Raw genomic sequence first — 57,671 nt, 5'->3', positions numbered from 1 at the left:
TCCGTTTTTGACAACAACGAGAAGGTCAACATCGTGCGTCGCGTCCTGCTGGGGCTGGATGCCGTGGGCGTGGAACAGGTCTGGATCATGCCAGACGCCTACCATATCGGCCACAAGGCGCTGGACAACTTACGCCTGGGACTGGACGTGCGCTTTGTGGAGATGCAGCCCCGTTTCGAGGAGATCGACTCCACCGAGGCCGCCGCACGCATGGTCGAGATCGGCGTCCGCACCCTGGTCACCCTGGGCGGCGATGGAACCAATCGGGCCGTGGCCAAGGCCAGTGGCCGGGTCCCCCTCATGCCCATTTCCACCGGCACCAACAACGCTTTCCCCATCATGGTAGAGGGGACCCTCGCCGGCCTGGCGGCCGGTCTGACGGCCCTGGGCCTGGTGCCCCTGGACGTGGCGACCGAACCCACCAAGCGGATTGAGCTGTGGCGTGGGCCGGACCTGGCTGAAATCGCCCTGGTGGACGCGGTGGTCTACCGCTCCCGCTTTATCGCTTCCCGCGCCGTCTGGAACATGGATGATGTGAAAGCAGCCGTCTTTGCCCGGGCCGAGCCTACCAGTATTGGGCTCTCGGCCATCGGCGGCTTTCTGGAGCAGACACCCTTGGGCCCCCACGAAGGTCTGTACATCGAACTGGGGGCTGGAGGCGTGGAGGTCTTGGCGCCGGTGGCTCCGGGCATCATCCAGCCCGTGCCGGTGAAGAGCCATCGTCGGCTCCAGTTGGGAGAGCGGATCCCCGTCGATGGCGGCCCTGCCGTAATTGCCCTGGACGGGGAACGGAAGTACAGCCTGCTGCCTGGGCAGGAAGTGACCCTGTCTATCAGCGCAGAGGGCCCTGTGGTGGTCCATTTGGCGCGTACCCTGCGCCACGCGGCCCGGCAGGGCCTCTTTGTGGGCACGCCTGTTCACGCATCCTGATCCTCTTGCCGTCGCTCCCTCCCTTCATCTCGAGGGCTGATTTCATCTGAACCTTTCTTCCGTAGCGTTACCTGTTTTCGGCCAACTGTTTTCACCATGGGGAGAGACATTATGAATCTGTCCAAAGATCAACTGCTCGCCATGTATCGCCAGATGTGGACCATTCGCCACTTCGAGGATGAAATGGCCGCGGCCTACATGGAGGGGAAGACCCCCGCATTCGACATCGGCTCTGGGCCGGTGCCGGGTGAGATGCACCTGGCCGCCGGGCAGGAGCCGGTGGCCGTGGGCACATGCATGCACCTGCGCAAAGAGGACACGGTGGTCGGCACCCACCGCCCCCACCACTTTGCCATTGCCAAGGGGATCGAGCTGAACAAGCTGGCCGCCGAAATTTTCGGCAAAGTGACCGGCCTGGGCAAGGGCAAAGGGGGGCACATGCACCTCTTCGATGTGGAGCACAAGTTCAGCTGCAGCGGCATTGTGGGGGCCAGCTTCCCCCCGGCCTGTGGCGCAGCCCTGGCCGCCAAAAAGATGGGCAAGGATTGGGTGGCTGTGGCCTTCGCCGGTGAAGGCGCGGCCAACCAGGGCGCCTTCCACGAGGCGCTGAACCTGGCTGCCCTCTGGAAGCTGCCCGTCCTCTTCATCATCGAGGACAACTCCTGGGCGATCTCGGTGGCCAAGCATCAATCCACCGCCATCCCGGACAACAGCCAGCGCGCAGCCGGCTACGGCATCCCCGGCGTTCGGGTGGATGAAAATGACGTCCTGGCCGTCTACGAGGTCGTAGGGGAAGCGGTGCAGCGTGCCCGCCGGGGCGAGGGGCCCAGCCTCATCGAGGTGAAGACCGACCGCCTCTACGGCCACTTCCAGGGCGATCCCGAGGTCTACCGGCCCAAGGATGAAGTGGCCAAGCTCAAGGCCAACGATCCCATCCTGCGTTTTGGCAACCAGCTGCTGGAACAGGGCATGGCCACCCAGCAAGAGCTGGATGCTGCCCGGGATGCTGCCAAGGCGGACGTGGATGCCGCCTTTGCCTATGCCCGCCAGAGCCCCTACCCTGCGCCCGAAAGCGCGCTGGAGGATGTATTCGTGTAACGGCTTCCGGCGGGCGTCCCGAGCCCAGAGGACCTGCAGCGGATCTGGAAACGCTGTGAACGTGGTGGCCTTGCATCCAAATAGCTCATTCCACGGGAGAGACACCTATGGCAACCGAACGAGAACTCACCATGGCCAAGGCCATTGCCGAAGCCATCGATCAAGAAATGGAGCGCGATGAGCGTGTCTTCGTCATGGGCGAAGATGTGGGCATCTACGGCGGCATCTTCGGCGCCACCCAGGGGCTATATGAAAAATATGGCGGCGAACGGGTCATGGACACCCCCATCTCGGAGACCGCCTTCATCGGCGCGGCCACGGGCGCGGCCGCCGAGGGGATGCGGCCCATTGTGGAGCTGATGTTCGTGGACTTCTTCGGCGTCTGCATGGACCAGATCTACAATCACCTGGCCAAGAACACCTACATGTCCGGCGGACATGCCCATTACCCGGTGGTGTTGACCACGGCCATCGGCGGCGGCTACAACGACGCCGCCCAGCACTCCCAGTGCCTCTACAGCATCTTCGCCCACGTGCCCGGCCTCAAGGTGGTGGTTCCCTCCACTGCCTACGACGCCAAGGGGCTCATGATTTCGGCCATCCGGGACGACAACCCGGTGATGTATTTCTTCCACAAGGGGCTGATGGGCCTGGGCTGGATGAAGTATCACCCCCGCTCGGTGACGCCCGTGCCCGAAGAGCCCTACACCATCCCCTTCGGCCAGGCCGACATCAAGCGTCCCGGCAACGATGTGACCATCGTCAGCCTGGCCATGATGGTCCACCGGGCCCTGGACGCCGCCGACGAGCTGGCCAAGGAGGGCATCGAGGCCGAGGTCATCGACCTGCGGACCCTGGTGCCCCTGGACAAGGAAACGGTGGTCAATTCGGTTAAGAAGACCCATCGCCTCCTGGTGGTGGATGAGGACTACCACAGCTTTGGCATGACCGGGGAGATCGCCGCCATCGTGGCCGAGGAGGCGCTGGACTACCTGGACGCGCCCATCCGTCGCCTGGCCGTGCCCGACGTGCCCATCCCCTATAGCCGGCCGCTGGAACAGTTCGTGCTGCCCAGCGCAGAGCGGATCGCGGCCACCGTCCGGTCGATGATGGAGTGAATGGCATGCCCTACGAACTCACGCTACCGCCCATGGGCAGCAGCGCCGAAGAAGGGATCGTGGTGGCCTGGTTCAAGCGGGAAGGCGCAACCGTGCGCGCCGGCGAGCCCCTGTTGGAGGTTCAATTCGACAAGGTGAGCACAGAGGTGGAGGCGCCGGTGGATGGCCGCCTCCACCGCATCCTGGCCCCCCGGGATGCAGTGATCAAAGAGGGGCAGACCCTGGCCTTGCTCCTGCTGCCCGATGAAACGGAGGAGGCCGCCGAGCCCGCGACCCCCGCCGCCGAAGCCACCCCGGCCGGGGAGGCACCCCAGGCCGGGGCCACGTCCACCTACCCGGCTTCGCCGGCGGCCCGCCGCCTGGCCCGGGAGCTGGGTGTCAACCTGGCCCAGGTGACGCCGGCCAATGGACGGCGCATCACCGAGGAGGATGTGCGCCGGGCCGCACAACAGGCGCAGGCGCCCTCCCCCGCAGCCCCTGCCGTGGAAGTGCGTGCCACCCCCATCGCCAAGCGGATAGCCCGGGAGCATGGCATCGACCTGGCCACCATCCAGGGCACAGGCCCGGGCGGGCGCATTGTGGAGCAGGACGTGCGGGCCGTCCTCGAGCAGCGTGCCACGGCTCCATCTGAGGAAGGGACTGGGGAAGCCGTGGGGGTGGAGCGCCGGCCGCTGAGCCCCATGCGTCGGGCCATCGCTCGACGCATGATGGAGAGCCTCCACAACACGGCCCAGTTGACCATGACTGCCCAGGCCGACGTCACCGACCTGGTCCAGATGCGAGAGCAGTGGAAAGCCACGTCGGATGCCACCTACGGCGGCGTCACCTATACGGACCTGCTGGTCCGGGCGGTGGCCCTGGCCCTGGTTCAGCATCCCCACATCCGGGTGCGCTGGGCAGATGATGCCCTGGAGTATCTGCCGGGGATCCACGTGGGGGTGGCCGTGGCCCTGGAGGATGGTCTGGTGGTGCCGGTGGTGCGGGATGCCGATCGGCTTTCCCTGGCGGCGTTGAGCGCTGAGATCAAGCGCCTGACCGGGCTGGCCCGCAGCGGTCGGCTGTCGGAAGCCGAGATGGCAGGCGGTGTCCTCACCGTGACCAACCTGGGGATGTATGGCATCGATGCCTTTACGCCCATCCTCAACCCGCCTGAATCCGCCATCCTGGGCGTGGGCCGCATCTACGAACAGCTTGTGCGGGGGGAAACCGGCATCCTCTGGCGTCAGATGATGACCCTGAGCCTGACGGTGGACCATCGCCTGATCGACGGGGCACCCGCTGCCGCCTTTCTGCAGCGGGTCTGTCAGCTGTTGGGCGATCCGGATTCTCTGGTGGGCCCCTCCTGAGCCCGCCTGGGCAGCGGTCGTCAGGTCGTGTTGGCCTGGCGACCGCTGCACGTTTGACATTCACCGATGGCTCTGCTGCAAAAAGGTCAAATGAGGACGCTGACCCACGCCGATGAACGCTGATTCGGGCGATTCCCTCTTGCGTTTCTTTGCGCCTTTGCGCCTTTGCACCTTTGCGTTTAAAAATGCCCTTTTTGCAGGGGAGTCACAGATGACCCAGGTCCCACAGCGAGAGCCATGTCGGATCTGTGTCCATCTGTGGCAGGATCCACCTGGTTGGGTCACCACCTCACCAGTTCACCTCTGCCGTACGCACCGTGGCCACCCAGCGAACCTCATCGCCACTCCCGCCGGTGACCTGGATCGCCAGCGCGTCGTTGGTGTTGTCGGCGAGTACCGTCACGTCCCAACTGGCATCGTCTTCGCCCAGCACCGTGGTGGTGGGCGTGCCGATGAAGGCCGTGTTCCCGGACGAGTTCTCGATCAGCCCCACGATGCGATAGCCGGCCGACTCCCCGCTAGAGCTGCGCCCTACCACCAGTATGTCGAAGGCAACGGCCCGGTTGGAGGCAAGGGTGATGCGCTCTTTCAGCGAGTCGGCCGTTCCCTCGTAGCCGTTCAGGAAGAGTTCCTCAGGCGTGGTCCCGCTGGTCGTCTGGCGCAGGACGTAGACCGAGGTCTGGGCGTCGCCGTTGGCCGCAAAGCGGCCGCTGGCGTAGGCCATCTCGCCGTAGTGGGAGGCGTTGGCGAAGACGCCGCCCGGAATGGTGCTGCCATAGGCGTCCGATGTGGTGGTGTTGCCGGCGCCACCGCCGATGGTAGAGCGGTTGCCGTCGGCGATGTTGTCCTGGCCGCCGCCTACCGTGGCCCAGAAGCTGTTTGCCTCATTGCCCGATCCCCCGCTGACCGTCGCCAGACTTTCCCCGGCGGTGTTGTCCCACCCGCCGGCCACCGTTGCGTACTCGGCTGTCGCTGTGATGACGTTCTGGTAGCCGCCACTGATAACCCCGTAGGTCGCCTCGGCGATAATAAGGTTGCCCGCGCCGCCGCCGATGGTGGTTGCCACACCCAACGCCTGGTTGGGTTCGGTGATTTCGTTATCAGACACATCGAGGGCCACACCGCCACCGCCCACCACCGCGCCGGCGCCGCCGGCCGTGTTGCCGTCACCGCCGCTGACCGTGGCGTGGTTGCCACTGGCGGTGTTATTGCGGCCGCCGCCCACCGTCGCCCGCCTCCCAGAAGCCGTGTTGCCGGTGCCGCCCGCCACGGTGGTGCTGCGCTCGCTGGCGGTGTTGTTGGCGCCGCCGCCGATGGTGGCACAACAGTTGCTCAAGCTATTGGGGTCACCGGCTACGTTGTCAAAGCCCCCGCCCACGGTGCCAAAGGTGCTGATCACCTGATTTTCTTCGCCGTTTCCCTTTCCACCCCCGCCGATGGTGGCTCCTACCACTCCGGCGGCGACGCTGTTGCCGCTGTAGCCGCCGATGATATTCAGCGTGCCGGTCGTGGGCGCCAGGCGCAGGGCGGCTGTGCCGTTCACCGCCAGGGTCAGGGTCACGTTGTCGGTGGTGCCCAGGAAGTGGCTGGCCGGATCGGTGCCGGCGTTGCCTTCCAGCCGCCAGTAGCGGTTGTCGGTGAAGCCGGTGTCCAGGCTGAACTGGGTTCCGCTCAGGCTCAACCCTGTGCCGGCGCTGTAGGTGGTGTCGTCGTCGCCGTCGTCCAGCCCGGCCGGGCGATTCTGGATGTCCGCCCAGGTGACGCTGGTCAGGCCCACATCGTCGGTCCCGTCGGCAAAGCCGGCCGGCACGTTGCTCAGGTTGCCCCAGTGCACTTGCGCGCTGCCGGAGGTCTGCAACTCGGTCTCGGTGTAGTAGCGGTCGTCGTGGTTATGGTCGCTGCGGGCCACGGTGTTGGCGCTGCCCGTTCCGGCGAAGTCCACGCTCAGGGTGACATCGCCGCTGGTGCCGCCGCCGGTGAGGCCCGGGCCGGCCGCCACACCGGTGATGTCGCCGCCACCCCCACCGCCCCCACCGCTGCCCACGTCGTCGGTGCCGCAGGCCCAGGCAGAGCCGTTCCACTCGGCGACCTGGCCGTTGGTGCACTCCTGAGGCAGACGGTAGGGCTCGGCCACGCTGAACTGGGTGCCGTCCAGGTTCAGGCCCAGGCCCGCACTGTAGGTGGTGTCGTTGTCGCCGTCGTCCAGCCCGGCCGGCACGCCGGTCAGCCCGCTCCAGGGCGCGGATGTGGCAGAGGCGGCTGTGACTGCTTCTTGGGCCAGGATGGCATAGGGGACGCTGGCCAGCCGCTGTCGGGGTAGGGGCGAGCCGCCGTTCACGGCCACCTGCATCCAACGCTCTGGGCCGTCCAGCATCCCGGCGGTCAAGGGCGACATGCCGCCCAGCATCACGTGGAAGTAGCCGCCGTCCAGGGGGACGCCGGTGTGGGTCTCTTCCCAGAGCTTGTTGCCACCGGACTGGGTATCGTAGAGGGCGAAGGTAAGATTCACGGGGCCGGCCAGCGGGGCGCCGCTGCCATCGGTGAGCAGGCCCTGGAAGTTTACCAGGGACGGGGGACTGTTCAAGGTAGCAGGCGCGGCCTGGGCGGATCCCAGACTTGCCAGGGCCAGCACGGCCAGCAGAAGGCTCAGGGCCAGGCTCCCAATAGAGGCGTGCTTCACGGATGTGCTCCTTTCTCAGACAACTGCGCTCTCACACAACTGCGCCATCGGTTATATCATCGGTGTACCACCGGGAGATAGATGACATGATCCGGTCCTGGCGGCGGCTCATCCCCCTGCACAATCACCGTGCCGGCCATCCCCACACCGTTGGGTCCGCCGTGGGCCTCACAGTAGTAGCGGAAGGTGCCGGCCTGGGTGAAGGTGTGGCTGAAGGTGCTCCAGTTGCCGCCCAGGGGTTGTTCGAAACTGCCGTCGTCGGCGGTGACGCTGTGGATGCCACTCTCCCGGACCCAGGTGACCGTATCGCCCACGTTCACGGTGATGAGGGCGGGTTCAAAGAAGTTGTCCCCCACCCGGACGGTGATCTCCGCGGCCGGGGCCTGGCTGGGGGGCAGCAGAAAGCCGTTGCTCAGGGCCACGCTGCCGTTGGTGGCCACGCCGGGCAGGGTCGCGCCGATGACGCTGTGCAGGCGCACTGATGCCCCCTGGACGCCCCCGCCCGAGGCCAGGACAAAGCGCATGGCGACATCCCCGGCAGCCTGGGCCAGGGGGGTGAAGAGCCAGGCCGCCAGGATCGCGCACCCAACCAGAATGCCGACAGCGCGCCAGCGGATCCGGGCCGATGATGGTTGCTGCATGGGTATCCTCCTTCCAGCCTTGAACATTGAAGCGCGATTCTCCATCGGTCAATCCTGGCGGAAATCCACCGGCAGCCGCGCCTGGGGGGAAAGCGGCCGGATTCCCGCCCTGGCATTTATGCCAGACTCTACTGGCATAACGCTGGCAGTGGCCGTCTGGGATGTATGGGCGAGTGGATATCCTATCGCTGCACGTTGGGCAGGTAGACCCGCCATTCCTCCTGGGCCGGGGCTTCCACCGTGGTGGTCAACTGGGCCTCCGCCCGGACGGTGCTATCCCATGCCGAGGTGACGGTGACGCCGGTCACGTCCGAGGCGCCGGGGGCCGCATCGGCGGGGATGGTGACGTCCACGGTGAAGGAGGCGGCCTCGCCGGCGTTCAAGGGGCCGACCGACGACGGCGATGGGGACGCCGGCCAGGCGCCGTTCACGGCCACGGCGAAGCTGTCCGCACCGGTGCCCGTGTTGGTGACGGTGAGGGTGTAGCGGACGGTGGCGCCGGCCGCACCCTTCTGGGACTGACCGCCCCCGGCTACGGTCAGCGCGGCCAGCCGCGGGTAGAAGAGCGCGTAGCGGCCCATCTGCGCGGCCTCCACGTGGCAGTCCACCTGCCCCTGGGCCGGGTTCACCGTACAGGTGATGCCCTCCTGGCTCCACCCGCTGCCGTCCCAGCGGTAGAGCTGCAGCCCTGCCTCGGCCAGGTCGGGAACCGTATCGGCATCGTACCCCAGGGAGACGGAGATGGCTTCGGCCAGGGTCAGATCCGTTTTGGCTTGGTCTTCCTGGTAGAAGGCCAGCTCGAAGGCCCGCCCGGCGCCGTGGCGATCCTCGGGGAGGGGATAGCCCGGCTCATCCTTCTCGCTGTAGGCCAGGATGGTCTCGGCGAAGACGGCGCCCGGGGGCACGGTGAGGACGGTGCTGGCCTGCATGGAGGCGGCGCCTGCCTGGGCCGAAGGGCCGGTGTAGACGAGGGTGGCGGTGACCGTGGGCGAGGCCTGGGCCTGGGCATCCACCCGGTAGGTGGTCACCGTCTGGGCGCCGGTGGTGCTGACCCCGCCGTCGGCGCTGGCCCCGTAGGCGGTGTTGGTCAGGTGGCTGCTGGCCGTCACCGTGTAGACCAGGCTGACGCTGGTGCCGTAGGGGGATAGTTCGGCCAGCTCCCAGCGCACCTGGTCGCCTGTCAGGGTGCCGCCGGACACGTAAGCGGCGCCCGCGGGCAGGGTGTCGGTGACCAGGACGTTGGTGGCCGTCATGGCGCCGGCGTTGCGCACCGTCAGGGTGTAGGTGAGGGGGACGCCGGCCAGGGTGGTGGCCGGGCCGCGCTTGGTGATGCTCAAATTCGGCTCCACGGTGGCGTAGGTGCCCACCGGATGGACGGCAGCGGCGAAGTTGGGCGCGCCGGTCTCTACCCCCACGCAGTTCTCCACGCCCACGCTCACCACCTGCAGTCCGGCGTCTTCCCAGCGATAGGTGGCCTGGGGCGTCCCCTGGCCAGAGAGGGGCTCCGGCGCCCAGGTGTAGGTGATGGGCTGGGTGGGCGCTCCCGGGTCCACCGTGGCGCTGAACAGATAGTCCACCCCCACCAGACCGTCCTGCGGGCCGGAGAGGGTGACATCCCGCACCGGTGCCGGGCAGTCGGCCGGCACAATGGTGATGCGCCCCAGGATGTCTTCCTGCACCAGGTCCTCGTCCTCCGCCAGCTGGTCGGGGTCTTCCACCTTGCGGTCCACCCGGAATTCCACGTTGTAGGTGCCCACTGCGTTGGGGCCGAAGACGAGGGTCGGGGTCATGATGGCGGTGAGGCCCGAGCCGAAGAACTCACTTTCGGCCAGCACCAGGGTGACCGTGTCGGTGATGACCAGCAGGCGGTCTTCGCCGGGCAGCCCCTGCTGGCGTTGGGGTTCATCCGGCGCCGGCTCTCCTTCGCCCACGGGCTGGCCCGTCTGGGCGCCGTTGAGCAGGGTGTAGAAGCTGTTGGGGCCGGGCTGCTCGATCACCCGCACCCAGGCCGCCACGTTGTCCTGCTGATCCCGCAGGATCAGGTCCATGCTCTGCATGCTGCGCCAGGTGGTGGCCGTGACGGGCGCGGTCCAGCGCAGGGCGAAGGTAGTGGTGACGCCGGTGGTGATGGTGCTCTCCAGGGGCGGCGCCAGCAGTTCGCTTTCGCCCAGGAAGGGGAACTGGACGCTGAAGGGAAAGACGTTGGAATAGCCGCCGCCGGGCCCTGGGTTTTGCACGCTGATGAAGGCCGTGCGCGGCGCGGGGAAGTTGATGTCGCTGCCCCGCACCCGGATCCAGATGCGATTGCTGCTGCTGTAGAACATGGAGCGGAGAGAACCGTTCCAGTAGACCCGGGAAGTGGGCAGGAAGTTCCGGCCATCGATGCGCACCCAGAAGTCGGAGGCAAAGGGGTTGGCCGAGGCCCTGTTGGGCGAAATGACGGTGATGTGGGGCGCCGGGTTCAGGGTGACCACCTCCTGGGAGAGGCGGATCTGGTAGCTGCCTGCCAGGTTGTTGGCGCTGCGCACCCGGATCAGGTAGCGGCCTGTCTGCTGGAGGATGTACCCGTTGATGAAGGCATTGAGGCCGTCGCCGCCGTTGTTGTTCACGGCGACCCGGGTGCCATCGGGGTCGAAGAGCTCCACGTAGGGGTCCATGCTGCCGCTGGTGCGGTCCACGGCCACGGTGAGGCGATCGCCGGCCTGGCCGTTGTAGAAGAAGAAATCCCGATCCGAGCCAGGATTGATGGCGGCAGAGCGGGTCTGGCCGATGAAAAGGGTGGGATAGTCGTCGCTGTCACAAGTGATCTCCCCACAGAGGGCGGCGTAGAGGTCGATGCGGGGTTTGGTCGTCGAGCCACCGCTGCGGTTGTCGTTCACCGGGATGCCCGTGTCCCGCAGCAGGGTGCGGATGCGGAAGACCTTGGCGGCGCCGCCGGGCGGGTTGGATCCCGAAGCCAGGGCCTCGGCCATGACCGCGAAGGCACCGGCGACGTGGGGGGCGGCCATGCTGGTGCCGCTCTTGAACTGGTACTGGTTGGCGAGCACCGGTGCGTAGATGCTGACGCCCGGCGCAAAGACGTCCATGAAGGGGGCCACGTTGGCAAAGCTGGCCACCCGGTCGGACTTGTCGGTGGCGCTGACCTTGACGGTGGAGCTGTGGCAGGCGGGCCAGCCCATGGCATCGGTGAAGCCGCTATTGCCTGTGGCCACCACCACGGCGATGCCTGCCGCGGTGAGGGCGTCGATGCGGAGCTTGGTGGATTCAAACTGGTCACAGAGGGCCGTGTACTTGCCGCCCCCCAAACTCATGTTGATGGCGGCGATGTTGTGCTGGCCGCGCAGGGTGTTGTAGACGTAGGCCAGAGCCGCATCGATGTCCGCAGCCGAAGAGAGGGTGCAGGGACTGGTGCGGTTGGCATTGGCGCAGGGGGTATTGGTGCCGCTGTCGGTGGCGCGACGGAAGACCTGGATGGAGATCAGGTCCGCCTCCGGGGCCACGCCGGCCACGATGCCGGCCACGTGGGTACCGTGGTCACAGCCGGAGATGCTGCTGGCGCAGGACTGCCCCGAGGCCAGGGTGGTGCTGCTGGACGCGCCGCCCGGACAGAGGGAGGTCGCCCCGCCGCCAGGCGTGGAGAAACAGGCCCCTGCCACCACCTTCCCCGACAGGGCCGGGTGAAAACGGTCCACCCCTGTGTCCATCACCACCACGGCCTGGCCGTTGCCCCGGTAGAAGAGGGTGTGGGCAAAGTGGCCACGGATCAGGGGAACGCTCTCGTATAGAAGCGGTGGCACCTCCAGGGCCGGGTAGACCCGCCGCACCCGGGGATCCGCCAGCAGCGCGGCCAGTGCCTCCGGCGAGGTGACCTCCAGGGAGAGATCGGGGAAGGTTGGGTCGGCGATGGGATTGGCGATGCCGTCGGCGGGCAGGGACGCCAGCACTCCCTGCTGGGCCTGGGCCACCGCTGCGGCCTGGGCATCGGCCGCGCCCACCTGCTGGAGCGCTTCCAGCCGCCAGGGCACGTCCAGCATGACGATGAGCCGCAGGCTGCCCTGGGCTTGTAGGCGTTCCAGAAGAGCCGCCGTGTCCGGGTCGGCGGCGGGGAAGTCCGGCCCCTGTCCGCTGGCAGGGGGGCCGTTCAGGCTGAAGAAGAGCGCCGCGGCCAGCGCTGCCCCCCAGAGCGGCAGAAGCAGCCGGCGCCAACGTGGATGTTTCATGATACCCCTCCTTTAACAAACTTTCGATGCAAAAAATATCGTGGATGACGGGTGGAATTCTTTATGCGGCCTGGGCCAACTGTCGGCGGATGAACGCCTCCAGGGAAGTTAGGGGCACGCCGAGGACGCCTGCGGTTTCGGCCATCTCCACTGGAGAATCGAAGGTGTCGAGCCAGGCGGCCATGGACCATGCCTCCTCCGGCAGGCCGGGGATGGGCGCGCCCGGCGCCACATGGACCACAGGGATGGAGCGGTTCAGGAGCTGCGCCACGGCGGTCACCGCATCCAGGAAGGAGAAGACTTCGGGGCCGCCCAGCACCAGGCGGCGATGATGGGCGGCCGGATGCTCCAGGGCGGCCAGGATGAAGGCGGCCACGTCCTGCATGGCGATGAAGGCATGCCGCCGGGCACCGCTGCCCACCAGGGTAACGGGCCGCTCCTGGAAGATGGGCCTGAGCACCAGCCCGGAGATCCAGGTGTCCATGAAGGCGTTGGGGGCCAGGATGGTGTAGTCCAGACCGCTGGCTTGCAGATAGACTTCGGTTTCCGCTTTGGCCCGCAGGAAGTCGGAAGGGCTGTGGGCGTCCGCGAATTGGGCTGAGACAAAGAGGTAGCGACGGACGCCGGCGGTGACGGCCGCATCGATCAGGTGGCGGTTACCCCACAGGTCCACCTGTTCCACGGTTTCGCCGGGGCGGGAAGCCGCGTTGGCCGTGGTGATGACCGTGTGCACGCCCCGGCAGGCGTGGACCAGGGAGGCCGGTGCGGTCAGGTTGCCATAGACCGGCTGAGCGCCGGCTGCGATGAGGGATGCGGAGTCGGTGGCCAGTCCTTGGCCGGCAAGGGTCGCCGCGGGGGACGGCTTACGCACCAGGACGCGCACCGGCCAGCCGTTCTGGAGCAGGCGTCGGGTGACCAGGCCGCCCAATTGCCCGGTGGCACCGACGACGAGGATCATGGGAAGCCTCCTTTGGTTGCATTCCGGTTGACGTCATACCCGGTATACCAAACGAGGCGTTTGACAGGCGTTTCATGGGCGCCTTGGGCTACGGTTGAATGGGGGGCTTACCGTTCTGTCGAAGTAGAGAAGGTTTTGCTCAAATTTGACGCCGGGGTACCTGGCTGTATACTTACAATGTCATTACATTGGGGTGTCAATACACAGGAGGATATGATGATACGCAAGATCTTTCGGACAGGAAACAGCATTGTCGTTTCTCTTCCCAAAGATGCCCTGGGCCAGTTGGGCCTGGGTGAGGGAGATGAGGTCTCTGTGGAAGTGGACCAGGAGCGACGGCAGATCGTGATCAGCCCGGTGAGTCCGGCGCTTCTCGACGTTGACCAGGAATTTGCCCGCCAGGTCGCGGCGTTCATTGAGGAGTATCGCCCCGCATTGGAAGCCCTGGCTCGCCAATGAAGGCGCTCACTGTTGTCCAGGTGTTATTTTTGCACGCCCGCCTCATTGAAGAGACAGGCGGCATGCACGGGGTGCGGGCTCTCTCCCTGCTCCAGTCAGCCGTGGCCCGGCCCTGGACCACCTTTGGCGGCCAGGATTTGTATCCCGATCTCTTCTCCAAGGCAGCCGCCCTGATGGCTTCCCTCATCCACAATCACCCTTTTGTGGACGGCAACAAGCGCACCGGAATCGCTGCGGCAGCCCTCTTCCTGCGTCAGAACGGCTATCGGCTGGTGGCGTCCAATCAGGAAGTGGAGACATTCACCCTGTACGTCACCAGGGCCAGGCCGGAAATTGTCGAAATCGCCGCCTGGCTGCGCGCGCATACGGTCCGAGACCCTGGTAACAGCGTTTAGCGGGGTTCACGCTTCTTTCCAGCGCGCCGCACCCAATCCGCATGGGCTTCGCAGATGCAGCGGTGAACGTGGACCTGCTCGAAGAAAGCCCGGCGGCGGGCCTCATCCTGGATGGCGGCTGCGGCCTCTTCCAGGTGCGCGTAGGCCGCGGCGAGCACCTGCCGGGCCCGCTGTGTTTCGCCCAGCGCGGCCAGCAGGTCGGCCAGGTGCCAGAGCCAGTCGGGAAGTAATTCGCCGCTCCATCCCCCCTCTTGCCATGCCTGCCAGCACCCTTCCGCCAGCTCCCGGGCCCGGGGCCGTTGACCCAACGCCAGCAGGGCCCGGCCCAACAGGGTACGGCAACTCTGGGTGTAGAGGCGGTCACCTGTCTCCTGGAAGTACCTTTCAGCGGCGGGGAGCAGCGCCAGAGCCTCCTGCCACGCCTCCCGTTTGACGTGGATCCGGGCCAGGTCGTGGCGGACAATGGCGGCGAAGAGGGCGGCGCCGTGGTCCACCGCCAGATCCAGCGCTTCCCGATACAGGCGGGCTGCTTCCGCCAGGTGGTGGGCCCGTTCGGCCACCAGGCCCAGGTTGGCCGTGGTGATGGTGACACCGACCACGTCGCCCAGGACCTCCAGCGTCTGCCGGGCGTCCTGCAAAAAGGTGGTGGCGGCCGCGAAGTCACCCAGGGCCGAGGCCGCCAGCCCCATGGCCCCCTGGATTGCGGCCATCCCCCGCCGGTAGCCGACAGCCTCATTTTGGGCCAGGGCTTTCTGACCCACCTGCAGGGCCTGGTCGTGGGCACCCCGGCTCTGCAACAGGCTGGTCAGGTTGCAGAGGGCGCGCGCCTCGCCCAGCTGGTCGCCCACGGCCCGGCGCAGGGCCAGGGCCTGGCGCAACGCCTGTTCGGCCCTTTCCGGTGGTTCGCCCAAGGCCGGATAGATGAAACCCAGCCCGTCCAGGGCCTCCGCTTCCTGGGCTGCAGCCTGGGTCTCCCGGGCCAATTCGCGGGCCTCCTCGAAGTGGCGGCGGGCTGTGGCCATGTCGCCACACCGGATGGACAGTTCACCCCAGGCCAGCAGGATGTCCAGGGCCAGGGTGGGGTCCTGGTGGGTCTGGGCCAGTTTCAACGCCTGCTCAAAGTAGACGGACGCCTCTGGGTGTTGGCCGGTTTTCGTCGCCAGGAGGCCGGCGACGTACTGGGCGCGGGCCTGCTGAGGGGGTGCCCCGACGGTGTGGGCCAGACGCAGGGCCTGGGTGATGGCCTGCTGGGCATCGGCCGGCTGGCCGAGGACATCGGCTATCTCAGCCAACAGGAGCCAGATGTCCACCAGCAGGGGCGTGAAGGAATCATCGGCCAGGGTCCGGGCATGGTGGAGCAGCTCCCGGGCTGCGTGGTAGGCAAAGCGGTTCATCTCCTGGCGGGCTGCCTGGACATAGAGGGCCAGGGCCGCCTGCCGGTGGCCGGCCTGCTCCTGGTGGAAGGCCTGGCCCCGCAGGTCGTGGGGGGAGAGGCTTTGCAGGGCCTGGGCTGCCCGCCCATGGAGGGCCTGACGTCGCGCCGGACCGAGCTGCTCGTAGACTGCTTCCCGCAGCTTGTCATGGCTGAAGGCATAGGTGGCCGGCCCCTCCTCGCGAAACAGACGCCGCTGCCACAGCTCATCCAGGGCGCGTACCAGCCGGTCCTCATCCAGCTCGGTGAGGCGGGCCAGCAGGTCGGTGGTAAAACTGCGGCCGAGGACGGCTGCGGCCTCGGCCAGGAGATGGGCCTGGGGTGAGAGCTGTTGCAGGTGGGCCAGGAGCAGGGCCCGGGCCTGTTCAGGCAGGGGCGCGTCCGCGGGCAGGGTGGCCAGGCCACTGTTGACATACTCGACGATGAAGAGAGGGGTGCCGCCGGTGTGTCGGTAGAGGGCGGCCGCCGTCTCCGCCGGCAGGTCATGGCCCACCAGGTTGGCGGCCAGCCGCGCCGTCTGGGCCGGGCTCAGCCGGGCCAGGGGCAGGACGGTCCACTGCCCCCGCCCTTGCAGTCCGTGGGCCAGGGCAGACAGGGGATGGTCCGGCGCCAGCTCGTCGTGGCGGGCGGTGAGGAGGAGCAGGAGCCGGGCCTGGACATCGTAGCGGAAGAGGTAATGGAGCCATTCCAGCGTCTCCTCATCGGCCTGGTGGGCATCGTCCAGCAGAAGCAGGAGGGGCTGGGGCTGGCTCAGGATGGCCCGGGTGAGGGCTTCGAAGAAACGCTGGCGCTGCCAGGCTTCCCGCAACGGGCCGGGCTGCACCGAAACGTCGGGGAGCAGGTCAGGCAGAAGCCGGGCCACTTCCACCTGCCAGGCTGGAGGGAGGGAGGGGGGCGGCAGGCTGCGCAGCCAGGCCGCGACCGGTTCGAAGGCCAAAGGTCCTCGGGAGGTGGGGGCGTGGGCGGTGGCTGTGGTCACGTTCTGACGTTTCGCCCACTGGACGAACTCTTCCGCCAGGCGGCTTTTGCCGATGCCGGCCTCGCCGGTGATGAGGACACATTGGGGCGGAAATTGCCCCCGGCGAACGGCCCGCCAGATGCCCAGCAGGCGTCGCCAGGCCTCATCCCGGCCGATGAGGGGAGCGGGGCGACGTGCAGTGGGCTCCGGTAGATCCCCAGGCTCCCGCTGGAGAAGCTGGCGGTACAGCGTCTGGGTCACCTCATCGGGCTCCACGCCCAGCTCCCGCTGGAGGGTGGTGACGCAGGTGTGATAGGCCTGGAGCGCGGCGGCCCGGTTGCCCTGGGCCGTGTGCAGGCGCATCAGACAGCGGTATGCCTGCTCGTTGAGGGGATCCAGGCGCAGCCACGTCTGGCCATAGCGGATGGCTTCTTGCCAGGCCTGGCGTTCTTCCAGCAGGCGGGTGAGCATCTCCAGGGCGCGGAAGGCCCGTTGGCGCAACCGCTCCCGCAGGGGAAGCAGCCATTCGTCGTAGTGGCCGGGCAACAGATCGCCCCGGTAGAGCTGGACGGCCCGGCGCAGAGCGGCCTCTGCGGCCTGATGCTGGCCGCCCTGGAGGTGGGTTTCGGCTTCTTCCACTGCGGCGTCGAAGGCCAGGGCGTCACAGACGAAGGGGCCATCGGACCGCCAGGCGATCAGGGTGGCGTCGGCGTGGATGAAGGCGTCGGCCTGGGGAAGCAGGCGGCGCAGGCGGTGGAGCAGGTTGCGCAGGTTGGTGCGGGCCTGGGCTTCCTGGGTATCGGGCCAGAAGAGGAAGGCCACATGCTGGCGGGGCTGGGGCGCGCGGCTGTGCAGCACCAGATAGGCCAGCAGGGCCTGCAGCCGTTCGCTTTCGGCCAGGAGTTGCTGCCCGTGTCGGTCGGTTACCTGGAAGTCGCCCAGGAGTTGTATCGCAAGCAGAGATGGCTGGGTGCTCATCCGACGGTCGATGGCTGAGAAAAGAGCCTGGAGGGGTAGCCATCCCCATTGTAGCATAGCCTCGACCCGGGAAAAAGGGCCATAAAAACAGGCCGGATCACTCGCCGTCCGGGGCCGCGGAGGAGACGTGGGGCAGGTAGATCCGCGTGAAGACGAATTCGTCGGCCCCCACGTCTGGCCCGGCGCCCATGGGACGCCTGTCCCGGTCGATGTCGTCGTGGATGTCCACATCCACCCCGGCGTCGATGGCTGCGGAGCCTGCCTGCAGGTGGAAATCGGCGTCCAACCGGGGATCGCCGTGCAGGGGATTGGTGGCCTGGAAGGTGGGGGCGCCGGCCTCGACCGTGTGGAGGTCAGTCACGTTGTGGCGCAGGGTGTTGGTGTGGCGGATGGTCACCGTGCCCGTGCCGGTGCGGCGGGCCAGGTAGGCGCTGGTGGCAGTGACTATGAGCCCGTTTTCCACCTGCGCGGTGACGGGGTATTCGTAGGCGTTGCTCAGGCGCAGCGCAGCCAAATTCGCGTGATCGGCCCAGGTCACGTGGCGGAGCTGCAGGCCCAGCGCACCGCCGGAGCCTCCCTCGCCGTTCACCACGGCACCGGTCGAGCCGGGGGCGCTCAGCCGGTTGGCTGCCAGCAGCACGTTGTCCATGGTCACCCGGGTATTGCCGATGCCCTGCTTCACCAGGTTGATGGCCGCCGCCTGTCCCCAGGCCTGGTTTTGGCGGAAGATGGTGCGCTCTAGGTGCAGGGCCAGGCCATCCTGGGTCAACCGGGCCGACAGGCCGCCTCCCCCGGAAGCGTTTACCTCGTTGCTGATGAAGGCGCTGTCCAGGATGGAGACCGTTTCCTGGGGTTGGAAGAGGTAGAGGCCGCCGCCGTGGGCCGCAGCCCGGTTCTGCTCGAAGCGGGTGTCGGTCAGGGTGATGGCGCCGGTGAAGACCAGGGCCAGACCCCCGCCGGCGCCGTCCTCGGTCAAGGCCCGGTTCTGGACGAAACGGCTTCTTTCGATCCGGCTCCCCGGGTTCACTTCCCACAGGTAGGCGCCCCCGCCGTCGCTGTAGTTGGAGGTCCGGCTGGCCGTGTTGTCCACCAGGGTCACGTCCCGGAGGGTCAGGGTCACCCGGCGGGCGAAGAGGCCGCCGCCGCAGTCTGAGCCGGTGCGCACGCAACTGCGGTTGCCCACGCCCGGCGGATTGCCAAGGCCGGTGTAGTCGCCGCCGGTCAGGATGAGTCCGGCCACGGTGACGCTCTGGCTGCCGCTGCCCACGATGGTAATGGCCCGGCCCTGCTGCCGGGCGTCCACGATCGTCGGATGGGCGGATGGGTTCGGGTGGAGCCAGTGGGTCCGGGTGTAGCCGCCCTGGAGGCTCAGGCTGCGGGTGATCAGGACCACCTGGGTGTAGGAAATGCCGGAGACCAGGGCCGTGGTGACGCCGGTGTAGGTCCCCGCCGCCACCCGGATCTGCGCGCCGTTGCTGGCTGCGTCCACTGCGGCCTGGATGCTGGCGAAACAGGGAGCTGCCCCCCCGCACTCTCCGCCCGGCGCCACGTAGAGGATCTCTGGTTCCTCTGCCCGGGCCAGGCCGTCGACCAGACCCAGGAACAGTCCCAACGCCAGCAGGGGTAAGCCCACCACCGTCCACAGGGGGCGCCTGGAAAGAAAATGTGTCACCATGTTCGGCCTCCTGGATATTGATGTGACAAGCTCTGTCCGTCCTCGCACAGCAGCCACCTTTGTGTTATCATTGGGCCATTATGCGCGTCTTGATTCTGTCGGATATTCATGCCAATCTGGTTGCCCTGGAAAGTGTGTTGCAGGCTGCGGCCGGCCAGTACGACACCGTCTGGTGTCTGGGGGACGTGGTGGGCTACGGCCCGAAGCCAAACGAATGTATCGAGCTGATACGGGAGGTGGCCGGCCTCTGCGTCATGGGCAACCACGATTGGGCCGTGTTGGGGCGGCCGGGTGTCAACGTGGAGGATTTCAACCCCCACGCCCGGCGGGCTGTGCTTTGGACCCGGGACGAGCTCCGGGAAGAGAACCGGCGCTACCTGGATACCCTGCCCGATCATCCCATCCATCCCCCGGAGACACAGGACTACCTGATCACCCACGCCAGCCCCCGGGAGCCTGTCTGGGAGTACATCCTGACGCCCAGCACCGCCCTGGAGAACTTCGGCGTCTTCTCGGAGCCCATCTGCCTGGTGGGGCATACCCACAAGCCGGCCATCTACCGCTGGCGCCTCCACGAGGCGAGCCACCTGCAGGGCAACGGCTATACGCCGGCCACGGTGGAGTACCTGCAGCCCCAGCCTGGGCTGGCCATCGAGTTGACCACCTCGCCCACCCAGCGCCTCATCCTCAACCCGGGCAGCGTGGGGCAGCCCCGGGACAACGATTCCCGGGCGGCCTATGCCATCCTGGACCTGGAGGCTGCCATCTGGTACTACAACCGGGTGTCATACCCCATCGAACTGACCCAGGCCCAGATGCGCGCGGCAGGGTTGCCCAAACGCCTCATCGATCGCCTCAGCTTTGGCTGGTAGCAGGGGGACTTAGCTATCCGAAGGGGGCGGCCCGGACTCCTGGCTGACCCGGTTGTACATCTCGAACCAGTCGGGCAACTCCTGGGCCCGCTGGCGGGCCCGCTGCTGCTCTTGCCGTTCCCGATACTCCTCGATGCGCCGCCGGATCTCCTCCACCACGCCCCGGGGATCCGGCACCCAATCAAAGGTGAAGAGCCCCTCCGTCGCAGCCGTCTGCAGCCGCACATTGCCGAAATTGAGCCAGTAGTGGATGGGGCTGGGGATGTCGAACTCGATGTTTTCGATTTCCCCCAGCAGGGCCGTCCGTCGATTTTCGGCAAAAAAGAGCGGCTTTTTCTCCACATCCGCGATCTGATTGCGATCCACCTCGTAGGTATCGTTGCGCCAGTCGGCCACGATCCACGCGATCCACAGCAGCAGGAAGATGCCCACCAGGAAGAAGACGAACTCCAGGGGCTGGAGGAGCTGACGCACTTCCGGGGAGAGGGGCAGGATGGCCGCCGGCGTGGCCAGCAGGATGTCCAGCAGCAGCAGGGAACCGGGCAACAGGAGCTGGGAGATGAGGATGAGCCAGTGTTTGCGCCAGATGATCCGGTCCTCCTCGATGCGCTGGAGATGCCTGCCCATGTTCAGGTAATCCCACACCCGACGCCACCACGGCACCACTTCCTCCGGGTGGGCCGGCGGTGCCTCTGGGAGGACCCGGCCTGGTAGCTTCAGCTGGATGCCCAGCCGCTCTTCCAGGATGGTCTGGATGGTCATTTTGGACGATGCGCGGAAATGGCTCAGGCGCCGGTTTTGCTGTTCCAGGATGGCCTGCCGGATGGCGTGGGGGTGGGCGGCGAAACGAAAGTCGATGCTGCCTGCCGCCGCGGCGGTGTAGATCTTCAGTTCCCCATAGTGCAAGAGCGCGCCCCACAGGTTGGTGTGCACATCCACATTGCGGATCTGCTCCAGCTGGGCTGCTTTGCGGGTCTCCCGAATCCAGAGCAGCTTTTCCTGCAGGACCAGCCGCTGGTCGGTCAACAGCAGGTAGTCGTTCAGGTAGTCGATGGTGCCCCAGGCCAACTGGAGGACGGCCAACAGGGCCAGGGGCGTGGGCAGCCAGGTGGGGGCCGTCAATGTGTCGCCAAAGCGGGCCAACAGCAGGGAGAGCAGGCCGCTGATGGAGAGGAGCAACAGGCCCAGCCAAATTTTGCCGAAGAGGGAGATCCAGTGGCGGCGCTCGAAGAGGATCAGCCGTTCGTTGCCCAACAGCCAGGGGTAGCGGGCCCGCCGCTGTTGTCGGCCCAGGAGCTGCTTGGCCCGCTCGCTGAGCCAGAGCTGTTCCGCCAGGGCCGGATCTTCCTGGGCCAGGAAGGCCTCAAAATCCTGGCGGTGAAGCTGGAGCCACTGGCTATGGGGCAGCGCCTCTACCGTGGACTCGGCCGAATGGTCCACCCGCAGTGCCAGCTCGTTGAAGTGGTTAGGGCCAGAGACCGGCGTCGCCTCCAGGGCCATGCCGTTTTCGATGGCGTGGAGCCGGGCCCAGCTCCCCGGCCAGAGGATCCAGAGGCTGCTGTTCATTTCACCCTGCTGCACGATCAGGTGGTTGCGCGGAAAGTGGTGGGCCCCCATGAAGCCCAGCAAGATCCGCCGCTGCTCGTCGCTAAAACGGTGGAAGAGGCGAAGATCCCGCAGCAGCCTTTCGGCTTCATCCAGCCAGCTCCAGGCGGCCCGGTCGGGGTGGAGATCGGTGATGGCCATCAGGCGTGCGCGAGGCACTGCCAAAACCCGGGTGGGCGCGGTGGCGATGGCTTCGTAGCCGTAGGGGATGGCGGCGAACGGGAGGGGATGCTGGGAGACGTGGCTGGAAAATCCGAAGGCCATGCCATTGCCCAGGTAGTACTGCTCCCCCTGGGGCCAACGGAGCTGCACCTGCCCCTGGTCGATGAAGTAGAACAGCTCTGCGTTGTCCCGCGCGCTGAAAAAGCGGTGGCCGGGTTCGACCTGCTGCTCCTGGCAGGCGTCGGCCAGGAAGCTGATGGCGATGTTGTCCGCCTCGGCCAGGAGGGGGATGGTACGCAGCCGGGCAATCCGTTCTCGGGGCACCAGCCGATCCCGAATGCGGGGGAAGCGGGAGATGAGCCGGTTGAGGAGGGCGGCGTCGATGGCGATGAGACGGGAAGGCACCTGGGCCCGGGCCCGGGTGCTGTGGCTCTGACGGTAGAGCAGGTCGTAGTGGCCCAGGAGACCGCCGGGGGTAACCTCGGTGCGCAGGGTGGCCCGACGTCCCCGCTCCGGGTCGGACTGGATGCGCACCTGGTGGACGCTACCTTCCAGCAGCACGTAGATGGCACGGACCGGGTCTCCCTGGTCAAAGAGCTGTTGCCGGGGCCCTAGCTCCACCACCCGCAGCACGTCGGGAGATTGGAGGAAAAAGTAATCCAGCTCTTCCCGGGGGAGTCCCTGCAGGAAGTTCAACTGGGCCACATATTGGTAGGCGGAATGCAGGTTGTGGACCCGTTCGGTCATGGCACGTCTCAGTCTGTCGTGGCGGGTGAAAAGCCAGTACCCCGGATGCGTGACAAAGGTATCCGGCCGGGAGACTGCAACGCGGTGCGCGGGCAGCGCCGCCCTGGGTGGCGGAGGTGCTAGAGACGCTCTTTGAGTGCCTGGGCAGCGCGCCGGTTCATGCCCGGGATGGCGCTCAGCTCCTCCACGCTGGCGGCGCGGATCTTGTCCAGGTCGCCGCCGAAGTAGGTCAACAGGGCCTTGCGCCGGGCCGGCCCGATGCCGGGAATCTCATCCAGCAGGCTGCGGGTCTGGGCTTTGCCGCGCAGGGAGCGATGGTAGGTGATGGCGAAGCGGTGGGCTTCGTCCCGGATGCGCTGGACCAGGTGCAGGGCCGGGCTGCCCCGCTTCAGCCAGATGGGCTCGGGGCGACCGGGCCAGAAGATCTCTTCCTCCCGTTTGGCCAGGCCGACCACCGGGATGCGTTCCCGCAGGCCCAGCTCTTCCAGCACGTCGACGGCCACCCCGAGCTGGCCCTTGCCGCCGTCGATGATGACCAGGTCTGGCACCATCTGCCACTGTTCGTCCTGTTTGCGCCCCTTCTGGCCGGGATCTTCCGGCATTGCTTCCACCAGTCGCCGGAAGCGGCGGCGCAGCATTTCCCGCATGCTGGCGAAGTCGTCGGGTTCGCCCTGGCTGCCCTTCCCCCGGATTTTGAAGCGGCGGTAGGCCTGCTTGGCGGGGACGCCTCGGGCGAAGACGACCATGGAGCCCACGGTGTGGGTACCCTGGAGGGTGCTCACGTCGTAGCACTCGATGCGCATGGGCGGACGTTCCAGGCCCAGGGCAGCCTGGAGGTCGGCCACGGCCTGGGTTTGGCGGTGGGTATCGGCCTGCCATTCGGCCACCTGGAGGCGGAGATATTCAGCGGCATTTTCCTGGGCCAGCTTCATGAGCTCTCGTTTGGGGCCTCGTTGGGGCACCCGCAGTTCCACCCGGCTGCCTCGTTTCCCGGCCAGCCACTCTTCCAGGACGGCGTGGTCATCGGGCATGGCCTGGACCAGGATCAGGCGGGGGACGAAGGCGGCGCTGTCGTAGAACTGTTGGAGGAAGGAGCCGATGAGCTGGCCCTGCTGGTTGATGCCCTCCTGGGGCACGTCGGCACCTTCCAGCATGAAATTCTCCCGGGCGGTGAGGCGGCCCCGGCGGACCATGAAGACCTGGACGGCGGTATCGCCTGTGCGTTCATGTTGGGCGAGGGCGATATAGTCGGCGTCTTCCTGGTAGACGCTGATCACCTTTTGTTGTTCGGCGATTTGTTGGGCGGCCTTCAGCCGGTCCCGGTAGAGGGCGGCCAGTTCGAACTGGAGGTTTTCGGCTGCCCGGTTCATCTGGGCTTCCATCTGGCCCAGCACCCGGTCGGTGTCGCCGCTGAGGAAGTCCATGAGCTGCTGGATGGTGGCGCGGTATTCTTCCCGGCTTTGGGCGCCGATGCAGGGACCGCCACACATTTTGATGTGGTAGTAGAGGCAGGGGCGTTCGTCCTGGCCGGTGATAACCCGGTCGCAGTCCAGGTAGGGGAAGATTCGCCGGAGGGCGTCCAGGGTTTGGTAGCAGGCGCGGGCGCTGGTATAGGGGCCGAAGTAGCGGGCGCCGTCCTTGTCCATCCGGCGGACCACCTCCACCTTGGGGAAGTCGTCCTGCCAGTTGACCTTGATGTAGGGGTACTGGCGGTCGTCCTTCAGGCGGACGTTGTAGCGGGGCCGGTGGCGTTTGATCAGCTCATTTTCCAGGATGAGGGCTTCCAGCTCGGTCTGGGTGACCCACCAGGAGATGTCCTGGATCTCTTCCACCAGGGCCTGGGTTTTGGGCGAATGTTGGGCGGAAGCATGGAAATAGCTGCGGACCCGGTTGCGCAGGACGACGGCTTTTCCCACATAGAGGACCTTGCCGTGCCCATCGAGCATGAGGTAGCAACCGGGCCGGTCGGGCAGGTTGGCCAGTTTTTGGGCGACTTTTTCTGGTAGTTGCCGTGTCATACCTGCATTTTACCACATTGGGGGCCAGAGGGGTGGTGTTGGCGTGGTGGGAGAGGGGGGGCATCCCTCGGATGGGTTGGGTGGGCCTTCGACCCAGCACCAGCAGGCCGACAGCGACGCCGGAGCAGTTTCAATCCCTCGGATGGGTTGGGTGGGCCTTCGACACTACCGGCGCGCCTACGCCTGGCAGGACCCGGACGCTGTTTCAATCCCTCGGATGGGTTGGGTGGGCCTTCGACGCAGATGCCGCGGTGGTCGTCGTCCAGCGCGATGGCGGTGGTTTCAATCCCTCGGATGGGTTGGGTGGGCCTTCGACGGCGCCCGAAGCGCCTGGAACGCCTGTTCTGGCGCAGTTTCAATCCCTCGGATGGGTTGGGTGGGCCTTCGACGTGCGCCGCTCGCTGATTGAACCGCTTCGTCCAGGTTTCAATCCCTCGGATGGGTTGGGTGGGCCTTCGACGGCGAAATCCCGCAAAATGTCCTCTCGGATCAATTCGGTTTCAATCCCTCGGATGGGTTGGGTGGGCCTTCGACCGTGATCCCGGCCTCGCGTGTGATCGGATGCTACAGTTTCAATCCCTCGGATGGGTTGGGTGGGCCTTCGACCTTGCACGCCAGAGTTTGAATGTGTGGTGATAGGGAGTTTCAATCCCTCGGATGGGTTGGGTGGGCCTTCGACCTGGTTGCGCCTGTGCGACAGGTGTTGGCAAATCGGTTTCAATCCCTCGGATGGGTTGGGTGGGCCTTCGACCTCCCTGTCCACCCGGGCACCCGGTACGTGCAGCGGCGTTTCAATCCCTCGGATGGGTTGGGTGGGCCTTCGACCCGGATGGGTATCAGTATCGCTGACCTGAAAAAAAAGTTTCAATCCCTCGGATGGGTTGGGTGGGCCTTCGACCGCCCGGCGCGGGTTGCGATTGATGTAGTGCAGCTCCGTGTTTCAATCCCTCGGATGGGTTGGGTGGGCCTTCGACCATCCCCCACCGCCATGATTTATTCCTCAGAGTACAAAGTTTCAATCCCTCGGATGGGTTGGGTGGGCCTTCGACCGTCTCAACTCGTTTGGGGCGGCGCCCGTTCTTTTTAGTTTCAATCCCTCGGATGGGTTGGGTGGGCCTTCGACCTGCGGCCAATCTCGTTTCCGGCGGCCTGGTGGAGGTTTCAATCCCTCGGATGGGTTGGGTGGGCCTTCGACCCACTGTTGAACTCCAGCCCGCCGGACGCGTCCAGATTGTTTCAATCCCTCGGATGGGTTGGGTGGGCCTTCGACCCATCCAGCTTAACAGCGGGGATATCTTGACAGAGTCAGTTTCAATCCCTCGGATGGGTTGGGTGGGCCTTCGACAGCAGCACTGGCCTGGTCATCTCGGCATCTGGCCCGGTTTCAATCCCTCGGATGGGTTGGGTGGGCCTTCGACCACATGTCAACCGAAACAACATTAAAAAAGTGCACCAAGTTTCAATCCCTCGGATGGGTTGGGTGGGCCTTCGACGACGCCGGCTGGCGTCGGGTGAAGGGGCGGGACGAAGGTTTCAATCCCTCGGATGGGTTGGGTGGGCCTTCGACGAGGGACAAAACACCACGTACCATCGTGCATTTTAGTTTCAATCCCTCGGATGGGTTGGGTGGGCCTTCGACCGATCCACGCCTACCGTGGCCCCCAGCGTTCCGCTGTTTCAATCCCTCGGATGGGTTGGGTGGGCCTTCGACGTAAGCGCCCAGTAAGCGCCCAGTAGGGACCGACTGTTGTTTCAATCCCTCGGATGGGTTGGGTGGGCCTTCGACGCTGCTTCTCCTCGCCGTTCCAGTTGGTGCTCATGCCGGGTTTCAATCCCTCGGATGGGTTGGGTGGGCCTTCGACGGCGTTGAGGAATATACCAGTATCGGCAACGAGGCACGTTTCAATCCCTCGGATGGGTTGGGTGGGCCTTCGACGAGCGAGATTCCTGGAGCTGCTTGTAGTTCTTGGCAGTTTCAATCCCTCGGATGGGTTGGGTGGGCCTTCGACAAACGAGGGCCATCATACAGGGTTGAAATTCAGCCTGTTTCAATCCCTCGGATGGGTTGGGTGGGCCTTCGACGACAGCACCGGCTCCTCCGGCGAATATCGCCTGCGTGTTTCAATCCCTCGGATGGGTTGGGTGGGCCTTCGACATCAATCATGCTGCCTTCTCCTTCTGTCTGTGTTTGGTTTCAATCCCTCGGATGGGTTGGGTGGGCCTTCGACGCCAGCCAAATCCTCGATTACCAGATCGTCAGGAGGGTTTCAATCCCTCGGATGGGTTGGGTGGGCCTTCGACTCTACATTAACGATTCTGCCATCAAGATACGGTTCGTTTCAATCCCTCGGATGGGTTGGGTGGGCCTTCGACCTAACCTGTTCGACGGTTCTTTTGGCGTTTTCCCTGTTTCAATCCCTCGGATGGGTTGGGTGGGCCTTCGACCAGCTGGCGCACATATATGGACAGCTCAGGCAGATTTGTTTCAATCCCTCGGATGGGTTGGGTGGGCCTTCGACCTCGGGGATGGTTGCAGAGGCGACACCTGTAGATGTCGTTTCAATCCCTCGGATGGGTTGGGTGGGCCTTCGACTTCATCAGCGTTTGTAGCTCCTCTTCCTCAAAGAGGTTTCAATCCCTCGGATGGGTTGGGTGGGCCTTCGACCCTCCTATAGAATCTCTACTCCGAACTGTAGATTGTTGTTTCAATCCCTCGGATGGGTTGGGTGGGCCTTCGACCCTGGCAGGCACATTGACCGGCGCGCCGGTCAGGCGGTTTCAATCCCTCGGATGGGTTGGGTGGGCCTTCGACGTCATCAGCCCACAGAGCAGCAGGCACAATGGCTCGTTTCAATCCCTCGGATGGGTTGGGTGGGCCTTCGACGTCATCAGCCCACAGAGCAGCAGGCACAATGGCTCGTTTCAATCCCTCGGATGGGTTGGGTGGGCCTTCGACTTTACATTACGGCCCCCGATGTACAATTCTCTGGCAGGTTTCAATCCCTCGGATGGGTTGGGTGGGCCTTCGACCGGACATGAAGCACGAAATGCCGTCAGACGACGTATGTTTCAATCCCTCGGATGGGTTGGGTGGGCCTTCGACAACATCTGCTGGCCCGCATAGATGTTGCCGAAGTTGTTTCAATCCCTCGGATGGGTTGGGTGGGCCTTCGACTGTATGGTCAGGATCAAACCCTGAACGAGAGAAGGAGTTTCAATCCCTCGGATGGGTTGGGTGGGCCTTCGACACGGGTCCCACGCCGCCCAGTGGGGCTGGAAGACGCTGTTTCAATCCCTCGGATGGGTTGGGTGGGCCTTCGACGAAGGGAATGCTGGCCGCCTCCTGCCGCGCCCTCTCAGTTTCAATCCCTCGGATGGGTTGGGTGGGCCTTCGACCTTCTACGTGGTGCACGAGATCGTGAGCATCATCGAAGTTTCAATCCCTCGGATGGGTTGGGTGGGCCTTCGACCCACCAGACGGCCAGCGCGGCCAGGAAGAAAATGGTGTTTCAATCCCTCGGATGGGTTGGGTGGGCCTTCGACTCAGCTGTTCATCGGTGTCGGCCTGTTGGCTGGCGATGTTTCAATCCCTCGGATGGGTTGGGTGGGCCTTCGACCTGGTGTTGCCCCTGGCAGAAAACGCAATATAACTGGTTTCAATCCCTCGGATGGGTTGGGTGGGCCTTCGACTGTCCGGCCGTCAACTGGGCGCGCCGGGCGACTACGGAGTTTCAATCCCTCGGATGGGTTGGGTGGGCCTTCGACCGATACGCGCACGCGTGGCCGTGTCCACGCGCACGCCGGTTTCAATCCCTCGGATGGGTTGGGTGGGCCTTCGACCGATACGCGCACGCGTGGCCGTGTCCACGCGCACGCCGGTTTCAATCCCTCGGATGGGTTGGGTGGGCCTTCGACACCGCCTCCACGATGTCCACATCCCCGCTTAGCCTGTTTCAATCCCTCGGATGGGTTGGGTGGGCCTTCGACGAAACAGGCGTTAGGCCCCACTCTGCACCAGGTAGTTTCAATCCCTCGGATGGGTTGGGTGGGCCTTCGACGTGCGGTGGCTGCACCGAGTGGGCGCTATTGATGATGTTTCAATCCCTCGGATGGGTTGGGTGGGCCTTCGACTGGAACGCTGCAGCCGGGCCCAGGTGGTTATGATTGTTTCAATCCCTCGGATGGGTTGGGTGGGCCTTCGACCCCAGCTCGCCCTCCACCAGAACGGCCGGCCTGCCCGGGTTTCAATCCCTCGGATGGGTTGGGTGGGCCTTCGACTTGGCGAAGATGGACGTACGGCCCACCAGGGCGATGGTTTCAATCCCTCGGATGGGTTGGGTGGGCCTTCGACTATCGTCATCTTCTCGGCCCTGGCTGTGCCTCCATAGTTGTTTCAATCCCTCGGATGGGTTGGGTGGGCCTTCGACACTGTCGGCCAATCGTAGCTGGTCCCCGGATATTTCCGTTTCAATCCCTCGGATGGGTTGGGTGGGCCTTCGACGCGCCCCCGGACCATGTCCGGATCGTCAATGTGGCTGTTTCAATCCCTCGGATGGGTTGGGTGGGCCTTCGACCCGCCAGGAGACGCCGGGCGCGTTCGACGGCAACCGGGGTTTCAATCCCTCGGATGGGTTGGGTGGGCCTTCGACCGTGCCCCCCGGCCTGCAATCGCGTGCCGGATACCGGTTTCAATCCCTCGGATGGGTTGGGTGGGCCTTCGACACGGCAAGGCCGTTGCCTGCGCAGCTGCGACCGACGTTTCAATCCCTCGGATGGGTTGGGTGGGCCTTCGACTCGATGTCCGCACCGCAATTGACGCATTTCATGGCGTTTCAATCCCTCGGATGGGTTGGGTGGGCCTTCGACAACCCCAACCAGATGCTTTCGATGTTCGGATCATTGGTTTCAATCCCTCGGATGGGTTGGGTGGGCCTTCGACTGTTCTTGTCGTCTCGATCCAGTAGAATTTCCCGTTGTTTCAATCCCTCGGATGGGTTGGGTGGGCCTTCGACCCCATGGTGTTGCCTCCTGTATCACACGATAAACATTGTTTCAATCCCTCGGATGGGTTGGGTGGGCCTTCGACAACTCGTTCAAACTCGACAAAATTTCGTCAAAAGAGGTTTCAATCCCTCGGATGGGTTGGGTGGGCCTTCGACCATGCTGCCGGGATCCAGGTGGATTTGTTTTTGGCGTTTCAATCCCTCGGATGGGTTGGGTGGGCCTTCGACCACTGCGAGATGCGCCGTCCCCAGCGGCGTAGATAACTGGTTTCAATCCCTCGGATGGGTTGGGTGGGCCTTCGACAGAACAACTACGGCGCTTGCCGTGGGCCTCACGAGAGTTTCAATCCCTCGGATGGGTTGGGTGGGCCTTCGACGCAGTCGTTGCGCTTCATGGCTGTTGCTCCTTCAGTCCGTTTCAATCCCTCGGATGGGTTGGGTGGGCCTTCGACGTAACTGGGTGGCTACTTCTGAAGCAGTGCCCGTTAGTTTCAATCCCTCGGATGGGTTGGGTGGGCCTTCGACCAGCCAGTGGCACCACGGGCAACGTGCTGGCGTACTGGTTTCAATCCCTCGGATGGGTTGGGTGGGCCTTCGACTCGACTCCGACCATGTCTGCCTGGCCAGCGGATATGCTGGTTTCAATCCCTCGGATGGGTTGGGTGGGCCTTCGACTCGTTGTAGTGCAGCCAGCGCCTCAGACAGATCTGAGTTTCAATCCCTCGGATGGGTTGGGTGGGCCTTCGACCTATCGGCCAACCTGATGGCGTCTGCCGTCAAAGCGGTTTCAATCCCTCGGATGGGTTGGGTGGGCCTTCGACGAGCTGATGGGCGGTCGTCCTCGGCGTGGGCCGCGGGCAGTTTCAATCCCTCGGATGGGTTGGGTGGGCCTTCGACCATATGGCCCGCTGCCCCAATTGAAAAACTTGGGTCGTTTCAATCCCTCGGATGGGTTGGGTGGGCCTTCGACCTGCGACTGCTCTGATCCCGCAGCTACTGGCCAGGTTTCAATCCCTCGGATGGGTTGGGTGGGCCTTCGACGGCGCAGCGGGGTTGGGAGCGGTTGCCGGGGTTGCTGTTTCAATCCCTCGGATGGGTTGGGTGGGCCTTCGACCGGCTACAATGTGGCCAGGCGCCGGCGCAGATTATTGTTTCAATCCCTCGGATGGGTTGGGTGGGCCTTCGACATGTGGCTGTGGCCGTGCTGTAGCGCAGGCCGTTCACGTTTCAATCCCTCGGATGGGTTGGGTGGGCCTTCGACCCTTCGTGCGCGGCGTGCTGTTGGCCTCGATGATGCGGTTTCAATCCCTCGGATGGGTTGGGTGGGCCTTCGACTGGAAGCGTATGGTTCGTGGACACCTACTGGGAGGTGTTTCAATCCCTCGGATGGGTTGGGTGGGCCTTCGACCCTGATGTTGACGACGATGTTTTTGAGCGCATCAAAGTTTCAATCCCTCGGATGGGTTGGGTGGGCCTTCGACGGAAGCGTGAGCAAGCCAACGTATCGCAACCACCTGGGTTTCAATCCCTCGGATGGGTTGGGTGGGCCTTCGACCGCACCTGGACATTCTGCAAGACTTGGGAATGGACCGTTTCAATCCCTCGGATGGGTTGGGTGGGCCTTCGACTTTGCCGTGCACCGGGCGGCCTGGCGTGAAGCTCAATGTTTCAATCCCTCGGATGGGTTGGGTGGGCCTTCGACCACCCGTTTCGGCAAACTGGAGTTGGCCAACAGTGAGTTTCAATCCCTCGGATGGGTTGGGTGGGCCTTCGACAGATGGAGGACTGGTGCGATTTTGCCAAGTCAACGGTGGTTTCAATCCCTCGGATGGGTTGGGTGGGCCTTCGACCAGATTCCGCCGTTATCTGTGTAGTCAATGTAGATTCGGTTTCAATCCCTCGGATGGGTTGGGTGGGCCTTCGACTCGGCCTGGGCACACCGTCAGAAATCGTCAATTGGGTTTCAATCCCTCGGATGGGTTGGGTGGGCCTTCGACGCCCAGGGCCTCGGATGCTCACGGCGGGCAGATTGTTTCAATCCCTCGGATGGGTTGGGTGGGCCTTCGACGGCCGGACGTCGGGTGCTCTACGCCACGCCAACGGCCGTTTCAATCCCTCGGATGGGTTGGGTGGGCCTTCGACGATTCGCGGTGGCATCAGTGATTCCTCCATTTGCTGTTTCAATCCCTCGGATGGGTTGGGTGGGCCTTCGACCTCGAACGAGCGCCGACGACAACTGGAGCTGGAGCGCGTTTCAATCCCTCGGATGGGTTGGGTGGGCCTTCGACAGAATGTCGCGCCGCCGGCCGCCTCTGTACCGAGCAAGGTTTCAATCCCTCGGATGGGTTGGGTGGGCCTTCGACGCTCCGAACGCCGGTGTTCGGTTGCTCGGTGGTGCCGGTTTCAATCCCTCGGATGGGTTGGGTGGGCCTTCGACCGACGCCTCCGGCGCCAGGCTCGGCCGCCTGCGCTGTGTTTCAATCCCTCGGATGGGTTGGGTGGGCCTTCGACCGGTGGACGCCTACCTGCGCCAGTTCGGCCACTACGGTTTCAATCCCTCGGATGGGTTGGGTGGGCCTTCGACTTCGGCCTGATCAACTTGCGCCCCTGGATCCGGTGGGTTTCAATCCCTCGGATGGGTTGGGTGGGCCTTCGACACCGCAGCCACGACCAGGCCGATGGGGCTGAGCAGGGTTTCAATCCCTCGGATGGGTTGGGTGGGCCTTCGACCAATATCGCGCCCTGGGGGTTGGCGGCTTTAACAGCATGTTTCAATCCCTCGGATGGGTTGGGTGGGCCTTCGACCTGGGTGCGCTGGACGTGTGGGAGGATCTGACCGTCGGTTTCAATCCCTCGGATGGGTTGGGTGGGCCTTCGACCCAGGCGATGGCCCCAATGGCTGTAGTGATAGCAGTTTCAATCCCTCGGATGGGTTGGGTGGGCCTTCGACCCAGCATGGCCTGGGCAGCCTCGCCCGCGCTGAACGTTTCAATCCCTCGGATGGGTTGGGTGGGCCTTCGACAAAATGTGACGTGGATGTCACGTTTTCGGCTAAATGTGTTTCAATCCCTCGGATGGGTTGGGTGGGCCTTCGACCTGCATCCTCCTTGGCCGTTGCGGCCATGAACTGTGAGTTTCAATCCCTCGGATGGGTTGGGTGGGCCTTCGACCGGAAAGGCCGCTGTCTGTGCCGCCACGACCGACAGTTTCAATCCCTCGGATGGGTTGGGTGGGCCTTCGACAGTGCTCACACATTCGCCCCGGAGGCCGACTATATGTTTCAATCCCTCGGATGGGTTGGGTGGGCCTTCGACCGTGCTCACGTTGGCCGTAGATAACACAGTAGTACGGTTTCAATCCCTCGGATGGGTTGGGTGGGCCTTCGACCCGTGCGGCGACGGCGCGCCGGCGAGCACGGAACCGCGTTTCAATCCCTCGGATGGGTTGGGTGGGCCTTCGACGCGCGACCAAATCAAGTACACCACGCCAGACAACGTGTTTCAATCCCTCGGATGGGTTGGGTGGGCCTTCGACCGGATTGTGTCCCATCTGCTACCGCTACGAGCGGAAGTTTCAATCCCTCGGATGGGTTGGGTGGGCCTTCGACTTGTCTGTGGCCTCAATCATGCGCTGAATCTGCGCGTTTCAATCCCTCGGATGGGTTGGGTGGGCCTTCGACTTCATCTGCAGGAAGCCCTCTTTCCCGGCATCCAGTGTTTCAATCCCTCGGATGGGTTGGGTGGGCCTTCGACGGCGCACGCTGGAGCCGGGCGACGTACTCATCGGGCGGTTTCAATCCCTCGGATGGGTTGGGTGGGCCTTCGACATGCCAGACACGCGTCATGATTTCAACGCTCATGGCTGTTTCAATCCCTCGGATGGGTTGGGTGGGCCTTCGACCCGCCACACGTCCGGTGAACTGCCCGCTTGCTGCGTCGAGTTTCAATCCCTCGGATGGGTTGGGTGGGCCTTCGACGTGGAAGAAAAGCGCGTGCGTCTGCCACGCATCGGCTGGGTGGTTTCAATCCCTCGGATGGGTTGGGTGGGCCTTCGACCGGGCGACAATAACCGGGCAAGGAGGACATATAATGTTTCAATCCCTCGGATGGGTTGGGTGGGCCTTCGACCGCGTTGGCAGCCTGGGCCGCTGCGCCTGCCTGGGTTTCAATCCCTCGGATGGGTTGGGTGGGCCTTCGACCTTGAACAGGCTGGCCTTGGTGGCGCTTAGCGCGTGTTTCAATCCCTCGGATGGGTTGGGTGGGCCTTCGACCTGGACCGGAAAAAGGCGAGTTGCAACCAGCCATAATGTTTCAATCCCTCGGATGGGTTGGGTGGGCCTTCGACTGCCGGCCAGACTGCGCACCCAGAGCCCCTCCTCGTCGTTTCAATCCCTCGGATGGGTTGGGTGGGCCTTCGACCAACCCTGGCAGGCCCGGGACGGAAGCTGGTGGATTGTGTTTCAATCCCTCGGATGGGTTGGGTGGGCCTTCGACGGAGCCGGCTGCGATTTTTGGGCCGCCAAACGGTGGTTTCAATCCCTCGGATGGGTTGGGTGGGCCTTCGACGGGATGTCGGGCCGCCAGTAGTAGGCCACGTTCACCATGTTTCAATCCCTCGGATGGGTTGGGTGGGCCTTCGACCTTCCTGCTGGACGCATGCCCGTTTGCCGCGCCAGGTGTGTTTCAATCCCTCGGATGGGTTGGGTGGGCCTTCGACCCCATCAGGTGTCAACCTACGTGGGGTGGGTGAAGTTTCAATCCCTCGGATGGGTTGGGTGGGCCTTCGACCACCGGCTACAATGTGGCCAGGCGCCGGCGACAATGGTTTCAATCCCTCGGATGGGTTGGGTGGGCCTTCGACCGCCGCATGAGGGCCGACTGCCGGGGCCGAAGCTATGTTTCAATCCCTCGGATGGGTTGGGTGGGCCTTCGACTGACGCTGTGGCCGGGCGCCGATTTCGCGCTGGTGCAGTTTCAATCCCTCGGATGGGTTGGGTGGGCCTTCGACGGACGGCGCTACCACGCCACCCTGGGGCCTAACCCAAGTTTCAATCCCTCGGATGGGTTGGGTGGGCCTTCGACTCGGCCACTGCCTGCTGCTGGCGGACATAGAAGCGGGTTTCAATCCCTCGGATGGGTTGGGTGGGCCTTCGACTCAGCGGCAACTACAGCCTGCATTGTATCTGGCGGAGTTTCAATCCCTCGGATGGGTTGGGTGGGCCTTCGACGGCCGCGCTTTTTGCCATGCCGTCGACGCTGGCGCAAGTTTCAATCCCTCGGATGGGTTGGGTGGGCCTTCGACTCGCAGCGGCGAGGTCGGCGTGGCGAAATAAGCACAGTTTCAATCCCTCGGATGGGTTGGGTGGGCCTTCGACGCAACATGACCGGCATCGTGGTGTGTGGCCGGGATGAGGTTTCAATCCCTCGGATGGGTTGGGTGGGCCTTCGACAGAAACGTTCCGGTGTAGACGCCGTAACGCTCTACGGTTTCAATCCCTCGGATGGGTTGGGTGGGCCTTCGACCTGTGCTTGGGTGGGGCGCAATTTGGTGCGGAATGGTTTCAATCCCTCGGATGGGTTGGGTGGGCCTTCGACCTGTAGCGCCTGGCGACCAATAGCAGCCAGGGGTGTTTCAATCCCTCGGATGGGTTGGGTGGGCCTTCGACAACAATCGGGCTCTGGCCCGGGCCGGGCTAGAAACGGTTTCAATCCCTCGGATGGGTTGGGTGGGCCTTCGACTTTCACCCGCTTTCAAGCGGCGGAAGAATGCGACGGTTTCAATCCCTCGGATGGGTTGGGTGGGCCTTCGACTTATGCAGGAGCAGTACAGGTTGATGTATCTGGCGGTTTCAATCCCTCGGATGGGTTGGGTGGGCCTTCGACTCTACCTGCGGGAGTCGGGACGGGACGCCTGGGGAGTTTCAATCCCTCGGATGGGTTGGGTGGGCCTTCGACTCCCGGAGTAGCAGCGATGATATCCTGGATCCATCGGTTTCAATCCCTCGGATGGGTTGGGTGGGCCTTCGACACGGTGCCGGATTACAAGTGCCACACGCCAGGCAAAGTTTCAATCCCTCGGATGGGTTGGGTGGGCCTTCGACGGTTGTAGAGCAGGCGAGGGCTGGGACGGCCACGCGTTTCAATCCCTCGGATGGGTTGGGTGGGCCTTCGACCAACATGGCCGATCCAGGCCGCCGACCCTCTATCTGGTTTCAATCCCTCGGATGGGTTGGGTGGGCCTTCGACCCGGGGGCCGCCCCAGCCGGAGTTGGAGCGAGAACGGTTTCAATCCCTCGGATGGGTTGGGTGGGCCTTCGACTCGATACGGTCAGCAATCGTTTTCAGGTCGCCGCCGGTTTCAATCCCTCGGATGGGTTGGGTGGGCCTTCGACACATGACCGGCATCGTGGTGTGTGGCCGGGATGAGGTTTCAATCCCTCGGATGGGTTGGGTGGGCCTTCGACCCGCCCCCAAGTCAATGAGCTCTTCCCCGTTGTGGTAGTTTCAATCCCTCGGATGGGTTGGGTGGGCCTTCGACCCGTACAGGCGGAGCAGAAGGCGTATGCTACGCCGGTTTCAATCCCTCGGATGGGTTGGGTGGGCCTTCGACTGCGGTTACGGCACCGGCCGCCAGCTCACTGGTAGAGTTTCAATCCCTCGGATGGGTTGGGTGGGCCTTCGACTCTTTGTTGACGACTTCTTGTATGGCGGCGAACTCCAGTTTCAATCCCTCGGATGGGTTGGGTGGGCCTTCGACGGAATCTTCCATTTGCTGGACAATGCCGATGCTGCCGTTTCAATCCCTCGGATGGGTTGGGTGGGCCTTCGACGGAGCGCGTCTTTGGCCGTGTCCCCCTCCACCGGCTGTTTCAATCCCTCGGATGGGTTGGGTGGGCCTTCGACGATGCAGCGCGCTTGTTTTTCGCGTGGGTACGGAAAGTTTCAATCCCTCGGATGGGTTGGGTGGGCCTTCGACGACGAAGACGGGGGCGAAGAGGAAGGCCCGGCTAGCTGTTTCAATCCCTCGGATGGGTTGGGTGGGCCTTCGACTGAATGATCCGGCCCAGGTGGCCCAGGCGTTGTACGTTTCAATCCCTCGGATGGGTTGGGTGGGCCTTCGACGGCGTCCGGGCCTGCCATCCTGGTTTGCGTATAGCCCGTTTCAATCCCTCGGATGGGTTGGGTGGGCCTTCGACGCTGAACGGTACGACTATTGACCACTTGCGTATCAGTGTTTCAATCCCTCGGATGGGTTGGGTGGGCCTTCGACGGGGAGTGGTCAGCCACCTGGCAGCAGTATGGCCCGTTTCAATCCCTCGGATGGGTTGGGTGGGCCTTCGACGTTGTCGAGTTGAGCACCACCCAGGACGCGATCCAGCGTTTCAATCCCTCGGATGGGTTGGGTGGGCCTTCGACGCAGGGCCTCCCGGGCGAGGTGGCCCAAAAATGGCGGTTTCAATCCCTCGGATGGGTTGGGTGGGCCTTCGACCGTCGAAAAGCGCCGGGTAGGAGACACGGTCCATATGTTTCAATCCCTCGGATGGGTTGGGTGGGCCTTCGACAATCCACGAGTACCAGATCGCCGACCTGACTAAAATGTTTCAATCCCTCGGATGGGTTGGGTGGGCCTTCGACCAGTTGCGGGGGGGCGGTCCCCCCGACAAAAACCTGTTTCAATCCCTCGGATGGGTTGGGTGGGCCTTCGACTACGCCCTGGATATGGTCCCGTCGCTGGCCAGGATGGTTTCAATCCCTCGGATGGGTTGGGTGGGCCTTCGACCGAGTTATCGGCAGACGATGAGTCGAGTTTTCTCTCGTTTCAATCCCTCGGATGGGTTGGGTGGGCCTTCGACTGCATCAACCCGGCCCGGACGGGGCCGTCAGGACATGTTTCAATCCCTCGGATGGGTTGGGTGGGCCTTCGACCATCTCTCCTCCTTTTTGTGAACTGAACACTATTGCAGTTTCAATCCCTCGGATGGGTTGGGTGGGCCTTCGACAGGTGACCGACGCGGAGGCCGCCATGTTGGTGCCAGTTTCAATCCCTCGGATGGGTTGGGTGGGCCTTCGACTCTGTAGCCCCAACTGACAATCGCCCGGATCGAATGAGTTTCAATCCCTCGGATGGGTTGGGTGGGCCTTCGACATGGCGGCGCCCCACTGCTAGTGACGGCTAGGCGCAGTTTCAATCCCTCGGATGGGTTGGGTGGGCCTTCGACGCCGGAAGCTCCCCCCTAAAGGGGGGAGAGGACATGTTTCAATCCCTCGGATGGGTTGGGTGGGCCTTCGACGGGGCAGCGCCCGGCCCGTACCGGCTTGCGGATGGTGTTTCAATCCCTCGGATGGGTTGGGTGGGCCTTCGACTTTTCGTTTTCCGCCAACGCGGGCGGCGGAAAACGGTTTCAATCCCTCGGATGGGTTGGGTGGGCCTTCGACCCCTCTTCCATAGAGGAGGTGTGGTGTGGTGTGGGTGTTTCAATCCCTCGGATGGGTTGGGTGGGCCTTCGACGCGAACCAAACGGACTTAAAAGGCACGAGCTGGCCAGTTTCAATCCCTCGGATGGGTTGGGTGGGCCTTCGACTCAAATACCGGGATGGCAGCGAACGAACCGTCATTGTTTCAATCCCTCGGATGGGTTGGGTGGGCCTTCGACCGACCGGCCCTGCGTGGGGCAGATGCGGTGATGGCCAGTTTCAATCCCTCGGATGGGTTGGGTGGGCCTTCGACTGCCCGAGTGGGGGGGCACGGTCCTGGTGCGCGGACTGTTTCAATCCCTCGGATGGGTTGGGTGGGCCTTCGACAGCCATGACCGCGACAGCCGTAGGGCCTTCCATTCTTGTTTCAATCCCTCGGATGGGTTGGGTGGGCCTTCGACGGGTTGAAACTTGTATTGTTCACTCATTTGACGAAGGTTTCAATCCCTCGGATGGGTTGGGTGGGCCTTCGACTCGGCCAGGCCCTGGTGGCCATGCGCGACGCGGCCTGTTTCAATCCCTCGGATGGGTTGGGTGGGCCTTCGACGTCCAGAGGGATGGCAGGCGGCTTTTGAGTTGCGGAGTTTCAATCCCTCGGATGGGTTGGGTGGGCCTTCGACAAGATTACCATCTATCGGGCCGTGACCGGGCAGCGAGTTTCAATCCCTCGGATGGGTTGGGTGGGCCTTCGACTCACTTGCCGTGCGCGCCCCGCACCGCGAACACTGGTTTCAATCCCTCGGATGGGTTGGGTGGGCCTTCGACTCACCATCGTCACCCTGGGGGGCTCTACCACTGGGGAAGTTTCAATCCCTCGGATGGGTTGGGTGGGCCTTCGACCGGCTTTGCGGGGGGCCACGTGGGAAGAGGCTATCGCCGTTTCAATCCCTCGGATGGGTTGGGTGGGCCTTCGACTTTATCGTCACCCTATCGTCACCCCTATCGTCACCCTGGGGTTTCAATCCCTCGGATGGGTTGGGTGGGCCTTCGACCCACCAGCTGGCCCAGGCTGAATGCGGCCTGGTTCGTTTCAATCCCTCGGATGGGTTGGGTGGGCCTTCGACCGGTGGGGAGTGTTGTCACATTTTCGGGCCCGGATGTGTTTCAATCCCTCGGATGGGTTGGGTGGGCCTTCGACCGCTCTCGCATTTTCCCTAAAAACACGTGGGATCCTGGGATTTTCGTCCCCTATGCTCCCCCTTTTTGATGGGTTCTGCAACCCACAATGCTATTATACCACAGCACAGCCGTATCGCCTCCCACCTGCGAGGACCGGGTCTTCTCCTCTCCGCCAATCCGGCTCGGTTATGGATCCCAACCATTGTCCACCATTTCATCCAGCCTAGAACGGCCATCCCACCCCTGGCTGATACACTGGCCAAAGCCAGGACCCGCCCTTGCGAGGATTTCCCTCCAGGGTCGGCCCTGCTCCCTTGCTCGCAGCTTTTTTCTGCTCCCTTCCTCACTTTGCTAAACAACATAGAGATCCGGCTCCTCCGGCGGTGGTCCCCCCACCGTCTCCACCCGCTCCTGACAGGTCCCACAGAGGGGATAGATGCGAACTGAATCCTTCGCGTCCTCCAGATGCTCAGCCAGCATGGCCTGCAGACGCAGGTAGTCCCGCTCGTTCAAAAAACACTCAAACAGGCTGTATTGGGTCCACCGACCAAACGCGCTGAGAATTTTGTGGACCCGGCTCCGGCGTCGGTTGGACGGAATGTCGTATGCAATGACGTAGAGGGTAGTGGTTCGATTGTCTGCCATGGGGGATTCGCCAGATTCTGACCAATGAAGACAGGATTCGATGGGCTACCGAATTTGAAAGGGACGATAGGTGGGCACTTCGCCCAGCAAAAATTTGGCCAACAGCCGAGCCTGCAACTCCAGACAGCGCCGATAGCTGGCGCGATAGCCAAAGGCCGGGTGCTGAATCTCCGTGTTGAGGCGCTGCTCAAACTGCTGAAGAAACAGCTTGCGACCCGGCCCCGTCAGCCGGTAGGTCCCAAATTGTTCCTCAAAATGATGGGGCTGGATGATCTGCTTGTTGATGACCGTCAAAACCACTGAATCTACGATGGGGGTTCGCATCTCCTCCATCAGGTCCAGGGCCAATGCCGGCTTCCCGTAGCCCGGGCTGTGGAGAAAGCCCACATATGGGTCAAAGCCTACCAGCTGGACCGCGCTGAGAAGATGGTTCAACAGCAGGGTGTAGCCAAAGCTCAACAGCGCGTTGATGGGATCCGTCGGCGGACGCCGGCGTCGACCCGGAAAGGGAAAGGGCTGCTTCAGCAGTCGCCCGAAGCTGCGGAAAAAGGCCGCCGCTCCCGCACCTTCCATCCCCTGGAGGGTGCCCAAGGCGGATTCCTGCTGGGGACGAGACGGATCGGGCGGGCCGTCGCCGGTCACCTCCAGCCCGTCCACAGCCTGGATCAAGTCGCCCAGGGTGGCTGCATCGGCCGCCACCTGTTCTTCCTGCAGGGTTCGGTTGCTGCGCAGCAGGAGGGTGCGCTGGTTGTGCAATTTACCCCGCACAAAGCGCGCAGCCAGCCCAATGCGCCGGGGATAGTCCATGTGGGCCTGGAACTGGGCCAGGCGCAGAAAGACCTGCTTGCCCGTCCCGTTGGACAGCCGGCCTTTGAAGCGTCCGTGGTAATCGCAGAAACAGATGTCCGCTTCCTGCTCCAGGAGGGCCAGCAGGGCCGGTGTGGTCAGGGTGCTGTCGGCCAGGACGACTACCTGGTCGATCTTCATCATGGGCACCCGCACCGTGCGCGCCGCGCTGCCGTCCTGGCTGTTGGCCGGAATCTTGACAACCAGCGTTTCCCCGTCCTTGCGCACCACGCTGCGGGGTTCAGTCAGATACAGGGTGGTCATGGCGCTCCTTTCCGCATCGGTGTCCATCCGTGAAATCTGTCATTCTTGTCGTGGACGCCTCATCGATTCTTGTCCGGCCCCGGGCGGACTTCAGCCGCCAGTAACTCCGTCTCCCGGGGCAGGCAGATCTCCGCCAGGCTGCAGCCCCGGCAGCGGGCCCGCTGGCTGGTGTGGGGTGGAATTTCCCCCCGGGCCAGGACTTCCCGCATCTCCTGGAGGAGGCTTTGGGTCTGCTCCCGCAGGGTTGGCGTGAACGGAACTGCTACCCGGCGCCGGCTGCCGAAGTAAAAGAGGTAGCCGTGGCCGATGGATTGGCCCGTCATTTCCTCCAGGCAGAGGGCCTGAGCACAGAGCTGTACCTGGTCGTTGTTCCACTTCCCCTGTCGACCCTGCTTGTATTCCACCGGCGTCAATTGTCCCTGGCTATCCTCTTCCACCAGGTCGCAGATGCCGGCCAGGCCCAGCCGCTCGCTGTAGACGTAGACCCGTCGATGGACCCGGGTCCCCGCGGGTGTCAATTCCTGGCCTGGCGTGTGGGCCCGCTGATGGTTGAGAACGCCCCGCAGTACGTGGGCGTTTTCTGCCATTTCCCCCAGCACATACATGTACCAGAAGCGGCGGGGGCAGTAGGCGAACTGGTTGATGTAGGAGAGGGGTAGGGGATCCATGGGGGTAGTCCTGAGTTTGAAGTCCTGAGTCCGAAGTCCTGAGTCCGAAGTCCTGTGTCCTGAGTCCGAAGTCCTGAGTTCTAAGTCCGGGGTCCGGGGTCCGGAGCCGAGGGTGGGGGTGTCATCGATTTTGGGCGGGGTTGAGCGTTCAGACTGAAACTTGCCATGTTCAACCCCCTACATCCCCCCGGCCAACATCTCTGCTTCCCCTAGAACTTCGGACCCCGGACTCCGGACTTCGGACTCCGGACTCTACACCGACCACCCGCACCATGCCCAGGCCGTGGGTGGTTTTGTAGCCGATGCCGGTGTAGAAGGCCAGGGTGAGCAGGCGGTTGAAGTGGGCCACGTAGTCGGCGTGGCTGGGATCCAGCACCCGATAGGCCAGTCGCCCTACACCGCCCCGGTAGCTCTGGCGTTGGAAGGGGAAGTTCTGGGTCTGCCAGCGCCAGACCGCACTGACTGTCACATTTCGCTCGACCCATTCCTCAAAGGCGAGCCCCCATTGGTCGCCCGTGAGCCGGTCCCAACGGGTGCGCAGGCCGGCCACAGCCAGACGGGGCATGGGAAAGACCTCCACCCGACGGGTCCGGTTGTCGGCCTGACCCCAGCGGATAGCCGTGGGGCTGGCGAATTCCAGGGTCCACTGGGTGGGTGTTTCGTGGAGCCGGCGCAGGCTGTCCAGGGTGGTGTAGCCGCACCAGGGGTGGCTGCCCGGCGCGCCGTAGACCTGGGTGATGGCCAGCTGGACTTCGCCCAGGCGGATGGTGGGCAGGGGCCCCCGGAGGAGGTGTTCCTGGAAGGCCTGGAAGAGCTGGTCGTCCAGCAGGCAGATGCGCAGCCACCCCTGCTGGCCGGCCTGGATGGTCAGCCGCCGGGGCGATGAGCCCCGGTCCAGGGGGAAGCCCTGCAGGGGAGAGAGGGCAAAGGCGGAGCGGCCCTGGGCGTCGTGCATGTGGCGGGAGAGGGCAGGATCGACTTGGTCCACGATGGCGTAGAAGGCGGCGTGGGCCAGTTCGCCGGCCACGGGTGGCAGCGAACCGCCGTTGAGGGCTACCAGGTCCAGGACCAGGGCCCGCAGCGCGTGGGGGGGTGTGGGGGTTGGATCTCGCATCAGGGTGCTCCTTGGATGTGTAGGGCCAACGATGCATTAGAGAATGATCGGGTCGTTCTGCTTTTTCTCCCGCCACCAGCCCAGGCTGTCCAGGAAGAAGGCGTTCTGGTTAAAGGCGATGGTCCAGGGCTGATCGCTGAGCCGGCCGCCGGGACGGCGCACGCGCAGTTCGTATAGGGCGAAGAGGGACGGCAAGGCCCGACCTAGTTTGATAGCGGAAGGGTGGCGGTCTATGAACCAGGCGACCAGCTGTTTCCTGCGTAGATGGCGGTTCAGGCGCCGTAGGCGCATCTCTGGATCGGTTCCGATCTCCAATCCGCTCAATACGGTCACTTCTGCTTTTCGGCCGGCCAGTACTTCTTCTGGTGCCTCAAACCACACCCGGCGCGAATGCTCCAACATGCCGGCGAGACGGAAGAAACCATACACGCCCAGCAGTTCATCGGCAGCCGATTTAATCAGGCGGGCATAACGACGTTCCCGGGCCACTTCTTCCGACCATTGTCCGGCCAGCTTCTCCAGCGTCTGGAGGTAGGTATCTTCGTCGATCTCCTCGCAGATGCCTCGTCGCAACAGAAAGAACAGGTCATAGCGTCGGGCAGGAAAGCCGGGATCGCTACCGCGCTCGTCCAGGATGGCAGCTTCGAAGCCTGTGCCCCGAAAGGTCAGCAGGGGCGCTAGAATTTTCTGCTCGTTGTAGCGTCGATGCTGTCCTGCCGCTTGCCCAGCGCTTTTGCCCGTCAAAGCCTCGATGGCCTTCTCCAGTCCGGCTGCCACCATGGGCCGATCATCCGCTTGGAAGAGGCTCTGTGCGTGCCAGCGCGCAGCGTGAAACTCGGCTGGCGCGTGGCTGCGCAGATAGTGGGCGAAATCTTCCGGGGCCTGGTAGGCTTCGTCAATCACTTCCGTCAACTGTTGGCGGGTAACCTGCCGGTCGGAGGCCAACTTGTCGGCCAGGAAGTGATAGACGTACTCGGGCACCAGAGCAATGCACCAGTTGGGAATGTCGTGGGCTTTGGCATGGCGGCCAAGGCGGCCAAAGCGCTGGATGAATTGGCTGGCCGTGCGAGCTTCAAAGATCAAGATGTCTTTGCCTGTGGCGTCCTTGAAGTCGATCCCTACCTCGATGGTGGATGTACCAACTGTGAATGGTCGTTGGAGTGCGGCTTCCCGTTCCTGTTCGGAGGTGAAACCATGTACTTCGCCCACTGGCACCTGTGGGAATCGCTCGCGCAAAGTCTGGGCCAGGGCCATGGCACCGGCCACCGAGTCCAGGATGGTCACCAGTCGGGCCTGGGGATATTGGGCCAGGAATGCTTCCACCTGCGGCAGATACTCGACCAACGTCGTTGTCCCTTGCCAGCGTCCCAGGTCAGCCGGCACCAGGGTGAGACGCACAGGATGGGCGATGGTGCGGGCTGCGGGCGATGCCCCTGGTTGCGCCTGCACCACCTCTACTGGCAGGTTTAGATTCTGGCGCAACCAGGGCAACATTGGGGAATCAGGCGTGGCCGAAGCGAAGATGGCCACCCGCCCCAGGTGTGGGTTGATGGCCTGCAGCGTGGCCAGCAGGTAGGCTACATCGGCCATCTGCTTCACGTTGTAGAGATGGAACTCGTCGAAGACAAACAGCCGATATCGTCCAATTAAGCTGAACAGTCGCTGACTCAGCCCACCCGGTCCTCTGTACAGGCCGAAAAAGGTGTAGAACAGAATGTCAGGATTGGTCAGAACCGTGGGCTCCCAATTCAGGAGACGCTCCAGCGCAGGCGCGTGGCGGTCGAGATCCAGCTTTGCCTGCCAATCATCAAGCTGTTTACTGTCGATATGCAGAAGTCTGTACTCATCGTTTGGGTCTAGCCAGGGTTTCAGTGCCCGCTCCTGGTCTCGGATCAACTCGTTGGTGGGGTAGACACCAAAGGCCGGCACACCGTGGTTGATGGCATATGCATAGCTACCCAGGGTCTTGCCACTGCCCGTGGGCGTGACCAGAAAGAGGCACAGAGTCTGCCTATCGGTCAACGCCTGGGCAATCAGATCGTACACCTGTCGTTGATAGGTATACGGACGCCAGTCTCCTAGCCAGGGGCCGGGCACCTGCTCATAGGCCAGCGGCTTTACCTGAATGGTCAGGGAAGTCATCACCGTCTCCTTCGAGACCGCTTAGTTTGGACCTCTCGGGCCAGAAATGCCATGGCAGCGGGCAGACACACCTTTTCCTCACCAAAGTGCGCAATGTAGTGATCCGTTGCAGCGAACCGGGCCCGGCTGATTAGGCGGGTGGGCAGACTAGCCGCCAGCACATCGCAAAAGACAGGATCATTCCCCAGGTCTCGCCAGTTGAGAAGCAGCTCGCTCTGGAAATCGTCCTGTTCTTGCGTCACCTTGTCCGCTTTCTTGAGCCGCAAACGCGCTTTGCCGGGGAATTTGCCCAGTCGGATGCGCACAGCCTGACCGTTAAGGAGACCGGTCAGCGACGCCTCGGAGGGAAGCTCTGCCTTTTCGTTCACCAGCACGTAGCAACGGAAGCGGGAGCCTGGCCGTAGCACCCGGGCGAAGCCCCAGTCGGGATAGCCCAGGGAAGGCGGCTTGCCGGGAAAAGCATAAGTCTCTCGCAAGGTGTTCCACTGCACCAGGCGATGGCTGACGTGCACAGCCTCGCCAGGGGTGATGTAGATACGGCCGTTGAGGGGCGTCAGTTCCTCGGCGTAGTACGGCTGCTGCACCAATCTGGCATATGTGTAGGTCTCGCCACGTACCAGCCCCAAGGCGTAGGTCAGGGCATAGTTGTGGAGAAAAGCGCCGGTCTCATAGACCTTGCCCCGCTCCACCGTGGCGTAGAATACATAGTCCAGCAGCTCGATCTCGCCCCGGTAGATTTCCATGGGACGCCTCCTCCTATACGGTGAAGGTGGCCGAACGGACATGCAGATCCTTCAAGAATTGGGCGAACCTCGTCTCGTCCCGGTTGAGCGCTCGCACGTCCTCCAGGATGGCCTGAAGCTCTTCTCCTGTGACCAATTCCACCCGACCGGCCACATTTTGCGTTAGTGTTTCAATGACACTGTTCGCGTGTTTCTGGAAGTCGACTAGGCTGAGCCCCCGTTCGACCATGTCGATCTCGTCATCGGCCATGAAGGCATCATAGAGCGCCTGGGTGAACTCCAGATTGGCGAACAGTTCTACGTCGGAGAAGGCGATGGCCAGCACATGGTTGCGCACGAAGCCCTGTCGCGTGCCCTCTTTGCCATAACGAGGGGTGCGAAGAATGTTTCCCAGCACATAGACGAATTCATCTGCCGTTAGATCTACAGTCGTCTCCACGGCTGGCAAGAAGACACCGGGCACAGTGTAATCGTACTCGGTGATGGTGCCAGAGGTGTGCTTTGCCTCGTCGATGACGTTGAATTTGACCTGCTTTTGGACGAGCTCATAAGGGCGTACTGAGAAACAAGTGTCGGTCATGAGACGGGCCTTGCGCGCGCCCTCTCCTTCCACTGCGGCGTAACCGTAGATCAGGCAGTCAGGACAATGGGTGCAGAGGCCTTCGGTGAGGTAGCAGTCCTCGTAGTGTTCTTTGATGGCCAGGGCTTCTTCGCCGAAGACGACCTGGCCGTTCTGGATGGCATAGGGGAAGATGCCATACTGGCGTAGCAGCGCCTTGCCCATGCGGCGTTCCGGCGCCACCTGCTTGCGTTTGAACATCACCAATCGGGTGGTGGGCTCGGGGTGGCTCAGGCCGGCTGGTGTCTGCTCCACATCCTGTTGCTCGCCGCCTTCGGTGGTGAAGATGGCGTAGGACTTGGTCTCCCGCAGCAGGATGATGCTGGCATAGCGGTTGGTGGGCGTGCGGGGGATGGTGGGCACGAAGTTCTTGCTGTACTTTTCCAGTGTTGACAGTATCATGGTTTAAGCCTCCTGTTGTGTTTGTTGTTGAACAGCGCGTTGTTGTCTGTAATCTTCCCAGTGTCGAGATAGATGGCGATCCGTGTAATAGTAGATCCCATCTGCCAGGCTGTTCTCCAGGCGCAGGAAGCGGGCGAAGCTGCCGCCGGCCCGGCCCAGATAAAGCTCATCCACCAGAATGTCGATGAACTCTCCAACCTTGGTGGACAGTTCATTGCCCCAGGTTCGCACAACGATATCCCCTCGTCGCGTCTCCTGGCGGCGCTCCATGGCCTTGAGCAAGGTACCAGCGGCCAGCCGTTTCAATTCAGCGACTGCCTGCGGGGACGGCGCCTTGCCACTGATGGCCGCTTCCCGCATTTCGGGAATCATCTGCTGCGCCTTGCGCATGGCCGAGACCCCCTCACGGAAGACCAGCTCATAGCGTCGCGCCTTGCCGCGGCCACTGGCACCAAAAGGGAGAGCAATTGCGAGGGATTTCTCTGCGATCTTTTCGACCAGGTCCATCAATGCACCTCCGTAGAGTTCGGCCTGGATTTCCAACAGGACCTCACAAGCCTTGACAAGGGTAGGATAGGGCGAGTTACCGTCATTTAACCGTCCGTATTCTTTGTAGAATGTTGCGCCGGCCAGGGGCGACGTGTTTAACAATGCCAGCCGGCCAGAGATGTGCTTATCTTTTGTGTTCCGATTCGGCGCATGTACATCAGCCGTCACCACCCATAGGGCGGCGCTCAGATCGAGTGTGCGCTCCAGGCCGCTGCGTTGGCTATGCTCTCGACCATACAGCGTAATCTCGTCTGTACGCCCGCCCAGCAGGCCTCGCAACGCCGGAGGTGGTCCATCTAGGGTGATAGTGGCCTTAAGTTCGGCTGGATCGGCTACCGGCAGATAGGGCCGCTCGGTCAGGTAGACCTTGCAGCTGGTCAGGCCACTGATAACTGCCGCAGCGCACAGAGCCTTGGCCCACGCCTCTGTGCGCGTGGCGACTCGGGCGTCATCCCGCTCGCTTTCGCGCGCGGCCTTCTCCCAGGTGATAAGGTAATAGTGGGGTTGACCGCGTACATCGCCCAGAGAGATGCGCTCGCCGACGAAGTTGCGTCCACCCCAGCCCGCAATTTTGTCTGCTTCCCGCTCCAGAACATCCCTTAATTCCTCCAGCCACTCGGGATCGAAGCTGCGACGTTCCAGCCAAAGGCGTGGCAGGCCGTGAGCGTTGCCGTAGTCCCGAATGGGCAGGTTGGTCACCCGGTGGAATGGTCTAAACAGAGGCTCGAACAATCGCAAGTGTTCGGGCGTAAAGGAGAAGGTAGGCAGGATGTACAGGTAAATGCGGTAAGAGTTCTTGTAGTGGGCGGTGGCGGGCAGGCCCATACCGAGCATTTTGCGGAAGATAAACTCAAGCTGACAGATCGGACACCACAACCGATTGCCTTGGGGGGCTTCAAGGGCAGGCAAAACCCGATTTGAAAAGACCCGGCCAAAGTCATCCAGAATGCCTGTGCGTAGTCCCTGGGTATACGTGCTGGAACGGTTGCAGAGGGAACAAATCTTGCCCGTATGACCTTTGCGCTTCGGGCGGGAGTAGCCATCGAAGTTGTCATCCGCAAGATGGACGCCAGGCGCGAAAGAGAGATACAGGTGCTCCTGCAGGTAGTTCTCGAGTTCCTCCCGCCAGCCTAGTTCAGCCACAGCGGCCTGTCGGCCTTTTTGGGTGTCAAGAGAGCTAAACGCAGCCAGCACCTTGCGATGGAGGCGTTCGATCACTTCGGCTGAAGGCAAGCTTTCTGATATGCGATCGGCAAAGTCGGGACCGCGCAGAAAGTGGTAAGCGATGACCAGCACGTATTTACCGACGCCCCCCCGGGCCCAGATCTCACTCTCGGCCCGCAGGGTGTTGGCCACCTCTGCCGGAACAGAGAATGTCTTGAGGAACCAGTCAAGACGTTCAGTCTCCGGGCTCAAATCCCGTAGCAGGGTGTCAACGTGGAGGAGGTACTGTCGTACAAGGGACCACAGTTCATTGAACGCCTTGTGCTCTTTGGGATCGAGCAGTTGGATGCCCAAGCGCTGTTCTACAGTCGCACGCCATGTTTCATCTAACTCTTTGCGCTTGGCCACCAACCCGTCAATCTCCTTCTCTGCCACACGGGCATCTGGCTTGGCATCTAGCACAACATCGCGGACAACTTCCAGCAGAGATTCGACGCTGGCAAAGGCGTACACATACTGTTCGAAGTCAAATTTCTGACGACGCAGTCCATCTCTTGCGGCATTGCTGCCGCTTGTGCTTACCAAGGCGTTAAGTGCCAGGTCGACGACGTGAGTGACCGTGGTCTCCAGGTCAACAGGCGATATTTCGGCAGGGCCCAGGTACAGCGCTCCTGTAGCGAAGTAAAGCAGGGGGAAGAAACCAAACTCCTGAACCAGTTGCTGCGCCACAGCCTGGTGGATCACGTTCGTCAGAACACCCCGTACATCTTTGATTTCGTGGTAGTACAACGCGTACCTGCCGGGCGGCGACTGGGGCGCAAACAGGGACGACAGATCGGCCAGATAGCCCTGCAAGGACGCAACTGCCTTGGCCGGCGTTTTAACCGAGGCGATGGTGTCCGCGATGCGCACCAACAGCCACAATCGGGGTGCATCGGGATCCTCGCTCAGAAGGAGATCGCCATGCTTCGTACTCCGTTTATGCACATTGGCGGCCCGCATGAGGTGGTTGTCCACGTCGCCGGCGAAGGCCACCAGTCCCAAGCGTTCATACTCCTCCCGTAACCGGGGCAAAGGGATGCTGAATTGAGATGTGCCCAGGAGCTCAAGATTTGTATCCTTGTGTAGATCGTGCACCGTGAAAAGTGCAATCGCCTTGCGTAGATGTTCCGAGGTCAGCCCTGGAATGCGTGACTGGTTCATGACCAGGAATGCGGCGAGGCGCGCCAATCCAAAGGTCCCATTGATCAGGTGCGCCAAATGTGATTGCTCAGACAAATGAGGGTAGTCCGGCCCCCCCTTGGCCAGAATCAGATGGTAGTGCTGCCGTAACATTGCAGGGACTACCTGTTCCGTATACTCCTGTAGTATTTGATTGATTTCGGTTGCTGTGAGCACGGATTGTTATCCTTTCAGCCACATCATTCCTATGCAACTCGGTATGGTAAGACCTATGCCGATCTTGATAGCATATGCCCGCATCCAAAGGCGCTGTGCTCAATCAAGTTCTACGGCACGCCCGGGGTTACCGGGAGGGCTGATGCCCCGAGGGACAGGCACCAGCTTCCCTCTTGCCGGCAACCCCGGACCGTGCCCATTTTGATTCTCCCACATGGCCTCCCCATGCTGATGGGGAGCTTTGTTTTGTTGCGGGAAATTTCCGCTACACATACCCATACAGCCCCGCCAACTCCCGCACCAACCGCTCCATCTCCCGCCGGGCCTCAGGCCCCCCGGTGACTTTGCAGTAGGGGCCATATCCCAGCAACAGCCGCAGGGCCGTGAAGAGGTCGTCGGTGACGGCGGTCACCCGCACCCAGCCCGCCTCGTCCGCTTCGTGTACCCGGGTCTCGGCAAAGTGGCGGGTGATCTCCCCCGTGCGCGCGATGTCCGGGGCCAGCCTGTACTCCAGCCGGTACCGGGGCCGCCGGGGCGGCTCCGGCGGCAGCTTGTCTGGCAGGATCTCCAGCCCCTCGGCCAGGATGCGCCCCAGCCGGTACTTCTGCCACTGCCCCTGCTTCCAGACCCCATGGGGCCCCCGCACCTCCAGGCGATAGGCATCCAGGTACAGGTGCCGGCGCACCGTGTCGAAGTATAGGTGCCAGGGCTGGACCATGTGCCGGCGGAGTTCCCCGTCGGCCTGGCCGGGCGAACGGTAGTAGAAGGCCAGCAGCCGCCGCTGCTGGATGGCCCGATCCACCATCTCCTGCACCCGGGGCGGGATCTGGTCGCTGTCCCGCCGGCGCAGGTCGATTCGCAGCCGTTGTCGCCGCAGGGGAATGGAATCCCGCTGCCGCTCCGGCAGCCAGTCGCCGATCTGCTGCACCAGGTGTTGGACCGCGTCGCCGTTGGGCGCGCCGGGACGAAAGGCTTCCGCCAGGAAAGCCAGGGTATCCAGCTCTGCTTCGGTCAGGTAGATGGGGTGAAAATCGCCGTAGCTGAGGAGGTGGTATTCGCCGTTCCGGAATTCGATCTGCACGCCCCAGTCGCGCAGGCGCTTGATGTCGTTCTCGACCCGCTTCCGGCCGGCCTTCTGATCCACGTCCCGATAGGCAGTCGGGTCTTCGTCCACGTGGACCCAGTCCACCAAATCCTGCCATGCCGCCGGCCCACGCCGTAAACGGCGCAGGATGCTGAGGCTGCGGAACATGGGCAGGTTGGAGGATGACATGCAGACCAGTCCGACGGAATGTGCTTTTCAGAAGCGTAATTTGGGAGTCCAGTATAGCGCAAAGGGAGGCAGGAGGCAATCGGCGTTTGGGGACCCCGATTTTTGACACCCGCGGCCTTCGGCCTTATAGTTTTACACCCAAACACTTAGAAAGGCAAAGGGATTTCCATGGACGTCTCCCCAGATGAGTGCGCCCGAACTGTGCTGGATGTGGTACCGGCGGTGATGCAGGCCATCCGGGCGGAGGTGCGCCGCCACCGGGGTGCCGACCTGTCGGTGCTCCAGGTGCGGGTGCTGGCCTTCCTGAACGGCCACCCGGGCTCCACCCTCTCTGCCGTGGCCGAGCACGTGGGCCTCACCCTGCCCTCCATGTCCAGCCAGATCAGCCGGCTGGTCCAGCGCGGGCTGGTGGCCCGGGAAACTTCTCCCCACGACCGGCGCTGTGTCACCCTGCGGCTGACGACCCAGGGCGCGGCCACCCTGGAGGCGGCCCGTCAGGCGGCCCGGGCCGGACTGGCGGAAACCCTTTCTGCCCTTTCGCCGACTGAACGAGCTACCGTGGTGGAGGCGCTTCAACGGCTGCGCCCCCTCTTTGCCGCGGCTTCTCTTCCCTCCCATTCCGCTTCCCAGGCCAGCGAAAACGCCGGGAATTCTTCCTGAACGTTTCTTGCCCCAGATAGGACCCGGGCCGGCGCGGCAGGCCGGCCCCGCTCTCTATTTCCATTCTCTCAGCCAGAACCTCTCAGCTAGAACGGAGCATTGAGTCGATGGCCATGTTCAAGCCTCCCCGCCTCCCCAACATCCCGCCAGAGATCCTGCCCCTGCGGGCCCGCCACTTTCGCCTGCCCAAGACCCTCTCCGCCATGCGCCATCGCAATTTCCGCCTCTACATGGGGGGTCAGCTCATCTCCCTGGTGGGTACCTGGATGCAGATCATCGCCCAGGGCTGGCTGGTCTACGAAATCAGCCACTCCGAGGCGGCCCTGGGCATCGTCGGCTTTGCCTCGGCCATCCCCGCCCTCCTCATCACCCCTTGGGGCGGGGTGGTGGTGGACCAGGTGCCCAAGCGCAACCTGCTGGTGTGGACCCAGTCCACGGCCATGCTCCTGGCCTTCGTTCTGGCCGGGTTGACCTTCAGCGGCGTGGTCCAGGTCTGGCATGTGGTGCTGTTGGCCGCGTGCCAGGGGGTGGTGAATGCCTTCGACGGGCCGGCCCGCCAGGCCTTCGTGGTGGAGATGGTGGGGCGGGACGACCTGACCAACGCCATTGCGCTCAATTCCATGACGTTCAATAGCGCCCGCATCCTGGGCCCGGCCATCGGCGGTGTTCTGCTGGCTGCCGTGGGCGCTGGTTGGTGTTTCCTGCTGAACGGCGTGACCTTCCTGGCGGTGATCGCCTGTCTGCTGGCCATGCGGCTGCCACCCCATCGTCGAGAGGTAGCAGGGATTTCCCCCTGGCGCCAGCTCATCGGCGGCCTGGCCTACGCCAACGGCCTGCGGGAGGTGCGTGCGCTGCTGCTCATGGCCCTGGTCTTCAGCCTGTTCGGCATTTCCTACAGCACGGTCTTGCCCGCCTTTGTGGATCGGATCCTGGGCCAGGGCGCGAGCGCGTTCGGGGCCATCAACGCGGCCTCTGGCGTGGGCGCGGTGACGGGGGCCTTCATCGTGGCCCGCTGGGGCGACAGTGGCCGCCGGGGGCGCTGGCTCACCTGGGCAGCCTTAAGTTTTCCGGTGGTGCTGGGGTTGTTCGCCGTCAACCGGTTCTACGGCCTGGCCCTGTTCCTGGCCGTGGTGCTGGGCATCGGCTTCATGCTGGAGTTCACCCTCATCAACACCCTGCTCCAGACCCACATCGAGGACGGGATGCGGGGCCGGGTGTTGAGCCTCTACACCCTGACCTTCTTCGGCTTCGCCCCCTTTGGCAACCTGGCCATTGGCACCCTCTCCGAGTGGTGGGGGCTGAGCCAGACCATCGTGGTCAGCGCGGCCCTCTGCCTCTCCCTCTCCCTTTGGATCGTGCTCCGGACGCCGGAGCTGCGCCGCCTGCCGTGAAGAAGAGGGGGATTGCCCAATCCCCCGGTCACCTCCCCATCCGCTGAACGCGGGGCAGGAAGATCACATGCTGCACCAAGGTGTCCCTCTCCAGCACGGCCGTCAGGTTCTGGATGTAGAAGAGGTCACCCACCAGGAAGGCCGGCACGTCCAGGTAGCGGGCCAGCTCCTGGGGGGCGGCGCCCTGGAGCATGGCTTTGGCCTGGAAGAGGGCATGGGCGTTGTAGAGGTTGGATAGGACCCCCTCGCCGATGACTCCTTCGTAGCGGCCCACGAACCAGTAGGGCGCGATGCGGGTGTATTCGTCCAGGGCGGCGTCGATCTGGCCGGGGATGGCCCGGTAGAGCGGGTCGGCCAGTTCGGGCGTCAGGTAGACGAAGTTGCGGGCCAGGTCGAAGTGTTTTTTGTAGTAGGGGATGCGCGGGGTGTCTGGCCCGGGCGCCCAGTAGGAGTCCTTGTCGAAGGTGTCGATGCGCAGCTGGATCAGGCGGTCCAGCTCCTGTTGCACCTGGCTGCGCAGGGCGGCATCTGCCTGGGCCGCGCCGGCCAGCTCCTGAAGCCCCAGGAAGCCCAGGTAGCCGGCGATGTAGCCGTTGAGCTCGTAAGGCTGCTGCGCGTAGTAGTCGTCGGCCGGGCCGTTGGGCAGGGGTACCTGGAGACGGCTTTTGGCCAGATCGTAGGCCTCGGATGCCCGCTCCGGGAAGAGGCGCGCGTACTGCCACAGGGCGTAGAAGTTCACCTGGGGATAGGTCCAGGTGAAGCCGGGGCCGGCCTGGGTGCTGGCGGGGAAGTTGGCCAGGTCCGCCTCCACCTCCGCGGGGAGGAGCATGTTTTCCCGGGGAGCGCCGTCGGCCCAGCCCACGTGGGCGACCATGGGCGGGTAGGGGCCCCGGCCTGCGAAGTAGCGGTCGAAGTAGGCGTGCAGGTAGGTCGCTGTTTCCGCCTGGAGGCCCGACGAGAGGAAGGGGTAGGCCCGGGTCAGGGTGTAGAGGGTCTCCCCCGGGTTGGCGAAGTAGTCCTCCAGGCCCCGCACCAGGAAGGCGTACACGTTGTAGTAGCCGGGGCGCAGGTCGCCCGCGGCCAGGATCTTGCCCACTTCCGCCTCCAGCCGCGCCACCAGCTCGGACCGAGATGGCTCCTGGGTCGGTTGGGATGCCGGCGGCTGGATGGTCAGGGCGGGCAGGGCGTGTGCGCCGCCCGCTGGCAGCCCTCTGGGCGCGAAGGCCAGGACGGCGTTGCTCCGGTGTACGTAGAGGCGCCCCTGGTAGGGGATGATGGGGTTCTGGTCGCCATGGTTGTGGTAGGCCGCGTTGACGCTCTGGGTGGCGCCCCGGTACCACCCCTGCAGCCGGGGCAGCCCCTCCAGCACGGTCCACATCTGGTCGTAGCCCGGCGCCAGCTCCTCCAGGTTGTAGGACCAGAGCTCCCGCCGGGAGCGCGGTTCGTCCATGGCGAAGTAGTCGCCTACCCGGTCGCAGCAGAGGTTGCGGAAGATGGTACGCCCGCCGCCGGAGATGGCCTGGGGTTCGGCCAGGGCGCCGAAGCCCTCGGTGACGCTCAGCAGGGTGGGCGTGGCGGGCTGCCAGCCCATGATGTAGCCCTTGGCGTCGGAGCAACAGCGGAAGGCGTTGCTGAAGTAGAGCAGGCCGTCTGGCCCGACGATGGGCGGGTAGCGGTTGCCGGAGCCGGTGCCCCACCAGTTGGCCGGTAGATACTCCGGGTAGCCGTCGCCGTCGCTGTCGAAGGTGAACTCCCTGCCGTCGGCCCGGTGGAGGGCGATGAGCACCCGGCGCCACGGCTTGTGGCGGAAGGGGGCCGGGTTGGGGTTGTCCTCCAGGTACTCGGTCATGCGGGGGGAGACGTCCACCACCGGGTAGCCGTGGGACCAGGGTTGGGGGCCGACCTCTGGCCCCAGGGTCTCCCCTTCGGGCCAGAGGGCAGAGTCGGTGTCGCAGGTGTACTCGAAGAGGTCGGCGATCTGGAGGAGGCCAAAGCGGCCACAGTCGGCGCTCAGGGTGCCGGGCCGCAAGCCGGCCCGATAGCCGTCGCTCGCGGCGAAGATGACCAGGTCCCCGTAAATGACCGGCCAGTAGGACTGGTACTGGATGCCCGGTAGGGTGTCGGAGCGCCAGCCCAGGGAGCCATCCGCGGCGTTCACTGCATAGGCCCGGTTGTCGTTGGCTGCGAAGTAGACCACGCCGTCGGCGTAGGCGGGGGATTGGAGGATGGGGCCGCCGGCCTGGAATTTCCACAGCAGTTGTCCGGCCTGGTCTGTGCCGTGGGCGCCGATGGCGTAGAGGCCGCCGTCCCGGTTGCCGGCGATCACCTGGCCGTCCACCACCAGCGGGTTGGTGGCAAAGCCGGCCCCCGCGCCGCTGTAGCGCCAGAGGAGCCGGCCGGTGGTGGCGTCCAAGGCGTGGAGGCTGCGGTCGTATCCCCCCACGTAGACCACGCCGTCGGCCACGGTGGGGGAGTTGCCCAGGGGCAGCCGGGTGTCGTAGCGCCAGGCCACCGCGCCCGTGGCCGCGTCCAGCGCATAGAGCCCCGCCGACGTGGCCACGTAGAGCAGGCCGTGGGCGGCGATGATCTGGACGTTCTGGGGGATGTAGGCTTCGATGGGCCGGTACCATTCCACCCCCAGGGGCAGGCCGTCGTCCGGAATGTCGGCGCTGCTCCAGGAGGTGCGCTGGGGATCGGCGGCCACCATGGGCCAGGCGCCTTCTTCTGCCTGTGGAGTGGATGGCTCCAGGGGTGCCTGGACGGTGGTCAGCGGCCGGGCCAGGGGCTGTGCCGCCGGCCGCAGCAGGCGAAGTGGCTGGGTGGAGGGCGGCGTGGGCAGGTAGCGGGCTGTGGCCTGGAGGGGCCGGCTGGCCAGCAGGAACAGGGTCAGGATGAACAGGGTGATGCGTGTGTGCATGGACCGTCCTTCGGCTCTTTTCCTCGGGGCTATCCGCCTGGGCAACGCGGCTGACCTGGTGCCCCGGGCAAGGGGCACCAGGCCGTGTCACCGATTGCAGACGTAGATTGTCGCGCCCACGGGAGCCCTTTGCCGTGCCCGCCGCCTGCCCTGGACCGATGAATCCCGGGCGTTCTCCCGACGGCGGGAAGGGTTCAGCCCTGGCCTGCCCTGCCCCAGCGCACGGCCAGCTCCACGCAGACCTGGGTGGCCAGGGCCATGTCCTGGAGGCTAACCCACTCCAGGGGGCCGTGGACATTCTGCATGCCGGTGAAGAGGTTGGGCGTGGGCAGCCCTCGCTCCGTGAGCTGGGAGCCGTCGGTGCCGCCCCGGATGGGGGTAGTCACCGGTTCCAGGCCCACGGCCCGGATGGCCTCCATGGCCAGCTCCACGGGCCGCATGTCTTTCTCCAGCCAGTAGCGCATGTTGCGGTACTGGGGCGTGATGGTACAGGTCACCCGGGCCCGGGGCTCGGCCTGCTGCAGGGCCTGGCACAGGTTGCGCAGGAGGGCGCCGTGGGCCTCCAGCCCGTCCAGCTCAAAGTCCCGCAGGATGAAGTGGAGCTCTGCCTCGGCCGCGGTGCCCTTCATCTGGTAGAGGTGGATGAAGCCCTGTCGGCCGTCGGTGGTCTCCGGTGTACGGGTATGTTGGGGGAGAAATTCGATCAGTTTGGCGGCCAGGGTGAGCGCGTTGACCAGCACCCCTTTCGCCGTGCCCGGGTGGGTGGAGACGCCCGCGATGTGGACGGTGGCCTTGTCCGCGGAAAAGGTTTCGTAGGTGATCTCGCCCACGTCGCCGCCGTCCAGGGTGTAGGCCACGTCCGCGGCCAGCTCTTCCAGCTTCAGGTAGCGGATGCCCCGGCCGATCTCCTCGTCCGGCGTGAAGCAGATGCGGATGGGCCCGTGGGGGATCTCGGGGTGTTGGAGCAGGTGGGCGGCCATGGTCATGATGATGGCCACCCCGGCCTTGTCGTCCGCGCCCAGCAGGGTGGTGCCGCTGGCGGTGACGATGTCGTGGCCGATCTTCTTCCCCAGGGTGGGGAACTGCTCCGGGCTCAGGACCTGGGCCGGGTCGTCGGGCAGGGTGATGGGGCTGCCGTCGTAGCCGCGATGGACGATGGGCTTGACGCCGCTGGCATTGAAGGCGGGCGCGGTGTCCACGTGGGCCAGGAAGGCCACGGTGGGCGCCTGGGCGTCCGGAGCGGTGGCCGGGATGGTGGCCAGCACAAAGCCGTGCTCGGTGAGCTGGACATCCTGGGCGCCCAGTTCTTCAAGCTCCTGGGCCAGCATACGCAACAGGTCCCACTGGCAGGCGGTGCTGGGGACGCCTTCGGCCGCTTCGTCGCTCTGGGTGTCCACCTGGACGTAGCGCAGGAAGCGCTCCTCCAGTGCCTGGCGTTCTGCTTCGCTGAGGGTCAGGTTGAGGGTTGTCATGGTGCTTCCTCGATGACAGATAATCCGGTACTCTTTTTGTAGGGTTGATTCGAACCACAGATTAACACAGATTTTGATCCGGTTCCATCTGGAACCCGGATGGGTAGGTCCGGTCTCCTGGCCGGACATCCGCACCCAGCGGGACGGGAACCCATGTCACGCAGGGATGCGTGACCTACGGAGCGTGCGGGTTTTTTCATCCCCCGCAACGCAATGAAGGTGCATGAGTGTGCCGCGGGGGCATCCTGCCCTGAAAAAATGGAACCCGGATGGGTAGGTCCGGTCTCCTGGCCGGACATCCGCACCCAGCGGGACGGGAACCCATGTCACGCAGGGATGCGTGACCTACGGAGCGTGCGGAGTTTTCATTTCCCGCAACGCAATGAAGATGCATGAGTGTGCCGCGGGGGCATCCTGCCCTGAAAAAATGGAACCCGGATGGGTAGGTCCGGTCTCCTGGCCGGACATCCGCACCCAGCGGGACGGGAACCCATGTCACGCAGGGATGCGTGACCT

General features: G+C 64.0%; 28 protein-coding genes and 1 CRISPR repeat array (1 of these 29 running past the window's edge). Of the genes, 9 read left to right on the top strand and 19 right to left on the bottom strand.

Features of this window, described 5'->3' with window-relative positions; genetic code table 11:
- The 4 genes from FKZ61_RS18855 to FKZ61_RS18840 all read left to right on the top strand — a co-directional run.
- Window positions 1-930, top strand: partial view of an ATP-NAD kinase family protein gene (locus tag FKZ61_RS18855; RefSeq protein WP_141611698.1) — the 3' portion only. Its footprint begins 69 nt before the window's first position; only the last 930 of its 999 coding nucleotides appear in the window; its start codon lies off the left edge, out of view; its stop codon occupies window positions 928-930.
- Window positions 931-1,041: 111 nt separating this feature from the next.
- Window positions 1,042-2,028, top strand: a complete 987-nt coding sequence (locus FKZ61_RS18850; RefSeq protein ID WP_141611697.1) for a thiamine pyrophosphate-dependent dehydrogenase E1 component subunit alpha — start codon at window positions 1,042-1,044, stop codon at window positions 2,026-2,028.
- Window positions 2,029-2,135: 107 nt separating this feature from the next.
- Entirely contained in the window at window positions 2,136-3,146 is a 1,011-nt protein-coding gene (locus FKZ61_RS18845; protein WP_141611696.1) for an alpha-ketoacid dehydrogenase subunit beta, read from the top strand.
- Window positions 3,147-3,151: 5 nt separating this feature from the next.
- Window positions 3,152-4,492, top strand: a complete 1,341-nt coding sequence (locus FKZ61_RS18840) for a dihydrolipoamide acetyltransferase family protein (protein ID WP_141611695.1) — start codon at window positions 3,152-3,154, stop codon at window positions 4,490-4,492.
- A gap of 289 nt (window positions 4,493-4,781) precedes the next feature.
- On the opposite strand, the gene FKZ61_RS18835 is transcribed toward FKZ61_RS18840, so the two are convergent.
- The 4 genes from FKZ61_RS18835 to FKZ61_RS18820 all read right to left on the bottom strand — a co-directional run bounded on the left by FKZ61_RS18835 (window position 4,782) and on the right by FKZ61_RS18820 (window position 12,991).
- On the bottom strand, window positions 4,782-7,172 hold the full coding sequence (locus FKZ61_RS18835; RefSeq protein ID WP_141611694.1) for a hypothetical protein: 2,391 nt from the start codon (window positions 7,170-7,172) through the stop codon (window positions 4,782-4,784).
- 56 nt (window positions 7,173-7,228) lie between these two features.
- Window positions 7,229-7,813 (bottom strand): plastocyanin/azurin family copper-binding protein, encoded by a 585-nt coding sequence (locus FKZ61_RS18830; RefSeq protein ID WP_170199995.1) that lies wholly within the window; start codon window positions 7,811-7,813, stop codon window positions 7,229-7,231.
- 182 nt (window positions 7,814-7,995) lie between these two features.
- The gene (locus FKZ61_RS18825; RefSeq protein ID WP_141611692.1) at window positions 7,996-12,033 is read right to left on the bottom strand and encodes a S8 family serine peptidase; all 4,038 of its coding nucleotides are present in this window, start codon (window positions 12,031-12,033) and stop codon (window positions 7,996-7,998) included.
- A gap of 61 nt (window positions 12,034-12,094) precedes the next feature.
- Entirely contained in the window at window positions 12,095-12,991 is an 897-nt protein-coding gene (locus FKZ61_RS18820) for an SDR family oxidoreductase (RefSeq protein ID WP_141611691.1), read from the bottom strand.
- Between the two features lie 216 nt (window positions 12,992-13,207).
- Between FKZ61_RS18820 and FKZ61_RS18815 the strand changes: the two genes are divergently transcribed.
- On the top strand, window positions 13,208-13,450 hold the full coding sequence (locus FKZ61_RS18815; RefSeq protein WP_229964318.1) for an AbrB/MazE/SpoVT family DNA-binding domain-containing protein: 243 nt from the start codon (window positions 13,208-13,210) through the stop codon (window positions 13,448-13,450).
- Window positions 13,447-13,845: a type II toxin-antitoxin system death-on-curing family toxin gene (locus FKZ61_RS18810; protein WP_141611689.1), complete on the top strand. Its 399-nt coding sequence runs from the start codon at window positions 13,447-13,449 to the stop codon at window positions 13,843-13,845. Before FKZ61_RS18815 ends, FKZ61_RS18810 begins: the two co-directional genes overlap by 4 nt.
- Here FKZ61_RS18810 and FKZ61_RS18805 read toward each other — a convergent pair.
- Window positions 13,842-17,213, bottom strand: coding sequence for an ATP-binding protein (locus FKZ61_RS18805; protein ID WP_170199991.1), 3,372 nt, complete (start codon window positions 17,211-17,213; stop codon window positions 13,842-13,844). The two genes, FKZ61_RS18810 and FKZ61_RS18805, sit on opposite strands and share 4 nt — an antisense overlap.
- 97 nt (window positions 17,214-17,310) lie before the next feature.
- The gene (locus FKZ61_RS18800; protein ID WP_141611687.1) at window positions 17,311-18,888 is read right to left on the bottom strand and encodes a choice-of-anchor Q domain-containing protein; all 1,578 of its coding nucleotides are present in this window, start codon (window positions 18,886-18,888) and stop codon (window positions 17,311-17,313) included.
- Window positions 18,889-18,968: 80 nt separating this feature from the next.
- On the opposite strand from FKZ61_RS18800, the gene FKZ61_RS18795 reads away from it, so the two are divergent.
- The gene (locus FKZ61_RS18795; RefSeq protein ID WP_141611686.1) at window positions 18,969-19,760 is read left to right on the top strand and encodes a metallophosphoesterase family protein; all 792 of its coding nucleotides are present in this window, start codon (window positions 18,969-18,971) and stop codon (window positions 19,758-19,760) included.
- A gap of 9 nt (window positions 19,761-19,769) precedes the next feature.
- Here FKZ61_RS18795 and FKZ61_RS18790 read toward each other — a convergent pair whose 3' ends face one another.
- The 11 genes from FKZ61_RS18790 to FKZ61_RS18740 all read right to left on the bottom strand — a co-directional run bounded on the left by FKZ61_RS18790 (window position 19,770) and on the right by FKZ61_RS18740 (window position 50,715).
- Window positions 19,770-22,274, bottom strand: coding sequence for a cyclic nucleotide-binding domain-containing protein (locus FKZ61_RS18790; protein WP_141611685.1), 2,505 nt, complete (start codon window positions 22,272-22,274; stop codon window positions 19,770-19,772).
- A gap of 119 nt (window positions 22,275-22,393) precedes the next feature.
- On the bottom strand, window positions 22,394-24,292 hold the full coding sequence (uvrC, locus tag FKZ61_RS18785; protein ID WP_141611684.1) for an excinuclease ABC subunit UvrC: 1,899 nt from the start codon (window positions 24,290-24,292) through the stop codon (window positions 22,394-22,396).
- Window positions 24,293-24,348: 56 nt separating this feature from the next.
- Window positions 24,349-38,907: a CRISPR direct-repeat array (repeat unit 37 nt; unit sequence GTTTCAATCCCTCGGATGGGTTGGGTGGGCCTTCGAC).
- A gap of 332 nt (window positions 38,908-39,239) precedes the next feature.
- Window positions 39,240-39,533: a CRISPR-associated endonuclease Cas2 gene (gene cas2 / locus FKZ61_RS18780; protein ID WP_141611683.1), complete on the bottom strand. Its 294-nt coding sequence runs from the start codon at window positions 39,531-39,533 to the stop codon at window positions 39,240-39,242.
- 45 nt (window positions 39,534-39,578) lie between these two features.
- On the bottom strand, window positions 39,579-40,643 hold the full coding sequence (gene cas1 / locus FKZ61_RS18775; protein WP_170199989.1) for a CRISPR-associated endonuclease Cas1: 1,065 nt from the start codon (window positions 40,641-40,643) through the stop codon (window positions 39,579-39,581).
- A 59-nt stretch (window positions 40,644-40,702) separates the two neighbouring features.
- Window positions 40,703-41,311, bottom strand: a complete 609-nt coding sequence (cas4, locus tag FKZ61_RS18770; RefSeq protein WP_141611681.1) for a CRISPR-associated protein Cas4 — start codon at window positions 41,309-41,311, stop codon at window positions 40,703-40,705.
- Between the two features lie 169 nt (window positions 41,312-41,480).
- Window positions 41,481-42,425, bottom strand: coding sequence for a CRISPR system precrRNA processing endoribonuclease RAMP protein Cas6 (gene cas6, locus FKZ61_RS18765; RefSeq protein ID WP_141611680.1), 945 nt, complete (start codon window positions 42,423-42,425; stop codon window positions 41,481-41,483).
- A 36-nt stretch (window positions 42,426-42,461) separates the two neighbouring features.
- Window positions 42,462-44,567, bottom strand: coding sequence for a type I-D CRISPR-associated helicase Cas3' (gene cas3 / locus FKZ61_RS18760; RefSeq protein WP_141611679.1), 2,106 nt, complete (start codon window positions 44,565-44,567; stop codon window positions 42,462-42,464).
- Window positions 44,567-45,310 carry a type I-D CRISPR-associated protein Cas5/Csc1 gene (cas5d, locus tag FKZ61_RS18755; RefSeq protein ID WP_170199987.1) on the bottom strand — a complete coding sequence of 248 codons (744 nt, stop codon included), beginning with the start codon at window positions 45,308-45,310 and terminating at the stop codon, window positions 44,567-44,569. Before cas5d ends, cas3 begins: the two co-directional genes overlap by 1 nt.
- Before the next feature lie 13 nt (window positions 45,311-45,323).
- Window positions 45,324-46,331 carry a type I-D CRISPR-associated protein Cas7/Csc2 gene (cas7d, locus tag FKZ61_RS18750; RefSeq protein WP_141611677.1) on the bottom strand — a complete coding sequence of 336 codons (1,008 nt, stop codon included), beginning with the start codon at window positions 46,329-46,331 and terminating at the stop codon, window positions 45,324-45,326.
- 3 nt (window positions 46,332-46,334) lie between these two features.
- Window positions 46,335-49,442 (bottom strand): type I-D CRISPR-associated protein Cas10d/Csc3, encoded by a 3,108-nt coding sequence (gene cas10d, locus FKZ61_RS18745; RefSeq protein WP_141611676.1) that lies wholly within the window; start codon window positions 49,440-49,442, stop codon window positions 46,335-46,337.
- A 265-nt stretch (window positions 49,443-49,707) separates the two neighbouring features.
- The gene (locus FKZ61_RS18740; RefSeq protein WP_141611675.1) at window positions 49,708-50,715 is read right to left on the bottom strand and encodes a helix-turn-helix transcriptional regulator; all 1,008 of its coding nucleotides are present in this window, start codon (window positions 50,713-50,715) and stop codon (window positions 49,708-49,710) included.
- Window positions 50,716-50,883: 168 nt separating this feature from the next.
- On the opposite strand from FKZ61_RS18740, the gene FKZ61_RS18735 reads away from it, so the two are divergent.
- Window positions 50,884-51,375, top strand: coding sequence for a MarR family winged helix-turn-helix transcriptional regulator (locus FKZ61_RS18735; protein ID WP_141611674.1), 492 nt, complete (start codon window positions 50,884-50,886; stop codon window positions 51,373-51,375).
- A 107-nt stretch (window positions 51,376-51,482) separates the two neighbouring features.
- Window positions 51,483-52,766 (top strand): MFS transporter, encoded by a 1,284-nt coding sequence (locus FKZ61_RS18730; RefSeq protein ID WP_141611673.1) that lies wholly within the window; start codon window positions 51,483-51,485, stop codon window positions 52,764-52,766.
- Between the two features lie 28 nt (window positions 52,767-52,794).
- On the opposite strand, the gene FKZ61_RS18725 is transcribed toward FKZ61_RS18730, so the two are convergent.
- Window positions 52,795-55,683, bottom strand: coding sequence for a PQQ-binding-like beta-propeller repeat protein (locus tag FKZ61_RS18725; protein WP_141611672.1), 2,889 nt, complete (start codon window positions 55,681-55,683; stop codon window positions 52,795-52,797).
- A 194-nt stretch (window positions 55,684-55,877) separates the two neighbouring features.
- A complete protein-coding gene (pepT, locus tag FKZ61_RS18720) occupies window positions 55,878-57,155 on the bottom strand; it encodes a peptidase T (protein WP_141611671.1) in 1,278 nt (425 codons plus the stop codon).
- Window positions 57,156-57,671: the final 516 nt, after the last annotated feature.

The organism is Litorilinea aerophila, from assembly GCF_006569185.2.
Taxonomy (GTDB): domain Bacteria; phylum Chloroflexota; class Anaerolineae; order Caldilineales; family Caldilineaceae; genus Litorilinea; species Litorilinea aerophila.
This window is presented reverse-complemented; position numbering and strand designations above follow the sequence as displayed.

Excerpts from the sequence above, each read along its gene's own strand:
- FKZ61_RS18850 (WP_141611697.1), top strand. The coding sequence starts at position 1,042 with ATGAATCTGTCCAAAGATCAACTGCTCGCCATGTATCGCCAGATGTGG.
- FKZ61_RS18845 (WP_141611696.1), top strand. The coding sequence starts at position 2,136 with ATGGCAACCGAACGAGAACTCACCATGGCCAAGGCCATTGCCGAAGCC.
- FKZ61_RS18840 (WP_141611695.1), top strand. The coding sequence starts at position 3,152 with ATGCCCTACGAACTCACGCTACCGCCCATGGGCAGCAGCGCCGAAGAA.
- FKZ61_RS18830 (WP_170199995.1), bottom strand. The coding sequence starts at position 7,813 with ATGCAGCAACCATCATCGGCCCGGATCCGCTGGCGCGCTGTCGGCATT.
- FKZ61_RS18825 (WP_141611692.1), bottom strand. The coding sequence starts at position 12,033 with ATGAAACATCCACGTTGGCGCCGGCTGCTTCTGCCGCTCTGGGGGGCA.
- FKZ61_RS18820 (WP_141611691.1), bottom strand. The coding sequence starts at position 12,991 with ATGATCCTCGTCGTCGGTGCCACCGGGCAATTGGGCGGCCTGGTCACC.
- FKZ61_RS18815 (WP_229964318.1), top strand. The coding sequence starts at position 13,208 with ATGATACGCAAGATCTTTCGGACAGGAAACAGCATTGTCGTTTCTCTT.
- FKZ61_RS18810 (WP_141611689.1), top strand. The coding sequence starts at position 13,447 with ATGAAGGCGCTCACTGTTGTCCAGGTGTTATTTTTGCACGCCCGCCTC.
- FKZ61_RS18805 (WP_170199991.1), bottom strand. The coding sequence starts at position 17,213 with ATGAGCACCCAGCCATCTCTGCTTGCGATACAACTCCTGGGCGACTTC.
- FKZ61_RS18800 (WP_141611687.1), bottom strand. The coding sequence starts at position 18,888 with ATGGTGACACATTTTCTTTCCAGGCGCCCCCTGTGGACGGTGGTGGGC.
- FKZ61_RS18795 (WP_141611686.1), top strand. The coding sequence starts at position 18,969 with ATGCGCGTCTTGATTCTGTCGGATATTCATGCCAATCTGGTTGCCCTG.
- FKZ61_RS18790 (WP_141611685.1), bottom strand. The coding sequence starts at position 22,274 with ATGACCGAACGGGTCCACAACCTGCATTCCGCCTACCAATATGTGGCC.
- uvrC (WP_141611684.1), bottom strand. The coding sequence starts at position 24,292 with ATGACACGGCAACTACCAGAAAAAGTCGCCCAAAAACTGGCCAACCTG.
- cas2 (WP_141611683.1), bottom strand. The coding sequence starts at position 39,533 with ATGGCAGACAATCGAACCACTACCCTCTACGTCATTGCATACGACATT.
- cas1 (WP_170199989.1), bottom strand. The coding sequence starts at position 40,643 with ATGACCACCCTGTATCTGACTGAACCCCGCAGCGTGGTGCGCAAGGAC.
- cas4 (WP_141611681.1), bottom strand. The coding sequence starts at position 41,311 with ATGGATCCCCTACCCCTCTCCTACATCAACCAGTTCGCCTACTGCCCC.
- cas6 (WP_141611680.1), bottom strand. The coding sequence starts at position 42,425 with ATGCGAGATCCAACCCCCACACCCCCCCACGCGCTGCGGGCCCTGGTC.
- cas3 (WP_141611679.1), bottom strand. The coding sequence starts at position 44,567 with ATGACTTCCCTGACCATTCAGGTAAAGCCGCTGGCCTATGAGCAGGTG.
- cas5d (WP_170199987.1), bottom strand. The coding sequence starts at position 45,310 with ATGGAAATCTACCGGGGCGAGATCGAGCTGCTGGACTATGTATTCTAC.
- cas7d (WP_141611677.1), bottom strand. The coding sequence starts at position 46,331 with ATGATACTGTCAACACTGGAAAAGTACAGCAAGAACTTCGTGCCCACC.
- FKZ61_RS18740 (WP_141611675.1), bottom strand. The coding sequence starts at position 50,715 with ATGTCATCCTCCAACCTGCCCATGTTCCGCAGCCTCAGCATCCTGCGC.
- FKZ61_RS18735 (WP_141611674.1), top strand. The coding sequence starts at position 50,884 with ATGGACGTCTCCCCAGATGAGTGCGCCCGAACTGTGCTGGATGTGGTA.
- FKZ61_RS18730 (WP_141611673.1), top strand. The coding sequence starts at position 51,483 with ATGGCCATGTTCAAGCCTCCCCGCCTCCCCAACATCCCGCCAGAGATC.
- FKZ61_RS18725 (WP_141611672.1), bottom strand. The coding sequence starts at position 55,683 with ATGCACACACGCATCACCCTGTTCATCCTGACCCTGTTCCTGCTGGCC.
- pepT (WP_141611671.1), bottom strand. The coding sequence starts at position 57,155 with ATGACAACCCTCAACCTGACCCTCAGCGAAGCAGAACGCCAGGCACTG.